Genomic DNA, 57671 nt, shown 5'->3' with positions numbered 1-57671 from the left:
AGCAATATTTTCTCACGGAATTTTTTATTACCGTAGGCGTTATTCAGCGTAGTCCGAAGACGTGATCCTGCTCACCCAGTCAAACATAACTTGCATATGATTGCCATTGGACTTCCTCACACCAACCTGACACGCATTTACGCCTGTCGTTTTGCCAGTCAAAACCTGTCCATACTTCATATAGATTTTGATACCGACTCCCTGTTTATAGCACTTATTGCAAATCGAGAAATAATCTCTTCTTGATGGAGTATATTGCTGAAGATTAAATTCGTCAGCCGGCACCAGCGAAAGATTAAAAGCGTCATTACCTGATAATTCTTCAAGAATAGCCAGAGACTCTAGTTTAACTTCAATGCGCTTATTTCCTTTAGGTTTATCCGAAGCCAGAATCAAATTTTCCTTCGGATTAAACTTCGCAATGTAGCCTGTGATTATCCGGGCATTATTACTCACCAATCGAACAGGGATATTATTAAAACGTAGAAATTGAACTCGACGAGCAAGCATAGAATAATCCCGCGGCCATATTTCAGCTTCTCGCCCGTAGGAAATATCATTTACAGCTATACATTCCATAAAGATATATTCATCTATGCTGAATGAAAAAGCCCCGGATTCACGGGGCTGAATAAAACGAAATAAATTAACGTAACAGAGACAGCACGTTCTGCGGGACCTGGTTAGCCTGCGCCAGAACGGAGGTACCGGCCTGCTGCAGAATCTGCGCGCGAGACATGTTGGAGACTTCGGTCGCGTAGTCGGAATCTTCGATACGGCTACGCGCTTCAGACAGGTTGTTTACGGTATTGCCCAGGTTGGTGATAGCGGAGTTGAAACGGTTTTGTACCGCACCCAGATCAGAGCGCAGCGCATCCACCTGCGCCAGCGCGGCATCAATTTTCTGCAGCGGGTTTTCGGTGGTTTTAGCGGCTGCTTCAGCCAGCTCTGGTTGTGCTTTGAAATCATGACCAGCGGCTTTGCTGGCATTGTAGGTTTTACCGTCGATAGTAACGACTTCGGTTTTACCATCTACGCCACCCAGTTGGTTAGCCGCTGTTTTGGTAGTGCCGTCAGCAGCAGTATAACTTGTGGTTTTAGCTTTAATTGCTCCTGTCGCTTCATCGTAATCTGCGGCGTAATACTTATCGCCAGCTTTAAGCGCATAACCGCCTTCAATTGTCTTACCATTTTTATCGGTATAAGACATTTTGACCAATGTCGCGGCATTTGCATCGGCAGTGTCAACGCCGCCAGCGATTAAGGCATTCTTAGCATCTGCTGAAACAACTGCTGGTGTATCTTTTAACTCCTGTACTTCTGTTTTAGTTGCCGCACCAGCAGGCATTGTGGTTTTAGTTGCACCCGTAGCAAGTGTAACTTTACCGTCAGTAGCAACGTTAACTTCATAATCGCCATTTTTGGCGGCATCAGCACCAGTAAAGCCACCAATAGTAACAAAGTACTTATTATTATCTGCGTCAAATTTAACTGTACCACCCGTTACAGCAGCCGTACCAGTCGTACCACCAATGGCCGCTTTGATGGCCGCATCATCAAGGCCTGAGGCATCCAGTGTAGTACCATTATCGGCATAAGCTTTCGTTGTTACTGCTGTATCTTTCACATCATACGCTTTCTGCACGTTCAGTGAATCCAGGCCCAGGGTCTGAGAGTTGATCTGCTTCAGATCGATATCGATAGTTTCACCGTCGTTGGCACCAACCTGGATGGTCAGGGTGTTGTCCTGCGCCAGGACTTTCACGCCGTTGAACTGAGTCTGGCCGGATACACGGTCGATTTCGTTCAGGCGCTGGGTGATTTCAGCCTGGATGGAGTCGAGGTCAGACTGGGAGTTGGTGCTGTTAGCAGACTGAACCGCCAGTTCACGCACACGCTGCAGGTTGTTGTTGATTTCGTTCAGCGCGCCTTCAGTGGTCTGCGCAATGGAGATACCGTCGTTAGCGTTACGGGAAGCCTGAGTCAGACCTTTGATGTTCGCGGTAAAACGGTTAGCAATCGCCTGACCTGCCGCATCGTCTTTCGCGCTGTTGATACGCAGACCAGAAGACAGACGCTCGATAGCGGTGCCCAGTGCGGACTGGGATTTGTTCAGGTTATTCTGGGTCAGCAGCGACAGACTGTTAGTGTTGATTACTTGTGCCATAAAATTTTCCTTTTGGAAGGTTTTTGATAAAGCAATCCTCCATGAGAAAAGCGACTAAAATTCTTCCTTATCTGATGTAAAGGAGAAAATCATGGCTACTATTGGGTATATTCGGGTGTCAACAATTGACCAAAATATCGATTTACAGCGTAATGCGCTTACTAGTGCAAATTGTGACCGCATTTTTGAGGACCGTATCAGTGGCAAGATTGCAAACCGCCCCGGCCTGAAACGAGCGTTAAAGTATGTAAATAAAGGCGATACTCTTGTCGTCTGGAAATTAGACAGACTGGGCCGCAGCGTGAAAAACCTGGTGGCGTTAATATCAGAATTACATGAACGTGGAGCTCACTTCCATTCTTTAACCGATAGTATTGATACCAGTAGCGCGATGGGGCGATTCTTTTTTCATGTAATGTCAGCACTGGCCGAGATGGAGCGAGAATTAATTGTCGAGCGAACCCTTGCCGGACTGGCTGCCGCCAGAGCGCAAGGACGACTGGGAGGGCGCCCTCGGGCGATCAACAAACATGAACAGGAACAGATTAGTCGGCTATTAGAGAAAGGCCATCCTCGGCAGCAACTAGCTATTATTTTTGGTATTGGCGTATCTACCTTATACAGATATTTTCCGGCAAGCCGCATAAAAAACGAATGAATTAAAATAAAAATTACAACAGGATGGATATAACATTTTCGTAATACAGGCGTATGGCATAAATAAACCGGAAGGGTATACGAAAAAGACAGCATCTAATTAAAAAGAGAAAAAATTCAACGCATTAACATATATAGTGTAGCGCGCTCACGATAAGGCCTATGTTACATCCAGCTATAGACGATATCGCTCAAAACACTAGCAGACACTGCGTTCACATAGAAAGGCTTTTTAATCAAACTGTTAGGTGTAAGCAATTACAGACAGAAAAAGTAGTAAAGTTTATGCCTCAAGTGTCGATAACCTGGATGACACAGGTAAGCCTGGCATAACATTGGTTATCAAAAACCTTGGTTTTCAAGAACCAATAAATCGTGTGGCTGATGCGCTATAAAAATCGCAGAGCGGTGACGATATTCCGCATAAGGAGCTGTTCGTTCGCAACATTCGAACGGTGACGTTAAAGCTGGTTTCATTGGTTAATGAAGACGAAGGGGACAAAATTACTACAGAGTTGATACCACAGAGATAGTCCATGCTCGCAGGTGATACGGGATTTAACGCCGGAAAGTCCACACAGAACACGATCCGCCGCCGGACACCGTTAAATTGCCCCGCAACGTGTTATCAATACTACTCCCTACGTTTCCCGTTACCTTGTTGTCGGTACGTTTACCTCATTGTCTGAAAGGTTATTTGCGAAGTTATCATTAATAATCCACGGGCGTCTGGTATGCGAATCCAGTTCCCCAATCCTGGCGCTTTGCCTTTGCGACCATACGCGCGTAAATAAGCCTGAAACCAAACTTCACCGCTTAACGCTCTCCTCTTTCCCGATTTTTACGCAAAAAATCATCACATGATCAAGGGTCGTATTTGTTATTGCATTTTTCAAATGATATTGGTAATTATTATCATTCTCATTAACAACTTGTTCGATTTATGACGTGGAGAGAGAGGATTTCTCATGCGTATTCTGTTTGTCGGTCCACCACTGTATGGACTGCTATACCCTGTGCTGTCCCTGGCGCAAGCGTTTCGTGTTAATGGCCATGAAGTGCTGATTGCAAGCGGTGGAAAATTTGCACAGAAAGCAGCAGAAGCTGGGTTGGTGGTATTTGACGCTGCGCCTGGTTTCGATTCGGAAGCGGGTTATCGCCGTCAGGAGGCATTACGAAAAGAAAATAACATTGGAACAAAAATGGGGAACTTCTCATTCTTCAGCGAAGAGATGACCGACCCGCTGGTCGCGTTCGCCGGGCAGTGGCGGCCAGATCTCATCGTCTATCCTCCCCTTGGGGTCGTTGGACCACTGATTGCCGCTAAGTATGACATTCCGGTAGTGATGCAAACCGTCGGCTTCGGTCATACGCCCTGGCACATCAAAGGCGTGACGAAATCACTTTCTAACGCCTACCGCCGCCATGGGGTCAGCGCGCCACCAAGAGATCTGGCGTGGATAGACGTCACACCGCCCAGCATGAGCATACTGCAAAATGACGGAGAGCCGGTTATCTCCATGCAATACGTCCCGTATAACGGCGGCGCCGTCTGGGAAGAATGGTGGGAACGTACACCTGATCGCAAGCGTCTTCTGGTCAGCCTCGGCACCGTCAAACCGATGGTAGATGGCCTGGATCTGATTTCCTGGGTAATGGATTCTGCCGGCGAAGTAGATGCCGAAATCATCCTGCATCTTCCGGCAAACGCCCGCTCGGATTTACGTTCACTGCCGCCGAATGTCCGTCTGGTCGACTGGCTTCCGATGGGCGTTTTCCTTAACGGCGCCGACGGTTTTATCCACCATGGCGGCGCAGGCAACACCCTGACGGCGCTGCATGCCGGCATTCCGCAGATAGTCTTTGGCCAGGGTGCCGACAGACCCGTCAATGCCCGCGCCGTGGTCGAGCGCGGATGCGGCATTATTCCCGGTAAGAGCGGGCTTACGAGCAGCATGATCAATACCTTCCTCGGTAATCGCGCGCTTCGCGAGGCGTCGCAGGAGGTCGCGGCGGAAATGGCGGCCCAGCCTTGCCCGACCGAGGTGGCAAAAAAACTGATCGCCATGCTGCAACACGGCTAACCGCGGCAGCGCAATGACAATATGGCGGCTGAACCCAGCGTGTGTCGCCATATCTCATCTTTCACCGATAAGGAGGCTTAATGCCCGCGACTCATTCCCCCATGCCCGCTCGTGCCTGGATAGTTCGCCTTGCCCGCGTGTGTTGGGAACGTAAAACACTGAGCATCATTGTCATCGTAGCATCAGTATCGACCATTTTACTGGCTGCGCTGACGCCGCTAATAACGCGTCAGGCCGTCAATGACGCGATAGCAGGCGATACAACCCACCTGCCGTTACTTGCCTGCGGCCTGCTGTTAATTGCCCTTTTTGATTTTATCGGGAATTACGTGCGCCGCGGCTATGCCGGGGAACTCTCGCTGTGGGTTCAGCATACGTTACGTAGCCGTGCGTTCGACAGTATTCAGAAACTGGACGGCGCAGGCCAGGACGCCTTGCGTACCGGGCAGGTCATTTCGCGTACCAACAGCGATCTTCAACAGGTACACACCTTGCTACAGATGTGTCCGGTGCCGCTGGCGGTGCTCACTTACTATGTGGCCGGTATCGCGGTGATGCTATGGATGTCGCCATCCATGACGCTTATCGTGATTTGCGTACTGGCCGCCCTTGCTATTACCGCCCTGCGCGCCCGTCGCCGTGTTTTCGCGCAAACGGGGCTTGCCTCAGACCGGCTGGCGCACATGACGGAGCATATGCGCGAAGTATTGGAACAGATCTCAGTGGTGAAGTCCTGCGTGGCGGAGTTGCGCGAAACGCGTTGGCTCGATGGTCAGTCGCGGCAGATGGTGCGGGTACGCATCGGCGCCGCTATCTCGCAGGCGATGCCGGGCGCAACCATGCTGGCGCTACCGGTGATAGGGCAAATCGTCCTGCTGTGCTATGGCGGCTGGTCGGTAATGAATGGGCGCATCGATCTGGGAACCTTCGTTGCGTTCGCGAGTTTTCTCGCTATGCTGACCGGCCCTACCCGCGTACTGGCATCGTTTTTGGTTATCGCACAGCGCACACAGGCGTCGGTAGAGCGCGTCTTCGCGCTTATCGACACGCGTTCTCGCATGGAAGACGGTACTGAGTCGGTTGAAGGTCAGATTATCGGGCTGGACGTGGAGAAGATGAGTTTCCACTACGACAACGGTAACCGTATCCTCAATGAGATCTCGTTTTCCATTCACGCCGGTGAAACCGTGGCAGTGGTTGGCGCCTCCGGCTCCGGAAAATCAACATTGCTGATGTTGCTGGCGCGCTTTTACGATCCTACCTCCGGCGGGGTGTGGCTCAACACCACTGCGGGCCAACAGAATATTCGCGACCTGAAACTGACGGCGCTTCGTCGTCGCGTTGGCGTAGTTTTTGAAGACGCGTTTCTGTTTGCCGGTACGGTGGCGGAAAACATCGCCTATGGGCACCCGCAAGCGACTCAGGACGACATTCGACGCGCCGCCGATGCCGCAGGCGCCAGCGGGTTCATCAATGCGCTACCGCAGGGGTTCAACACCCGACTGACCGAACGCGGAAGCAACCTCTCCGGCGGCCAACGCCAGCGTATTGCGCTAGCCCGGGCACTGATTACCGCGCCGGAACTGCTGATTCTCGATGACACCACCTCGGCGGTCGATGCCGGTACTGAAGCGGAAATTAATACGGCTCTTGGTCGTTATGCCGATAATGAGCATATGCTGCTGGTGATTGCACGCCGCCGTTCAACACTGCAGTTAGCCGATCGGATCGTCGTACTGGATAAAGGCCGCGTCGTGGATATCGGTACCCAGGCGGAGCTGGATGCAAGGTGTCCGACGTTTCGCTCGCTGATGAGCGGCGAGGGGGATTTTCTCGCCCTCGCCCCGGCGGAACAACGTGAGCTATGGCCAACAACGCAGGCGGTAAAATCCGACGACGCGCATGAGCGCCAGACACCCGCTGGAAAAGGTTTTGTCGACCGAATGACGCGCGTTCCGGAACGCGCCGTACAGATGGCGCTGGCAGGCCACGGGCGTCAAGTCTCATCGCTGCTGACGCCAGTAGCCTGGATGTTCGTCATCGCCGCCCTGCTTATCGCGCTTGATTCCGCCGCAGGCGTTGGCGTGCTGGTGCTTTTGCAGCGCGGTATTGACTCAGGCGTTGCCGCAGGGGATATGTCGACTATTGGCATATGCGCTCTGCTCGCGCTGTGTCTGGTGGCGATTGGTTGGTGCTGCTATGCGCTGCAAACGATCTTCGCCGCCCGCGCGGCAGAGTCGGTACAGCATACGGTACGCTTACGCAGCTTCAGCCACCTGCTACGCCTGAGTCTTCCCTGGCACGAGAAGCACATCGACTCGCGTCTTACTCGCATGACCGTCGACGTTGATTCACTCGCCCGATTTCTGCAAAACGGTCTTGCCAGCGCGGCCACCAGCATCGTGACAATGGTCGCTATCGCCGCGGCAATGTTCTGGCTTGACCCCATTCTTGCGTTAACGGCATTAAGCGCCGTGCCTGTAGTGATGCTGGCGACGTGGATTTACCGCCGTTTGAGCTCGCCTGCCTACGCTCAGGCACGGCTGGAAATTGGTAAGGTGAACAGTACGCTTCAGGAAAAGGTCTCCGGTATGCGGGTAGTACAGTCACACGGCCAACAGAAGCAGGAAGCCGCCAGGCTACGGGCGTTATCAGATAACTTCCGCGCCACCCGCGTGCGGGCGCAAAAATACCTTGCCGTTTATTTTCCGTTCCTGACCTTCTGCACCGAGGCCGCCTATGCCGCCGTGCTTTTAATCGGGGCGACCCGGGTCGCCGGAGGCGAAATGACGCCCGGGATACTGGCGGCGTTCTTCCTGCTACTGGGACAATTTTATGGCCCGGTACAGCAGTTGTCAGGCATTGTTGATTCCTGGCAGCAGGCGACCGCCAGCGGCAAACATATCAATGCGCTATTGGCGACTGAGGACACGGAGAATATTGAACCGTCCTCCATAACGCCTGGCACTGGCGGCGCGCTACGTCTGGAGGCATTGACATTCCGCTATCCCGAAAAAACGCAACCTGTGCTTGATAAGCTCTCGCTCACCATTCCGCCAGGAACGGTAGTCGCGGTGGTCGGACGTAGCGGCGCTGGCAAATCGACGTTGATCAAGCTGCTGGCCGGACTCTACTCTCCCGGTAGCGGGCAAATCCGTGTCGGTGAGCGCCTAATTGATGCCGCGTCGCTTAGTGATTATCGTCGCCAGACGGGGCTGGTCACTCAGGATGTCGCATTATTTAGCGGCGATATTGCCGAAAATATCCGCTATCCGCGGCCAAACAGCAGCGACACGGAGGTGGAGAGCGCGGCGCGACGGGCGGGACTCTTTGAAACTGTGCAACATCTGCCGCTGGGGTTCCGTACTCCGGTCAATAACGGCGGCACGGATCTGTCCGCGGGCCAGCGTCAGTTGATTGCCCTCGCCCGCGCCCACCTGGCGCAGGCGCATATTCTGCTGCTCGACGAGGCGACAGCGCGTATCGACCGTAGCGCCGAGGAGCGCTTAATGACCTCGCTTACCAGGGTGACGCATACCGAGAAACGCATCGCGCTTATCGTCGCGCACCGGCTGACCACCGCTCGCCGTTGCGATGTTATTGTCGTAATCGATAAAGGATGTATCGCTGAATATGGCAGCCATGAGCAGTTGATAGCGACTCATGGCCTGTATGCTCGTCTGTGGCGGGACAGCATCGGCCAGACACGCGATACGCAAGGAGAGGTCATAGGATAGTTTTTATCGCCACGATTTACGCAAAAGAAAGCCCGCAAGCGGCTGTTCCTGTAACAGCCGCTTTAGCTATTAGTACTGACCGAAATATAAATGAGATGGAATACAAAGAATGAGACTGAGCCCGCCCGTCGCTCCTGTCGCTATACAGACCGCTACGCGCCTTCGCCGCCAACTCGCCGCCGGAAGCCAGGTTGACGCTTCTCACTTCTGGCGAGAAGCAAACTCGCTCGCACTGCCGCTGGTGACAGCCATTAACGGCGCAGACGATGAACGGGAAGTCACCTTCCTGTGGCGTGCCGCCTCTCCTCTGCGGGGGGTTTATGTTCGCCTGAACCGTGTCACCGATAAAGATAACGTGGCGAAAGGTATGATGACGCAACTGCCCACAACGGATATCTGGCATCTGACGCTTCGCTTACCGGCGTCCTACTGCGGTTCCTATACGATGGTCGAAATACCACCGGAAACCCCGGACGAGACGGTGTTGCAGCTTGGAAGCCGTTTCGCCTCCCTTGTCGGGAAGGCGGACCCGCTGAACAGCACGCCGGGAATAAATGTTCGGGGCAATGCGCAGGAATCCGTTCTGGCGCTGGATCATGCCCCGGCACAGGAGGAGTGGTCAGGCTGTCGCGCTTACGCCGGGCAGCTTTTCACCTCAGAGCATCGGCTCGCCGGACAACGTCGCCGTGTGCGGCTGTATCTTCCTGACGTTCCTGTCGTACAACCGCTGGGCTTGCTGGTACTCACGGATGGCGAGATCTGGTTCGACCATCTTGGGGTAAGCGCCGCCATTGACGCCGCCATCCGCAGCGGACGCATCGCGCCGGTGGCCGTACTCGGCATTGATAACATCAACGCGCGTGAACGCGTCGCAATACTCGGCGGTCGCCGCGAGCTGGTGCTCGACATTGCCGAACGCCTGCTGCCAACCCTTCGCGCCAAATACCCGGAACGGCGGTGGGCGGACCGTACACAAACGGTGCTGGCTGGGCAAAGCCTCGGCGGCGTGACCGCGCTGATGGCGGCCCGCCACGCGCCAGAGAGCTTCGGCCTGGTACTGAGCCACTCCCCCTCAATGTGGTGGACGCCGGACAACCGCAATCGCCCGCCCCATTTCAGCGCAGAAGAGCGCTCATGGGTCAGCGAACATGTGTTATCCGCGCCCTCGCCAGCCGTACGTACGCATCTGTGCGTGGGATCGCTGGAAGGTTCGACGGTCCCGCAGGTCAAACAGTTGCATGAAAAATTGCGCGCCGCCGGCGTTGAAAGCCATTGCAGCGTGTACACCGGCGGTCACGATTATGCCTGGTGGCGCGGCGCACTGATTGACGGATTACGTCTACTGCCCCGATAAAACTTCACCTGCCAAAAAGGAATCACATCCGATGTATGGTCGCCAGTACCACAACAAGTGCTATCGCATGGCGCTATTTTTAGTGAGTTTTTGTTTTAGCGCGCTGAGTTATGCGCAGCCGGATATGCAGCCATTAGGGCCGAATATCGCTGATAAAGGTTCGGGATATTACCATTTTAGGGTCAATGACTTTCAATCTGCCGATGGCGCAAGACATTACCGGGTATGGACCGCTATCCCCAATAAAGCCGCCCCGCCGTCGGGTTATCCTGTCTTATATATGCTGGACGGCAACGCAGTGATGGACAGACTGCCGGAGGCGCTGCTCAAACAACTGGCAGACCACTCGCCGCCGGTGATTGTGGCGATTGGCTATCAGACTAACCTGCCGTTTGATCTTAACGGCAGAGCTTATGACTATACGCCGGCGCCGGGAATCGATCGCGATGGCAGTGAAAATAACCCGCGTTTTCATCGTAAAACCGGCGGCGGGCCAGCGTTCCGCCAGCTACTGGAGAGGCATATCGCGCCGCAGGTGGAACAAGGAATAACCATCAACCCCGAACGGCGCGGGGTATGGGGACATTCTTATGGCGGCCTGTTCGTTTTGGACTCCTGGCTGTCGTCATCCTTCTTTCATATCTATTACAGCGCCAGCCCGTCACTCAGCAGGGATAACTTTGCCCTGTTGAATCGCCTTACGGCAGTGAAGCCGTCGCCGTTCTGCCATAAAAAACTCATCATAATGGAAGGTTCAGCGTCGAATGGGGATAACAGGCAACGCCAGATGGCCGAGCTCCTGCAAAAAGTTCAGGAGACCGTGAGAACGCTTGAGAACAACGGCGTTAACGCGGCCCTGCAGCATTACCCGGGCCTGGGCCACGGGCCCATGTTTAACGCCTCTTTTCGTAGTGCATTGCTGGATATCAGTCGCGAACCGGCAAGCCAAGAACCACGCTGCCATTAACCCGTCGCCAGAATATGCCCGCCAGCGGCGGGCATAACCCATCAAAACGAGGCCGTCACACCGGCATAATAAGCCCGACCCGGTTCGTTATAGGTATTTGCCCCTTCGGCGGAGCGATAGATCTGTTTATCGAAGATATTGCTGATACCGACATTAAGACGCAGGTTCTTATTGATATCGTAGTTAACGTTAGCGCCGACCAGTGAGTAAGCCCCCAGCGCTTTCCCGGACAATCCTTTGGTCTCTTCACTACGCGACTCCGCATGTGTTCGCGGTTTTTGCTTGCCGTATAACGTCCAGTTGACGTTAGCGGAGAGCGCGCTGGTGATAGTCCAGTCGAGGAAGGTATTCACCGTATATTTCGGGATTATCGATAAGGGATTACCGGTATCTTTTTGCTCAGAAGTGATCATATAAGTCGCATTGGTATTCCAGTTCAGACGGTCCGGCATCAGCGGAACAGCCATGCTGGCTTCAATACCTTCAATCAGCGCTTTACCGCCGTTCTGCCACTGCAATACATAAGCGCCAGATGCGCTTCTGCCAATAATCTGATCACCTGCGACAATCTTATTCTGATAATCGTTACGGAAATACGTGACGCTTGCGTGGTAATCGTCTACGGTAAATTCCAGCCCAATCTCTTTATTGATGCTAATTTCAGGATCGAGGTTCTTATTACCGACCAGGTAACAGCCGCCCGACGTAATATCTTTTGGACAACCGTTGCCTTTCGAATAGAGTAAATACCCCTCACTGGTTTGATACAAGTTCGGTGCCTTAAAGGCACGGGCAATACCGGCTTTCACCTTGACGTATTCACCTAACTCCTGGGAAAGGTTAAGACTGGGACTAAAATTACTCCCGGATTCGCTCAAATAGTCAAAACGCAGACCCGGAATAATATTGGTACCGGCCATGGGTTCGATATTATCTTCAACGTACAGCGCACTGATTTCCGATTTATTTTTGCTGCTACGGTTAGCCGCCGAACCGGAAATCCCGGCGATATTGCTATCCTTAACCGTCAGACTGGTAGAGGAAGGATCGTTCAGCTCATCGCGGTTCCACTCCGCGCCGACGGTGAGCGTTTGCTCAAATAGCCATATCACCGGGACATTCACCTCGCCGCTGGTGCGATACGAGGTCAGGCGGTTAGTGGTGAACGTCTGGTCGTTGGTAATACGCCCCTCGCCGCCGCCGGAGAGCCCCTCATTCATGCGGGTGTTATCGGTTTTTTCATAGTAGAACCCCAGGCGGCTTTGCCCCCAGTCCCAGATGCCGTTATGAGTTAGACCGTAATTCTGCCGGTACAGGCGATTGGTCTCCCGCCCGGACTGCGCCAGACTTTTGGTAACCGCGTTCGAAGTACTGTTTTGCGTATCGCCGGCATAGATATTCCCCTGCCGACTGTATCCCGCTTCAAAATCAAGGATTTGCTGCGGGGTCATTTTCCATGAGAAGACGCTATTAATATCTTTATTGGTGACCCCCTCCCGTCCGGCGGCATTTTTGGTACCGGCGGAGGAGTTAATATCCCAGCTGTCGGCATCGGTTCTGTTGAGATTACCGTACAGGCGCATCGTCAACGTATCACCAGCCAACGGACCGCTAAGGCTAAAGTTACCCCGCCGGGTGTCACCTTCTTTGCTGCTTTCCGGCTGGTTGGTATAGAGCGACAGCGAGCCGTGCCAGTCGTTAGTGGGGCGTTTGGTGATGATATTCACCACCCCGCCTGCGGCACCGGAGCCATAGCGCGCGGCGGCGGGCCCACGGATAACTTCAATACGTTCTACCATCTCCGGCGGTACCCAGTTCGTATCGCCACGGGTGTCGCGTTCTCCGCGCCAGCTATAGCGAACCGAATTTCGCGACGTCACCGGCACGCCGTCAATCAGCACTAAGGTATTTTCCGGCCCCATACCACGAATATCAATTTGTCGGTTATTTCCGCGCGTCCCCGAGGCGCTATTGCCGGTAAGATTAACCCCAGGCATCTTACGAATAATATCGGCAAGATCGTTAACGGGAGGATTCTTCTGAATATCGTCACGAGTAATAATCGAAACGCCCGGCTGTTGCTTTAATACTTGCTCGGCAGTGGATTCAACCACCATCGTTTCGCCGTTGTCGTCTGTAGATTCTGCTGCTGATAATGGACTATTAATCCCTGTAGAAACCACGGTTATTAACCAGATGAACTTCTTAACTCTCATACCCATTCCCTAAATAATGTCTAAAGTAGCGCTGTTGCCCTCAAGCTCACATCCTTGCCAGGTTACGGCTATATAGTAATTATTATCATATGCTAATGATAATAATTATCATTCAATTAAGAAAAAGGCAATCTTTCGACCGCAAAAATCTGGTCATAAGAAAACAGAAACGGGATTTTGCAATATGACTCTCTGTCCGGGCTCCGCTTTGCCAATAAATCCGGGAAGGGTGGCAGAATGCGCCTACTGAGCGGAGGTTTTACAAAACAGGAATAGATAAAATAAAACTATTTTTCAAAGCGTTAATGACAAGAAACAACCAGGAAAAATGGTATAGCACGGTTCAGGGTTCACCGCCGCTTCCCTGCCGACGGCGAACCGTTCTTACAGTTTGCCAGAGGCTTTCCGTCTGGGTAATGGCGGGATCGGATACGCTTGTAGTCATTCGATATATGACAATGAAAGTGATGTAGGCGCCAAAATACAAAGCGCCTGATAATATTTATCAGGCGCTTTGCAGACAGAAAACCATCAAACATCAGTTTCTCGTTCTCCAGGAACTACTGGAAAATATGGCAACCCACAGTTATTGGGTTTTACTGTCGGGTCTTGCCAGGGATTTTGTGTTACCCCCAGGTCTTTTAAAAGACCGCGTAACAGCACTAAATCCCTGGGTGTCATTTTTTGCTTTGGTTCACCCTCTTTAGGTGGACGAATATCCTCCTGACTAGTACATGTAACACAATAACCTTTTAACTCTATCCACTTAGGCTTAGGGGGGGCCTTAGGATCGGGAGGCGTCGAGCTGACAACGCACGAACAGGCACTTATACATCCAGGCATAGCGTTTTCCTTTTCAAACAATTCGCTTTAGTTGGAAGTTCTACTTGAGAAAATAGGAATGGTTATTCAGATATTTTTACCGTCGCATACTCCTGTAATAATAAAAGATACTGTAAATAATTTACTCTCACCTACTATTCAGTAGCAGATTGTTATTCTTACATTGCTTTTATTTCAGATTTACGTCAAATAGGGCTAAATATTTTCACTATAAAATACGTTAAAGAGTGTTTGTGTACTCGTAGACATTGTGGCGTCTTCAGTACGCAAATCGGTTAGTGTACAATCTTTAAAACTGGTATTTTTTAAATTAGCTTCGGACAAATCAGCCTCGCCCAGGTTCGTAGAAATGAAACTCGCCTTTTGCAGGTTTGCCCGGGTTAAGATAGCGCCTTCCATATCAGCAGCCATTATAGTAGCACCCTGTAATGTCGCACCGCTCATATCGGCACGTATAAGGGTTGCGCCTGAAACATTAGCGTGATCCATATTTGCACCGGAGCAATTACATTCTATCATGCTACAGCCTAACAGACTCGCGTGTTGTAAATTGGCGCCAGTAAGATTAGCGTGATCGAGGGTAGCGCCACACATAATGCTATCTTCCAGACAGGCGTTCTTGAAATTACTGTCGCCTAGTGATGTTCCCGATAGATTTGCGCCCTTAAAATTTGCACCTTCACAATCCGCCATAAACAGCACTGCCCCCTCTAAATTTGCGCCGCTTAAGTCTGCGTCACATAAATTTTCTGCCGTCAGATTTGCTCCGGTAAGGACAGCGCCTTTAAGATTCATGCCTCCCTGGGCAGTTAATATTACAGAATCCTGAGGGAGAGAAAATTCGCATCTGAATAGTAAAGCTCGACATATTTTTTCAAAAGAGACAAGCGGAATTTCTCTTGTCTCAGAATGGTCGCCTTTACTGACTCGTACAATAACTTGTCCAGCTTCGTTATTCTCACCAGGAAGATTAAATTCGACACGACACCCATCCATATCATCCAGGATGATGTTTTCTGGCAACGGAGCACCTCTGTCAGGCATTGTACTTTTCAATGTCTCAGCCATAGTCTCTATCAATTCCTGATATTGTGTTTCATTTCTCCGACGTATCCCACCACAGGTAAAAAAGTTAATGATATATTCCAGAATGGTTTTGGGCGAGGTAGCTTGCCGCATAGCAGCAGAAGTCCCCGCGCCAAAAGCAGATTTAGCCATACCAGCCAGACTATCGAGTGAACGCTCCATATATTTTCTCCCAGAGACAGCAACACAGTGCATGATAAAATTTATCATATAGATTTGCATTTAGAGATAAGGTGAATACCCCCTTTACGTCTGGTTACATAATAACGTATCACGACGCGTTGCTGTCTGGCTTACACAATAGCAGCCAAATAAATATATTGGCTTATACTCGTCATACTTCAAGTTGCATGTGCTGCGGCCGCGTTCCCTCACCCCAGTCACTTACTTTAGTAAGCTCCTGGGGATTCGCTCGCTTGCCGCCTTCCTGCAACTCGAATTATTTAGAGTATATAACATCATTTAAAATAATAAACACGGCATTCGTTTTAATACTACGTTCTGGACTCATCCCACTCATTAGCAGAAAACCTATTAAAAAGCGTGTTCAGGCGTTTTATTACCGCCATTGATAAACTGTTTAACAACATCGTCTGTACAGACCTTCTTCGTTGCCTTTACGTTTAACTCAATCAGGCTACCGTCTCGGTTATAAGTCTATCGAGTAGTAGGGACGTAGTATGACGATGCAGCAAAGTGATATGGAAAGATATAATCCATTATTAATGTTAAAAGAAGTCATGGCGCAGACGCCTTATCGCCATAAACGCTGGGGAGAGCGTAAGTTTCGCTATAAATTTGTATTACGTTGCCTTATTAACCCCGTAACGACAATTAAATACTTCAATGAATTATGCCATCTGTCTCAGCCCAGAACGCTGATTATTCATCGTCCACTGTTGCCGGCAAAAATCCAGCGGCCCTATTTGTATACCGGGCTTAGCATACGTTGCCGGGCAAAAGCTATTCTGGAACACTACCAGTTCGTTCAGTCCTTTCCGGAAAGTAAAATTAAAAAGATCCTCCTGTCCGAGGAACAAATCTTACTCGCTCACCTGGAAGGAAAAAACGGTGCTCTGGTAGATATCTACTGCGGTCCCTGTGGCTATGACAGAGAAGGTGAACTGACATTAACGCTGTGCTTCAATGATACGCCGTTGGCACGTTTATCATTTTCCTTTATCCGCCATGAAGGGAAGCAAATAGCGCTGGTTGCCGGGTTACAAGGGCCCAGTAAACATATCGGCCCACAAGTCATACGTAACGCCACCAAAGATTGTTACGGTCTCTTTCCTAAACGGATGCTGTATGAAGCATTTGCGACATTGATGCAGGCCTGTAATGTCGACGAGATTTATGCGGTCAGTGAAAACAACCATGTTTATCGTCAACTCCGGTACTTATTCCAGAAGAAAAAAACTTTTGTGGCCAGCTATAGTGAATTCTGGGAGTCGCTAAACGGCGTTAAGAAAGGTGCCTTATATCATCTGCCATCACAGGTGATGCGTAAAGCGCCTGAAAGTATCCCCAGCAAAAAACGCGCAGAGTATCGGAAACGCTATCATATTCTGGATACAATAATACAAGAGGTCAACAGCCTCTCCCGGTAGAACTATTTCATACGCGGATGTGCAGATCCTGCTACCGTTCAGCGGATCTTTTGAAATCTGTATCGCTACTGGATGGTTAAATACAGAATGGCTTGCGAGTGAATAGCGCGGCATTAAACCGTCGCTTTCACTCATGTTATGATCAACATCTTAATCTTATTCCCTTCACCATAACGTCATCGATTAGCATGTTAACCATTAAATACAAGCTAAACATTTGTCACATTTTTATTTGGTTAAGCAAAAAAATAATACAAAATAGCATTTTCAGTAAGCTAAGTCAGGAGTTTTGGTGAAAATACAAGAAGTTAAGCGTATATTAACCCGCTGGCAACCGTCTTCCTTTTCCCTATACCGGGAGGTGTTTACGCAATACGGCGGTAGTATCAATATGCACCCAGATATTGTGGATTATTTCATGAAGCGCTATAACTGGCATTTTAAATTCTTCCACTATAAAGAAGATGATAAGATTAAAGGCGCCTACTTTATCTGTAATGATCAGAATATTGGTATCCTGACGCGCAGAACCTTCCCGCTATCTTCAGATGAGATACTTATTCCGATGGCGCCAGATTTACGCTGCTTCTTGCCCGATCGTACTAACCGACTTTCGGCGTTGCATCAGCCACAAATACGCAATGCCATATGGAAACTCGCCAGAAAGAAACAAAATTGTCTGGTCAAAGAAACGTTCTCTTCTAAGTTTGAAAAAACACGCCGTAATGAATATCAGCGGTTTCTTAAAAAAGGCGGAAGTGTAAAAAGCGTTGCTGATTGTTCTTCTGATGAACTGACTCATATTTTTATTGAGTTATTTCGGTCTCGTTTCGGCAATACTTCATCCTGCTATCCCGCTGATAACCTTGCCAACTTTTTTAGTCAACTGCATCACCTTCTGTTTGGGCATATTCTTTATATTGAAGGGATACCCTGTGCATTTGATATTGTACTGAAATCTGAAAGCCAGATGAACATCTACTTTGACGTATCTAATGGTGCAATTAAAAATGAGTGCAGGCCACTCAGTCCCGGCAGCATACTAATGTGGCTAAATATTAGCCGTGCCAGACATTACTGCCAGGAAAGACAAAAAAAATTGCTTTTTTCCATCGGCATACTAAAGCCTGAATGGGAATATAAGCGCATGTGGTCGACCCCCTATTTTACCGGAAAATCGATTTGCTAAAAAGAAAGCCTGGACGTAAATATGTTTTTTACGTCCAGATTTTTCATAAATCCTGATGAACTGATAAAAAACGAAATTTAATCAGAATTTAAAAAATAAGTTAACCACCATATAATCATAATGACAATTACTCGAAATTCACTTACACTATACTCGGTTTTATGGAATTGATTAACACGGTATGTTACAGATAACGTGCTAAAAAGCGTGCAGCGGTTATACATTTTCATATGTGTGTGTCATTAACCTGGCGTCAGGAACAGATGATGATGACAACTACCCTTTTATCTCTTCTGGCCTGGCATACCGTCAGTAGATTAAAGGAGTAGCCTTGCTTTATGGCATTACAAAAATGCGGGTGGGGTCTATGCTCAATGTATACGTTATTTGTAACAACGCTCTTGTGCATAAACAATACGTTATTGCCAACAGCACTGAACGGGTACAGTGGTTCTTGCTGACAACAGGCTTAAAGATCGCCTTAACACGGGATACCTGATAACTGGATTATATTATGACACATGCAGACTGGCTGATTCTTGGGTATACAACTGTTATTATTATTTTTGGTATTGTATGTTATATCGGATTGCTTAAATTGATAACGAAAGGCAAGCATGAAAAATAACGCACTTACCGGGAAGAATATACTCTCAGGAGATAAAATGCTTCGGCAATGATATGACACCACTGCCGAAATGTTATTTTTAAAGAAATCAATCAGGTATTGAGGGTGATTTTATCATAGCCGCGCCAGCGATAATTCAACAACGAGAGCAGCCAGAATAGCACAAAAGCACCCACTACCCAGAAGCCCACATTCCCCATATGATCGTTAAGCGTGCTGACGGTCTGCCAAAATGTTCCGCTTAACTGTAACGCATCATCAATCAACCCCAGCGCCTCAAGTCCGCCAATCGCCAGCGCGACAATGACGGATGCGGCGGTAATGGTCATATTATAATAAAGCTTACGTAATGGATGCGAGAAAGCCCAACCGTAAGCGCCGACCATGACAAAGTTATCCAGGGAATCTACCAGCGCCATCCCGGCGGTAAACAGCACAGGAAAAATCATCATTGACCAGAGAGATAGCCCCTGGTTAGCTGCTGAAGCGGAAATGCCCAGCAACCCAACCTCGGTTGCGGTATCAAATCCCAGACCAAACAGAAAACCGACAAAATACATATGCCAACTGGAAGTGACCAAACGAAACGTACGCTGAAATATACGCGTCATCAGCCCGCCAGGTATGGCCTCGTCATGCGCCCTCACTGACTCGCCGCGGGTAACCGAGCGAAATTGCCGCCAGACGTTGAACAAAATAAACAGGTTAAGCAGGGCCATCGCCAGCAGAAAAAAAGCGGAAACAGCCGTACCAATCAACGAACCATATTGATGCAAAACATCAATACGATCGCGAAATGCCATCGACGTCACAACAATCGCCAGACATGCCAGAACGACAATGGTCGAATGACCCAATGAAAAAAACGCCCCCACGCCTAAAGGCGTTTTACCCTGCTGCATCAGTTTACGGGTGACGGTATCGATGGCTGCGATATGATCGGCATCAACCGCATGACGCAGCCCAAAGCTATACGCCAGTATGGCTGCGCTTAGCATGACTGCATGGTGATGAAAAACACAGAACGCCCAAATCCAGGCCAGGATGTTAACCCCGACAAGAAAGACGGTTAATGCTATTCCCCGTCGTTTAGTATGATTATTCATGCCCCTGCACCCACTATATTTTTAATTAACGCTACGGTTTGTAGGGGGAATGTATGATCATTTGATTAAAACGTCACACCTCAAGATGCGACTTTTTGTAAACGTGCTTTACCGCTGACACATTTGTCCGCATTACTGCGGAACAAGGCTTAAAAAGCGTATCCGAACGTATAACCCTCCCAACGCTTCGCTACGGGAAAAATGGGGATGAGTACGGTGCAGGCGTGCGATATCATTGACCAAAGCCAGACCAATGCCCGCCCCGGCCACATTTCCTACGTTATCGAGCCGGTGGAACGGCTGTAGCGCCAGATGGATGTGTTCATCATCGATGCCGGGACCGCTATCTTCGACAACCAGCGTCACGGCATCGCCATCCCGTTCAAGCCGCGCGGTGACGATGCCTTGCTCAGGCGTGTATTTCAGCGCATTATCCAGCAAGTTTCCGCACAGCTCGCTAAGCAGTACCTCATCCCCCTCGATCCACATCGCTTCCTGTTCGCCTTCGTAGCCCAGGTCGATATGTTTACTTCGCGCCTGCGCCAGGCGGGTAAAGCAGCCGCTCTGTACGATATCGTACAGATTCACTGGGGAAAAACGCCGCTCGCCCTGCTCTTTATGCTTTACCGCAGAAAGTTGCAACAATCTTTCCGTGAGCTGAATGGTGCTATCCAGCGTTACGCTCATCGCCTGCAGACTTTCGTACCAGTGATGAGGATGCTGGCTGGCTAACGCCACCGCCGCCTGCGTTTTTAACACCGCCAGCGGCGTTTTTAACTGGTGAGAAGCATCGGCGCTAAAGCGTTCCTGCCGGGAGAGGATGCCGCGGAGCCTGTCAATGTAGCGATTAAACGCCACGATTAACAAGCGTGTTTCCGACCACGGCAGCAGTTCCGGCAGCGGCGTTAACAGACCCGGTTCGCGGCGTACCATTAATGACGAAAGTTGACGCATAGGGCGCAGGATCCGGCGTAATAACCAGCCAACCAGCACCAGGGTTAGCAGCACCAGCAGACCCTGTGAGATCCAGGAAGAGAACAGCAGTTGGCCCGCCAGATAACGACGGGACTGCAGCGTCTCTGCGACATAAATCTCCGCCATGCCGATAATGCCGCCTTCGTTGACCGGCTGTAGCAAACGCGCCACGCGGATCGCCTCGCCGCGATACTCGGTATGATAGAACCACGCCAGCGCCGGATAAAGCCGGGTACGGGGCGTAGCGGGCGGCATGGCAGGCAGATCGTCATAACCGGAAATGACCTTTCCGGAAGGGTCGACGACTTTGTAATAGAGTCGATCATTCATATTAAGCTCGAAGCTATCCAGCACCACCCAGGGCACGTTAACTTCCAGATGGTTATTGCGCACCACCAGCCGTTCCGATACCGTTCGCGCCGAGGAGAGCAATGTACGATCATAAGCCTGAGTGGCGGCCTGTAGCGCATTGACATAACTGTTAAACGCCGACAGCCCCCATAGCAGAATCAGCGGCAACCCCAGGAACAGTAAGAGTTGCAGGTACAACGATTGCGGCTTAACCCACTTCATCGCCGCGCTCCAGCACATAACCCAGGCCGCGCAGCGTCGTAATTCGTACATCGCTTCCCTGGAGTTTTTTACGCAGTCGATGAATATAAAGTTCGATGCTTTCAGGGCTTACCTCATCGTTCAGGCTGAACACCTGTTCAAAAAGCTGCTGACGCGAGACCGGCCGCGTTCGTCGGTACATCAATACGGTTAAGAGCGCCTGCTCACGCGGCGTCAGCGCTAACGGCTGCCCCTGTAACAGAAAATACCCTTCATCATGAAAGATCAATTCCCCCAGTTGCTGAACTTCATGAACCTGCCCAGCGCTGCGTCGCAGCAAGGCCCGTAAACGGGCATCCAGCTCTTCCAGTTCAAAGGGTTTCGGCAGATAGTCATCCGCGCCGACGTTGAGACCTTTTACGCGATCCGCCACCGCGCTTCGCGCCGTGAGCAACAAAACGGGCAAGGTCTGACCGCGTTTACGCAGCCGTTGCACCACCTCCAGTCCATCCATTCCCGGCATATTGATATCCAGCACCGCCAGCGCGTACATTTCACTGTGCAGAAGATGGTCAGCCGCCAGGCCGTCAAATACGCAGTCCACGGCAAAGCCGTTTTGCACCAGCGCTTTCTCCAGCCAGTGAGCCAGCTCACGGTTATCTTCCGCCAATAAGAGACGCATATCACATCCTGTAAAGTTTCTGCCGCATTGAAAGGGAATTGAAAGGTTATTGTTTTAACAATCACGCAACCGAACTGCTACATGTCGGCTCACATAATCACAAAAATCTTCTTCCGAACCTGAAAAATCCGGACGTCCGGCGTGAGGATAAAAAATGAAAAAACAATTACTTCGTACCCTTACTGCAAGCATTTTATTAATGAGTACCTCTGTTCTGGCGCAGGAGGCGCCGTCGCGAACGGAATGTATCGCGCCAGCCAAACCTGGCGGCGGCTTCGACCTCACCTGTAAGCTGATTCAGGTGAGTTTGCTGGAGACTGGCGCTATCGAGAAACCCATGCGGGTAACGTATATGCCCGGCGGCGTCGGCGCTGTGGCCTATAACGCGATAGTCGCCCAACGCCCTGGCGAACCCGGGACTGTGGTCGCCTTTTCCGGCGGTTCGCTGCTCAACCTGTCGCAGGGGAAATTTGGTCGCTACGGCGTGGATGATGTGCGCTGGCTGGCAAGCGTGGGCACTGATTACGGCATGATCGCCGTGCGTGCGGATTCCCCGTGGAAAACGCTGAAAGATCTGATGACAGCGATGGAAAAAGATCCCAACAGCGTGGTCATTGGCGCTGGCGCCTCTATTGGCAGCCAGGACTGGATGAAGTCGGCGTTGCTGGCGCAAAAGGCGAACGTCGACCCGCACAAGATGCGCTACGTTGCCTTTGAGGGCGGCGGCGAGCCGGTGACGGCATTAATGGGCAACCATGTTCAGGTTGTCTCCGGCGATCTCAGTGAAATGGTGCCTTATCTGGGCGGCGACAAAATCCGCGTGCTTGCCGTCTTTTCAGAAAATCGTCTGCCGGGCCAGCTTGCCAATGTCCCTACCGCTAAAGAACAGGGCTACGACCTGGTGTGGCCGATTATTCGCGGCTTCTACGTCGGGCCCAAAGTCAGCGATGCCGATTACCAGTGGTGGGTGGATACCTTCAAGAAGCTCCAGCAAACCGACGAGTTTAAAAAGCAGCGCGATCTGCGCGGCCTGTTTGAGTTCGACATGACCGGCCAGCAGCTCGATGACTACGTGAAAAAACAGGTTACTGATTACCGTGAACAGGCGAAAGCCTTCGGACTCGCGAAATAATCGCGGAGGCAATGATGAGCGATCGTATCTTTGCGGGTATCTGGCTGTTGCTCTGTATCGCCGGGCTATTCATCGCCTGGCAGATCCAAAGCGAATACAGCTATGAACCCGTCGGCCCCCGCCCTTTTCCGCTGGGGATTATCGGCCTGATGGCGCTCTGCGCGCTAGCGCTGTTATTGCGCCATCCCGACACGGTGAGCTGGCCGCGCCGCCATGTGCTGCAAAAGCTAATTACCATGATCATCATCCTGTTGATGTATGCCTGGGGATTCGAATGGCTGGGTTTTCCCATCGCCACCGCGCTTCTCACCATGGTTATCGGGATGCTGTTCGGCGCCACGATTCCGGCGGCGGGTATCTCCGGCGCGGTATTAGGCATTCTGCTGTGGTATGCCTTTGACCGGCTGCTTGATGTCACCTTACCTCTCGGCGCCTGGCTGAGTTAACGGAGCAACGATGGATACCTGGATATATCTTTCTCAGGGCTTTGCGGTGGCGATGACGCCGGAAAACCTGGTTATCGCGTTGATTGGCTGCTTCGTGGGCACGATCGTCGGTCTGCTGCCGGGCCTGGGACCGATCAACGGCGTGGCAATCTTACTGCCGCTGGCCTTTGCGTTGCATCTGCCTGCGGAGTCGGCGCTAATTCTGCTGGCGACGGTGTACATTGGCTGTGAGTATGGCGGCAGGATCTCCTCCATATTGCTCAATGTCCCCGGCGATGCGGCGGCGATCATGACGGCGCTGGACGGTTACCCGATGGCGCAGCAAGGGAAAGGCGGCGTAGCGCTGTCGATTTCCGCAGTCAGCTCATTTTTCGGTTCATTAATCGCTATCGGCGGCATCATTCTGTTCGCCCCTTTACTGGCGCAATGGTCGCTGGCCTTTGGGCCGGCGGAATATTTCGCCTTAATGGTTTTTGCCATCGCCTGTCTTGGCAGCATGATGGCGCAAAACCCGCTTAAATCATTTCTGGCAGCGCTGATCGGTCTTGGCCTTGCGACCGTCGGCGTAGACGCCAACACCGGGGTTTATCGCTTTACCTTTGACAGCGTTCATCTTTCCGACGGCGTACAGTTTATCGTCGTGGTGATCGGCCTGTTCTCGGTATCAGAAATACTTTTAATGCTGGAACATACCAGCAGCGGGCAAACAATGGTCCGCAAAACGGGTCGAATGTTGTTCAACCTGAAAGAAGGCGCGCAGTGTATCGGCACCACCCTGCGTTCTTCGGTAATCGGCTTTTTTGTCGGCGTATTGCCCGGCGCCGGGGCGACCATTGCCAGCGCCATTACCTATATGACCGAGAAAAAACTCAGCGGCAACAGCGATAGCTTCGGCAAAGGGGATATTCGCGGCGTCGCGGCGCCGGAGGCGGCAAACAACGCCTCTGCCTGCGGCTCCTTCATCCCGATGCTGACGCTGGGCGTTCCCGGTTCCGGCACTACGGCAGTGATGATGGGGGCGCTGACGCTGTACAACATCACGCCAGGCCCGGCGATGTTCACCGAACAGCCGGATATCGTCTGGGGACTCATCGCTGCGCTGCTGATTGCGAACGTGATGCTGCTGATCATGAATATCCCGTTGATCGGTCTGTTCACCCGTATGCTCACCATTCCGCTGTGGTTCCTGGTACCCGCCATCGCTGCCGTATCGGCGGTAGGGGTGTATGCGGTACACAGCACCACCTTCGATCTGGTGCTGATGGTCGCGCTCGGCGTGTTAGGGTACATTTTACGTAAAATGCACTTCCCCATGTCGCCGCTGATCCTGGGATTCGTACTGGGGGAAATGCTGGAGCAGAACCTGCGTCGCGCACTCTCCATCAGTAACGGCAATATGGCGATTTTGTGGCAAAGCGGCGTTGCCAAAGCCCTGCTGCTCATGGCGATCATGGTCATTGTCGTACCGCCAGTGTTACGTCTGATCCGTAAACACAGCCGTAAACCGCAGGTTGACGCCGGTTAATTGACTGCTGAAATACGTTGTACTTGTCCGGCCTACGCGCTCATGTGCCAGGCCGGGCAACCCCGCCAGCATCACTCTCCCCATAACTCGCTCATTTTACACCCCTTCTTGCCGTTGTCAGGCTCGTGGCGCCGTTAACCTCACCTTTCGTATTGTTAAATATTTGTTGTTTTTGATCACAATAATTAAACAAAAACGGTTATTTCATACGCGTTCCTGGAAAATGTCGATATTTTTAATTTATGGCTACGAAATGAGCATCGCCATGTCTCCCTGACCATCTACCGAGAGGAATGATTCTGATGAATGCACTGACTGCCGTAAAAGCGAACACAGATGATTTAGCCCAACGCCATACTGGTTTCACCCTTGCCCCTTCGGCGCAGTCGCCGCGTCTGCTGGCGTTAACGTTTACGGCGGATACCACAAGACAATTTCTCCATCAGGTTGCGCAGTGGCCGGTGCAGGCGCTGGAATACAAATCTTTCTTACGTTTCAAAATCGGCAAGGTCCTCGACGATCTGTGCGGCAATCAGCTACAACCGCTGTTGATCAAAACGCTACTCAATCGTGCACAAGGCGCGCTGTTGATCAGCGCCGAAGGGCTCGATGATGTCGCACAGGCAGAAGAGATGGTCAAACTGGCGACGGCGGTGGCGCATCTTATTGGTCGCTCCAACTACGATGCGATGAGCGGCCAGTATTACGCGCGTTTCGTGGTCAAAAACGTCGACAACTCCGACAGTTATCTGCGCCAGCCCCACCGCGTAATGGAACTGCACAATGACGGCACCTATGTTGAGGAGGTGACCGACTACGTGCTGATGATGAAAATCGACGAACAAAATATGGAAGGCGGTAATTCGCTGCTGCTGCACCTTGATGACTGGGAACATCTGGAGTCGTTTTTTACCCATCCGCTGGCGCGTCGCGTCATGCGCTGGGCGGCACCGCCAAGCAAAAATGTTAGCCATGACGTCTGGCACCCGGTGTTTGATGTCGACCAACAAGGCCGCCCGGTCATGCGTTATATCGACCAGTTCGTCCAGCCAAAAGACTTTGAAGAAGGCGTCTGGCTCAGCGAGCTTTCAGACGCGCTGGAAACCAGTCAAAACATCCTCTCCGTGCCGGTACCGGTCGGCAAATTCCTGCTGATTAACAATCTGTTCTGGCTACATGGACGCGATCGTTTTACGCCGCATCCTGACTTGCGTCGCGAACTGATGCGCCAGCGAGGTTACTTCGCCTACGCCGCCAGCCATTATCAAACTCACCAATAAGCGCCACGGCGAAGGAATTACGCGGATGTATGATTTTGTGATTATCGGCGGCGGCATTATCGGCATGTCGACCGCCATGCAACTTATTGATGTCTGCCCGGATGCGCGCATCGCGTTGCTGGAAAAAGAGTCCGCGCCAGCCTGCCACCAGACCGGGCATAACAGCGGCGTGATCCATGCCGGGGTGTACTACACGCCCGGCAGCCTCAAAGCGCAGTTTTGTCTGGCAGGCAATCAGGCGACCAAAACCTTTTGCGATCAAAACAACATCCGCTACGACACCTGCGGCAAAATGTTGGTCGCCACCTCGGAGCTGGAAATGGCGCGGATGCGCGCGCTATGGGAGCGGACGGCGGCCAACGGCTTAGAGCGCGAGTGGTTAAGCGCGGCGGAGCTGCGTGAACGCGAACCCAATATCATTGGCCTGGGCGGGATTTTTGTCCCTTCCAGCGGGATTGTCAGCTATCGCGATGTCGCGACGGCCATGGCGAACCGCTTTCAGGCCAAAGGCGGCGAGATCATCTACCATGCCGAGGTCAGCGCGCTAACAGAACATGCCGCTGGCATTGTTATTCGCACCTCGCAAGGTCGGGAAATAGAAACCGCTACGCTTATCAGCTGCGCAGGGCTGATGGCGGATCGGCTGGTCAAAATGCTGGGCGTGGAGCCCGGTTTTATTATCTGCCCTTTCCGCGGCGAGTACTTTCGTCTGGCCCCGCGACACAACCGGATCGTTAACCATTTGATCTACCCGATCCCCGATCCGGCAATGCCGTTTCTCGGCGTCCATCTTACCCGCATGATCGATGGCAGCGTCACGGTCGGGCCGAATGCGGTGCTGGCGCTTAAACGCGAAGGCTACCGTAAGCGCGACGTTTCCTTCACCGACACCCTGGAGATTTTCCGCTCCGCCGGCATTCGCCGCGTACTGCAAAATCATCTGCTTTCCGGACTGGGCGAGATGAAAAACTCGCTGTGCAAAAGCGGCTATTTGCGGCGAGTACAAAAGTATTGCCCCAGCCTGACCGTCAACGATCTCCAGCCCTGGCCGGCAGGCGTGCGGGCGCAGGCGGTTTCGCCGGACGGCAAACTGATTGATGATTTTCTGTTTGTTACGACGCCGCGTTCCATTCACACCTGTAACGCCCCCTCCCCGGCGGCGACATCAGCGATACCTATCGGCGCGCATATCGTCAGCAAAGTTCAGGCGCTACGCGCAAGCCAGAGCAACCCCGGACGTACGCTGCGTGCGGCACGCAGCGTGGACGCATTACACGCCGCATTTACCCGTTAACCCTTCAGACAGGAAGCAATTATGCAACTTAACGACTCTACCCTGTTCCGCCAGCAGGCCTTTATCGATGGCGACTGGCGCGACGCGCGCGGCGGCGATGTCATCCCCGTGAGCAACCCCGCCAACGGGAAACCGCTTGGCAATGTGCCCAAAATGGGGGCGGAAGAGACGCGCGACGCCATCAACGCCGCCAATCGCGCCCTGCCCGCCTGGCGCGCGCTCACCGCCAAAGAGCGAGCCAATATCCTGCGTCGCTGGTTCAATCTGATGATGGAACATCAGGACGATTTGGCGCGTCTGATGACGCTGGAACAGGGCAAACCGCTGGCGGAAGCGAAAGGCGAAATTAGCTACGCCGCCTCGTTTATTGAATGGTTCGCCGAAGAGGGGAAGCGTATCTATGGCGACACGATTCCAGGTCATCAGGCCGATAAACGGCTGCTGGTAATTAAACAGCCCATCGGCGTCACCGCCGCGATTACCCCGTGGAACTTTCCCTCGGCAATGATCACCCGTAAAGCCGGCCCCGCGCTGGCCGCAGGCTGCACGATGGTACTCAAACCCGCCAGCCAGACGCCGTTTTCCGCGCTGGCGCTGGCGGAACTGGCCCAGCGCGCCGGAATTCCCGCAGGCGTATTTAACGTCGTTACCGGTTCGGCTGGCGATATCGGCGGCGAGCTGACCAGCAACCCGCTGGTACGCAAACTGTCGTTTACCGGCTCGACGGAGATTGGCCGCCAGCTAATGGAACAATGCGCCAAAGACATTAAAAAAGTATCGCTGGAGTTGGGCGGCAATGCGCCGTTTATCGTCTTTGACGATGCCGATCTGGATAAAGCCGTCGAGGGCGCGCTGGCTTCGAAGTTTCGCAACGCAGGGCAGACCTGTGTCTGCGCCAATAGATTGTATGTTCAGGACGACGTTTACGATCGTTTTGCGGAAAAACTCAACCAGGCGGTAAATAAGCTCGCGGTCGGCGACGGTCTGCAAGCCGACGTTGCTATCGGGCCGCTGATTGATGAAAAAGCCGTGGCGAAAGTCCAGGAGCATATCGCCGACGCGCTGGAAAAAGGCGCCCGCGTCATTACGGGCGGTGAAGCGCACAAATTGGGCGGCAACTTCTTTCAACCGACCATTCTGGCGGATGTTCCTGATAACGCGAAAGTCGCCAAAGAAGAGACATTCGGGCCGCTCGCGCCTCTGTTCCGCTTCAGCGACGAGGCGGACGTCATCAGGCAGGCTAACGATACCGAGTTCGGCCTGGCAGCCTATTTTTATGCACGCGATTTAAGCCGCGTTTTCCGCGTCGGCGAAGCGCTGGAATACGGCATCGTCGGTATTAATACCGGCATTATCTCCAACGAAGTCGCGCCTTTCGGCGGCATTAAGGCCTCCGGATTAGGCCGAGAAGGTTCCAAATACGGCATCGAAGATTATTTAGAAATCAAATATATGTGCATCGGCCTTTAACAGGAGAGTCGCTAATGAATACCAATAACGCTTTAATGCAGCGCCGTCATAACGCTGTTCCTCGCGGCGTGGGGCAGATTCACCCGATTTTCGCCGAGCGGGCGGAAAATTGTCGGGTGTGGGATGTCGAAGGCCGTGAGTATCTCGATTTCGCGGGCGGCATTGCCGTCCTGAACACCGGTCATTTACATCCGGGCATTGTTTCAGCGGTCGAAGCGCAGTTGAAGAAATTGTCGCATACCTGTTTTCAGGTGCTGGCCTATGAACCGTACCTGGCGTTGTGCGAACGCATGAACCAGAAGGTACCGGGCGATTTCGCCAAAAAAACGTTGCTGGTCACGACCGGTTCAGAAGCGGTTGAAAACGCGGTGAAAATCGCCCGCGCGGCGACAAAACGCAGCGGCGCTATCGCGTTTAGCGGCGCTTACCACGGTCGTACCCACTACACGCTCTCTCTGACCGGGAAAGTACACCCGTACTCTGCTGGTATGGGATTGATGCCAGGCCATGTCTACCGCGCGCTTTATCCTTGCCCACTACACAACATCAGCGACGACGACGCGATCGCCAGCATTGAACGCATCTTTAAAAATGATGCCGCGCCGGAAGATATCGCCGCCATTATTATTGAGCCGGTACAGGGCGAAGGCGGATTTTACGCCGCCTCTCCCGCGTTTATGCAGCGACTGCGCGCGCTATGCGACCAACACGGCATTATGTTGATTGCCGACGAAGTGCAAAGCGGCGCGGGCCGGACCGGTACGCTGTTCGCCATGGAACAGATGGGCGTTGCGGCAGATATTACCACGTTTGCGAAATCGATCGCCGGCGGCTTTCCGCTGGCAGGCGTTACCGGCCGGGCAGACGTGATGGACGCTATCGCGCCGGGCGGTCTGGGCGGCACCTATGCCGGAAACCCGATTGCCTGCGCCGCCGCGCTGGCGGTACTGGATATTTTCGAGCAGGAAAATCTACTGCAAAAGGCAAATACGCTTGGCAACACGCTGCGCGATGGCCTGATGGAGATAGCGGAAACGCACCGTGAGATTGGCGACGTGCGCGGACTGGGCGCCATGATCGCCATTGAGTTGTTCGAAAATGGCGACCCCGGCAAACCGAACGCGACTCTGACCGCCGACATTGTGGCCCGCGCCCGCGAGAAAGGGTTAATTCTGCTCTCCTGCGGTCCTTACTACAACATCTTGCGCATCCTCGTTCCACTCACTATTGAGGCCTCGCAGATTCGGCAAGGCCTGGAGATTATCGCCCAGTGCTTTGATGAGGCGAAACAAGCGTAATGTCCAATAAGCAGCGTCGGGTGGCGACGTAACTGTCTTATCCGGCCTACAAAAACCGTTTCGATTGTAGGCCGAATAAGCCAGGCGCCATCCGGTAAACGAGCGCAATAACAATAAAGAGGTTTTAGGATGGGGCAATTGTCAGAATCACATGCATTAGGGGGCGGGCTGAAATCACGCCACGTCACCATGTTATCGATCGCCGGCGTTATCGGCGCCAGCCTGTTTGTCGGTTCCAGCGTGGCGATTGCGGAGGCCGGCCCTGCGGTACTGCTGGCCTATCTGTTCGCAGGACTTTTAGTCGTCATGATTATGCGAATGCTGGCTGAAATGGCCGTCGCCACACCGGATACCGGTTCTTTTTCCACCTATGCGGATAAAGCGATCGGCCCCTGGGCCGGGTATACCATCGGCTGGTTATACTGGTGGTTTTGGGTGCTGGTTATTCCGCTGGAGGCCAATATTGCCGCCATTATTCTGAATTCATGGATACCGGGTATTCCGGTATGGCTATTTTCATTAGTGATTACGCTTGCCTTAACCGGAAGCAATTTATTGAGCGTCAAAAATTACGGCGAGTTCGAATTCTGGCTGGCGCTATGTAAAGTAATTGCCATTCTGGCGTTTATCGCGCTGGGCGCGACAGCGATTAGCGGTTTTTATCCGTATGCTGAGGTAAGCGGTATCTCCCGGCTATGGGATCACGGTGGTTTTATGCCTAACGGCTTCGGCGCGGTGTTAAGCGCCATGTTGATCACCATGTTCTCTTTTATGGGCGCGGAAATCGTCACTATTGCTGCCGCGGAATCCGATACGCCGGATAAACATATCGTACGCGCCACCAATTCTGTTATCTGGCGAATTTCCATCTTTTACCTGTGTTCCATTTTTGTGGTGGTGGCGCTGATCCCGTGGAATATGCCGGGTCTGAAAAGCGTAGGTTCGTACCGTTCGGTACTGGAGCTGCTTCATATTCCGCACGCAAAATTCATTATGGACTGCGTGATTTTATTGTCGGTGACCAGTTGTCTGAACTCCGCATTATATACCGCCTCCCGGATGCTCTATTCCCTTAGCCGCCGCGGCGATGCGCCTGCGATAATGGGAAAAACTAACCGTAGCAAAACGCCCTGGGTGGCGGTTCTCCTCTCTACCGGCGCGGCGTTTTTAACCGTTATCGTCAATTATTACGCCCCGGCAAAAGTGTTTAAATTTCTTATCGACAGTTCTGGCGCCATCGCGCTGCTGGTCTATCTGGTGATTGCGATTTCGCAATTGCGAATGCGTAAAATTCTGCTGGCGCAGGGCGGAGAAATTAAGCTGAAAATGTGGCTTTATCCGTGGCTCACCTGGCTGGTTATCGGCTTTATCTGCTTTGTCCTGGTGGTGATGCTATTTCGACCGGCACAGCAACTAGAAGTCATTTCAACGGGGCTGTTAGGGCTGGGCATAATAGGTACTGTCCCCATTATGTCTCGCTGGAAAAAACTGATAAGGTGGCAAAAAGCCCCCCTGCAAAACCTACGTTAGTTATTCCCGGCGTCAGCCGGGAAGCTTCTCAGGAGTAAAAGATGACCGCCCTTTCCCAACCGACGGCCATAGATGGCTATCGCTGGCTTAAAAATGACATTATTCGCGGCACTTATCAGCCGGATGAGAAACTGCGGATGAGTTTATTAACCGCCCGCTATGCGCTCGGCGTAGGGCCGCTGCGTGAGGCGCTGTCGCAACTGGTGGCGGAACGGCTGGTCACCGTGGTGAATCAAAAAGGCTATCGCGTGGCATCCATGTCAGAGGCGGAACTCCTCGATATTTTTGACGCGCGCGCCAATATGGAAGCGATGCTGGTACGCCTGGCGATTGAACGCGGCGATGATGCGTGGGAGGCGGAGATCCTGGCGCGAGCGCATATGCTCAGCAAACTGGAAGCCAGCGATGCCAGTGAACATATGCTCGATGAATGGGATCAGCGCCACCAGGCGTTCCATTCCGCCATTGTCGCCGGGTGCGGCTCCCACTATCTGCTACAGATGCGCGAACGCTTATTTGACCTGGCGGCCCGCTACCGCTTTATTTGGTTACGTGAAACCGTTCTGTCCGTCGAGATGCTGGAAGATAAACATATCCAGCATCACACGCTAACCGAAGCGATACTGGCGCGCGAGGCGGCACGCGCCAGCGAATTAATGCGTCAGCATTTGCTGACGCCGATTCCCATTATTCGCCAGGCGATGGCAGGGAAAATGTAGCCTGGCGCGACCTGATAGCCATTATTCTTCAGGAATACGCAACACTTGTCCCGGATATATTTTTTCCGGGCTTTTCAGCATCGGTTTATTTGCCTCGAAAATTTTATTATACAGATTGGCGTTACCATACACTTGCTTTGAAATAGCGCTCAGGGTGTCGCCTGATTTTACGGTATAAAACTGACTTTCAGCCGCCGGCGTCGTGGTTTTAACCTGATCGTCAACGCTGCTAATCCCGGCGATATTCCCCACGGCAACCAGAATTTTTTCTTTTGCCTCCTGACTCAGCCCATCACCCGTCACTGTCGCTTTTCCATCAGCTATTTGCACATTCACTTTGTCAGCGTCGGGTATTCCCGTTTTATTTAAATGTTCCTGGACTTTTTTCGCCTGATCGTCCTTATCATGATTAGCGGTTACCGCGTCCCAGAGTTTTTCACCTGCATCTTTTACAAAATTGAAAAGTCCCATATTCACCTCGCTTGTCAAAAATACACACAAAGAAAAGTGTAGCAGAGGGAATGAGGTTATCCTGATAAGCGGCGCTTATGCGCCGCCGGTGGCCGGTAATTAATGACGCATCTGAACCCAAAATGCGTGGATAAGCCCCGGAATATATCCGAGTAATGTCAGCAGGATATTAAGGATAAATGCCCAACCGAACCCTTTTCCTAAAAGTACGCCGAGCGGAGGCAAAATAATCGTAAATACAATTCTCCAGAAACCCATATACACTCCATACAAGCAAAATTAGTCATTGTTTAAAAAGAGATTTTATCTCTAAGCATAGTCAGTTTACCTGAGCCTGCCAGTCGCGCGCCGCGCTTTTACCCTCCTTTACGCTCTTTACGCTGGCATTAGGTTGATGTTTATTTTAGAATTAACTAAATTTAGAAAATACTTAAATAACTATGACAGAGCTTGAACAACTTCAGGCCAGCGCAGAACAGGCGGCGGCCCTGCTCAAAGCGATGAGCCACCCAAAAAGATTACTGATTTTATGTATGCTTTGCGGTTCGCCAAAAACCAGCGCAGGCGAACTGGCGCGCATTACCGGGCTAAGCCCCTCCGCGACGTCGCAACATCTGGCGCGGATGCGGGAAGAAGGGCTGATTGATAGTCAACGCGATGCCCAGCGCATTCACTATTTCATTAAAAATGAGGCGGTTAATACGATTATCGCCACGTTAAAGAATCTCTATTGTCCATAAGGAGGCACGATGTCCATTGGGATAGTTTCCCCCCGTGAGGCGCAAGCGCTGATAGCGCAAGGCGCGAAACTGATTGATGTGCGCGACGCCGATGAATATCTGCGCGAGCATATTCCACATGCGCAACTGGCGCCGCTCTCCCGGCTTGAACAGGGCGATTTGCCCGCCAACCTGCGAGCGGAACAGATTATTTTTCACTGTCAGTCAGGTAAACGAACCAGCAGCAATGCAGCAAAACTACAGGCCATTGCCGCCCCTGCTCAGGTCAGTCTACTGGAAGGCGGTATCGACGGATGGAAAGCGGCAGGATTGCCCGTCACAGAAGACAAATCGCAACCGTTGCCGCTGATGCGTCAGGTGCAAATCGCCGCCGGCGGGTTGGCGTTGCTTGGGGTTATTATGGGCTATACGGTCCACGGCGGCTTTTTCCTCATTAGCGGTTTTGTCGGGGCCGGGTTAATGCTGGCAGGCATGACCGGCTTCTGCGGAATGGCGCGACTACTGGAAAAAATGCCCTGGAATACCCGTACTCATTAAGCGGTACCTTCACCACGCGTCGGTAAGTGTGTAGTAGACTGAAGGCGGGTTTATACCATTGTTCAACAGGAGGGCGTGATGTTCACACCAGGCGATATCGTACAGCCCCGAATGGGTGGGCCGAAACTGAAAGTGATTGAAGTCAACGAGGATCATATTGTCGCGGTACAGGTCGGTAATGAACCGGGCGAAAAATTGATCCTCAAAGCGGCAGATGTCACCCCCTATTGCGAAGAGGGCGATTTTGGCGTGTGCTGATTTATCAAAATGAGCATGGCGCAACGTTCCCTGAGTCCCGGTTAATAGAGACAGGAAACGAAGCGCCATCTGTTAAAAGCTATCCGTGATTAGATTAAGAAATCATCCAGAGATTTCCCCGCCGCCAGCGCCTGGGCAATCGGTTTAGGCGTACGACCTTGTCCGGTCCAGGTTTTTTCTTCGCCATTGAAATCAGTAAAACGATATTTTGCCGGACGCGGCTGGCGCTTTTTAGCAGAACGCGGCATTGCTGAATCCATGGCAAATAACTCTTCCGGGTTAATACCGTCTGCTTTCATCAGCTCCAGAAAGGCATTAATTTTCTCCTGCTTCTCGGCAAGCTGGCGTTGCTGCAATTCTTCTTCTTCGCGTCTTTCTTTAGTGACAACCCTGAATTTTTCGAGCATTTCTTCAAGAACGTCAATGGAGAATTCGCGAGCCATAGCGCGCAGCGTGCGGATATTATTTAAGTTCTGTAACATCAAATTCATATCAATAAAAACCTTTTAACGCAGAAAACAAAAAACTATTACAGGCGGTATTGTATGCGATTGTTGATTATATTTCCAGATCCTAAAGTTCATACAGATATACACAGCATAACTCGATTAATTATATTAATCTGTTAACCAGAAGGTTATATTCATTACCCCCTGCGTGTTTCAGGTTATTCTGCCTACGGTATATCTGTAGGTTTCCCGTTTGGCTGTTTATAGCGTATTGCGTATCTCAGTAACCGCGGTGACCCTCACGGTGGCTGACCTTATACAGAAGTGAATATTTCAGCACAATAAGAGATTAACCATTCAAAAATCATCATCAGAGCTTTATGCTAAAAATCAGTCTGCAATGGCTATAATTATGCTGAGAAAAGTAGAGCGCGTGCCGTTAGCCGAGAATACATCGCATCTGACAACATTTGGAATGTGGCTGAAAATCGCCAGAAAAACAATGCATTATAATGCATTAATTTAAAAGTAATTAATGACTAACAACAACGAAAATCTCGCCGCGAGCAAAAAACACACAATCACAGAGTATTTTATCGACAAAAAGCCTATAAATAAAAATATTACACTAGTTGATAGTTATTATATAGTGATATACTCTATGCAAAGACAAAAGTGCTTTATGATTTCACTACCAACCATCACCTCATTCTGATCGATACGCTACAAGGAGCATTAACATGTTCTCTCCACAGTCACGCTTGCGTCATGCCGTAGCAGACACGTTTGCGATGGTTGTTTACTGTTCTGTTGTGAACATGTTGATCGAGATATTCCTCTCCGGAATGAGCTTTGAGCAGTCGCTTTCTTCCAGGCTGGTGGCGATACCTGTCAACATTTTGATTGCATGGCCATACGGCGTTTACCGCGATCTGATTATGCGCGTCGCGCGTAAGGCAAGCCCGGCGGGATGGGCCAAAAACCTGGCGGATGTATTGGCTTATGTCACCTTTCAGTCACCCGTTTATATTATCATCTTGCTGACCGTCGGTGCCGGCTGGCATCAGATAGTGGCCGCCGTGAGTTCAAACATTGTTGTTTCAATGTTAATGGGCGCGGTTTATGGCTACTTCCTGGATTATTGTCGCCGCCTGTTTAAAGTGAGCAGCTATCATCAGGCTAAGGCGTAAGTTAGCGTCGCGACTGGCATTGCCAGTCGCGCTTTTAGTCGGTTTTTTCGTCGCCAAAAAGCCCATTCAGATAACGTTCTAACGCTATTCGGGAGCTAAAGCCGTGGGGAATACCGTAATGTTCGTGGGTCTCGCCGCCTAAATAGAGCGGAAAGTTTTGGTAATGATCGCAGGTTTTAATATCCGAAGCCGGGTCAGCCAGTGATGAGCTACGGTCTTTTAATCTGGGGTGAATGATCAGCGCGGTACGCCCCATACGCGCCTCGCGGTTAACATAAACATAATTCTCGCCGCGTCGATAACCATACGTCTTATTCGTCACCACATCGACGGTAAACCCTGCCTTTTCCAGTACCCGCGCCACCTCGTCAGGTCGTAAATACATATTTTATCCTCATTCTCTTGTACTGCGGGCTTACCTTACCCGATAGCGCGTTATCAACGCTTTCAGAAAAGTCCAGAAACGCATGATATCGCCGTAACAAGCCTCAGCAGGTAAAAATATGAACTACACTGAAAGCTACATCGAAATCAATGGAGGATCATATGCTTAACAAACCGAACCGAAACGACGTCGATGATGGTGTTCAGGATATTCAGAATGATGTCAATCGATTAGCCGACAGTCTGGAAGATGTCCTTAAATCCTGGGGAAGCGATGCGAAAGACGAAGCTGAGGCTGCGCGACGCAAAGCACAGGCGTTGCTGAAAGAGACCCGGGCGCGGATGCAGGGTCGTACTCGCGTAAAACAAGCCGCCTGTGATGCGATGGGATGCGCGGATACGTTTGTGCGTGAAAAACCCTGGTGTAGCGTAGGAACCGCCGCAGCGGTAGGGATTTTTATCGGGGCGCTGCTTAGCCTGCGTCGCTAACGACGTGCGCAGCCGGATGGCGACATACTTTATGGGGCCTGCATCATTGCCGCAGGCCCAGGTCGCGCCATTCGGCGAAACGGTTACCGTATCACCTGTCGAAGCTGCCATGCGACCTGTTTCGCCATGCCAGCGGAAGTAATATTGGTAAACGACAGTAGAATGCCCCCCTTTCCTGACGAAACCACTCGCCAACGGCTTAGCGCCTGTACCGCCAGTCCGGCCTGATTCGCTTTTGCTACCTGCGCTTTATCATCACCTTCAACTTCAATAACCAATTGAATACCGCCTTTCTGTAATGTCACGACAAATCCCTGTTCTGCCAGCGCCTCTTCAATCCATAACCGTCGCTGAGCATAATGTTGGCGCATCTTTTTCAGATGCCGCCAGAAATGGCCATCACGGATAAAATCAGCCAGCGTGTGCTGCCATAACAACGGTACGCTACAGGGCATCAGCGACGCCTGCTGGCGGAAATGCTCAATCTGCTTTATCGGCACCACCAGCCAGGCGGTACGTAATGCCGGAAAGAGCGACTTACTGAACGTTCCGGCGTAAATCACTCGCTGCGGGGCATCCAGACTCTTGAGCGGCGGAAGCGGTTTACCGTGATAACGAAATTCGCTGTCGTAGTCATCTTCAATAATCCAGGCCTGCACATTCGCCGCCCATGCCAGAAGTTGCCGTCGGCGAGTTAACGACAGCGCTACCCCCAACGGACTTTGGTGGGCGGGCGTCACCAATGCAAAGCGCCCCTGCGGGCAATCCCGCATCCCCGCCGCGACATTCAGCCCATCCGCATCGACCGGAATCGGCGCCAGCGTAATCCCCTCCTGCGTTATCACCGGGCGAATTAACGGAAAACCGGGATCTTCCACCCACATGCTGTCTCCCGGCACAGACAATGTACGCAGGATTAGCCGCATAGAATCCGCATATCCGGAGGTAATAAATACCTGTTCCGGCAGGCATTCAATGCTACGCGAAACCCGCAGGTAATCGACTATCGCCTGGCGCAAAATCACCTCGCCGCAGACGTCGCCTAATGCCAGATCGAAGCGCGTCTGCGTGCGCAACCGACGTCCCATCACTCGCGCCCACTTCTCGCGTGGAAAGAGATCCAGCGCCGGTAACCCCATCTGAAAGGGTTTCGGTTCCGGACTTTCTCCGGCAAAAACAGCGGGTATCGGCGGCGCCGTCTCAAACCGTAGAGCGTTGCTCACAAACGTGCCTGCCTGGCCACGTCGCTCCAGCCAGCCCTGCGCCACCAGCTCGCCATAGGCATTTTCCACCGTGGCGCGAGAAACGCCCAGTTCCTGCGCCCACGTCCGACTGGAAGGCAAACGCGTTCCGGGCGCGAGTTCTCCTTGCTCAATGGCCGTTTTTAACTGACGAGCAATGTGCTGATAGCGCGGCATATGGTCTGCTTTTTCTGTAAAAATATGGCTCTCTTTTACAGACCATTATAGTGCTACAGTGCTCGTCATCAACACGAGGAGAAACATGATGACAACGTTACGCCAACCCTATTATGAACTGAGCCCGGAGGTTTATAGCGCTCTGGTGCAGGCGAAAAACGCGCTGGAAAAGAGCACGCTTGACCTCACTCTGATGGAGCTGATTTACCTGCGTGTTTCGCAAATAAATGGTTGTGCATTTTGCCTGGAGATGCACAGTAAAGCGCTGCGTAAGGCTGGCGTGAATCAAGCTAAATTAGATGCGCTGGCAGGATGGCGGGTAAGTCACCATTTCAGCGAGCAAGAGTGCGCGGCGTTAGCCTGGGCGGAATCGGTGACGCACATTGCTGAAACCCACGCTGAAGATAATGTTTACCTGCCGCTGCTCGATCATTTCAGCGCGCGTGAAATCAGCGATCTGACCTTCGCTATTGGTTTAATGAACTGCTTTAACCGTCTGGCGATCGGTATGCGAATGTGACGCATTGTTGCCGGATGGCGCTGATGTCAGCCAACTCTGTTATGCGTCAACCTGCAGGCCGGAGCGGGCGTTCACGCCGCCATCCGGCAAAAATTAGCCATGCCGCCCCTACCCCGCTGCGTTCATCAGCGACGTTAAAATCAATCGAAAATTCCCATATCTTGTATGGTTGAATCTTAATTCAACTACATCTAGTATTTCCTGTATCAACACCCGACAATCCGACGCGTTTCATCGCGCCGTTTTCTCATTTTAAATGGAAATACGAATCATGAGCATTACTATTTACACTCGCAATAACTGTGTTCAGTGCCACGCCACAAAGCGGGCGATGGAAAGCCGTGGATTTGAATTTGAGATGGTGAACGTCGATCTGGTGCCGGATGCAGCGGATACGCTCCGGGCGCAAGGATTTCGTCAATTACCGGTGGTGATGGCAGGCGATTTGAGCTGGTCTGGCTTCCGCCCGGACATGATTAACCGTCTGCACCCGACACCCCACGCGGCAAACGCATGAGCGCGCTCGTCTACTTCTCCAGCAGCTCTGAAAATACGCACCGCTTTATGCAGCGTCTGGGGCTGCCTGCCACGCGTATTCCGCTCAATGAGCGGGAGCGAATTCGGGTAGACGAACCGTACATTCTGGTTGTGCCGTCATACGGCGGCGGCGGGATGGCCGGTGCGGTGCCGCGACAGGTGATCCGCTTTTTAAATGATGAACACAACCGGGCGCGCATTCGCGGCGTTATCGCCTCCGGTAATCGCAATTTCGGCGATGCCTGGGGATGCGCTGGCGATGTGATAGCACAAAAATGTGGCGTTCCCTGGCTGTACCGCTTTGAGCTCATGGGCACACAACGCGACATCGATAACGTCCGAAAAGGAGTAAATGAATTTTGGCAACAACTACCCCGGAGCGCGTAATGCAGGAAACCATGGATTACCACGCCCTGAACGCGATGCTGAATCTTTATGATAAAGCAGGCCATATTCAGTTCGACAAGGACCAGCAGGCGATCGACGCCTTCTTTGCCGCCCACGTCCGCCCGCATTCCGTGACGTTTGCCAGCCAGCATGAACGTCTGGAGACGCTGGTTCGGGAAGGGTATTACGATGACGCCGTCCTCGCGCGTTACGACCGCGCCTTCGTCTTCCGCCTGTTCGAGCACGCCCACGCCAGCGGCTTTCGCTTCCAGACGTTTCTTGGCGCCTGGAAGTTCTATACCAGTTACACGCTGAAAACCTTCGACGGCAAACGTTATCTGGAACACTTTGAAGATCGGGTGACAATGGTGGCGTTGACGCTGGCGCAGGGTGACGAAACGCTGGCCACCCAACTGACCGATGAAATGCTTTCTGGTCGCTTTCAGCCCGCCACCCCGACTTTTTTAAATTGCGGTAAACAGCAGCGTGGGGAACTGGTCTCCTGCTTCCTGCTCCGTATCGAAGACAACATGGAGTCGATCGGGCGGGCGGTGAATTCGGCGCTGCAACTCTCCAAACGCGGCGGCGGCGTCGCGTTTTTACTCTCCAATCTGCGCGAGGCGGGCGCGCCGATCAAACGCATTGAGAATCAGTCTTCCGGCGTGATCCCGGTGATGAAAATGCTGGAAGACGCGTTTTCGTATGCCAACCAGCTTGGCGCGCGCCAGGGGGCCGGCGCGGTTTATCTCCATGCGCACCACCCGGATATTCTGCGTTTTCTGGATACCAAACGGGAAAATGCCGACGAAAAAATCCGGATCAAAACGCTCTCTCTCGGCGTGGTGATCCCGGATATCACCTTCCGGCTGGCGAAAGAAAACGCGCAAATGGCGCTCTTTTCGCCCTATGACGTACAACGACGCTACGGCAAACCGTTTGGCGATATCGCCATTAGCGAACGGTACGATGAATTAATTGCCGATCCGCACGTGCGTAAAACCTATATTAACGCCCGTGACTTTTTTCAAACACTGGCGGAGATTCAGTTCGAATCCGGGTATCCCTACATCATGTTTGAAGATACGGTAAACCGCGCGAATCCCATTGCTGGGCGCATTAATATGAGCAACCTGTGCTCGGAAATTTTACAGGTCAATAGCGCCTCCCGTTACGACGATAACCTTGACTATACCCACATCGGGCATGACATTTCCTGCAATCTCGGCTCGCTGAATATCGCTCACGTCATGGATTCACCGGACATTGGTCGTACCGTAGAAACCGCTATTCGCGGCCTGACGGCGGTGTCGGACATGAGCCATATACGCAGCGTACCCTCAATAGCCGCCGGTAATGCCGCCTCTCATGCCATCGGTCTGGGCCAGATGAATCTGCATGGCTATCTGGCGAGAGAAGGCATTGCCTACGGTTCGCCGGAGGCGTTGGATTTCACCAATCTCTATTTTTACACCATTACCTGGCATGCCGTGCATACTTCAATGCGGCTGGCCCGCGAACGCGGCAAAACCTTCGCCGGATTTGCGCAGTCGCGCTATGCCAGCGGCGACTATTTTACGCAGTATTTACAGGACGACTGGCAACCGAAAACGGCGAAAGTCAGGGCGCTATTTGCCCGCAGCGGCATTACGCTGCCCACACGCGAAATGTGGCTAAAGCTGCGCGACGATGTGATGCGCTATGGCATCTATAACCAAAATTTGCAGGCGGTGCCGCCGACCGGTTCGATTTCTTACATTAATCATGCGACCTCCAGCATTCATCCGATTGTGGCCAAAATTGAGATTCGCAAAGAGGGCAAAACCGGGCGTGTGTATTACCCCGCGCCGTTTATGACCAATGAAAACCTGGACATGTATCAGGATGCTTACGATATCGGTCCGGAAAAAATTATTGATACCTATGCCGAGGCCACGCGCCACGTCGATCAAGGACTGTCGCTCACCCTGTTTTTCCCCGATACCGCCACGACCCGCGATATCAACAAAGCGCAGATCTATGCCTGGCGAAAAGGTATTAAGTCACTGTATTACATCCGGCTTCGCCAGTTGGCGCTGGAAGGTACTGAAATTGAAGGCTGCGTATCCTGCGCGCTATAAGGAAAGCCATATGAAATTATCTCGTATTAGCGCCATCAACTGGAACAAGATCCAGGACGACAAAGATCTGGAGGTATGGAACCGGCTGACCAGTAACTTCTGGCTGCCGGAAAAAGTGCCGTTATCGAATGATATTCCGGCCTGGCAGACGCTGAGCGCCGCCGAACAGCAGCTCACCATTCGCGTGTTTACGGGTCTTACGCTGCTCGACACTATCCAGAACATCGCAGGCGCGCCGTCGTTAATGGCAGATGCCATCACGCCGCATGAAGAGGCAGTATTGTCGAACATCAGCTTTATGGAAGCGGTACACGTCCGCTCTTACAGTTCTATTTTTTCCACGCTGTGCCAGACGAAAGAGGTTGATGCCGCCTACGCCTGGAGCGAAGAAAACCCGCCGCTTCAGCGTAAGGCGCAGATTATTTTGGCTCATTACGTCAGCGATGAACCGCTAAAGAAAAAGATTGCCAGCGTCTTTTTAGAGTCTTTTCTGTTCTATTCCGGCTTCTGGCTGCCGATGTATTTCTCCAGCCGCGGTAAGCTCACGAACACTGCCGACCTGATTCGTTTAATCATTCGCGATGAAGCGGTTCACGGTTATTATATTGGCTATAAGTATCAGATAGCGCTACAAAAACTATCGGCAATCGAGCGTGAAGAGTTAAAGCTTTTCGCGCTGAATTTATTGATGGAACTGTACGACAACGAAATCCGCTACACAGAAGCGTTATATGCGGAAACCGGCTGGGTTAACGACGTCAAAGCCTTCTTGTGCTACAACGCCAATAAAGCCTTAATGAACCTGGGTTATGAGGCGTTATTTCCGCCGGAGATGGCAGACGTGAATCCCGCAATCCTTGCCGCGCTCTCGCCGAATGCCGACGAAAACCATGATTTCTTTTCCGGCTCAGGTTCATCTTATGTGATGGGGAAAACAGTCGAAACCGAAGACGAAGACTGGAATTTTTAACCTTACGGGCATGGGAAATAACGTTACATTTTCCATGCCTTTATTTCAAGCAATACCGGGTTAAATCGCGCAAATATTACAACATGTTCTACACTCAATACGAGTGAGATTATTCACCTGGATTCCACCAATTCAGGTGGATTTTTGCTGGTTGTCTCAAAAAATATCTCTCCCTCCCCATTCGCGTTCAGCCCTTATATCATGGGAAATCACAGCCGATAGCACCTCGCAATATTCATGCCAGAAGCAAATTCAGGGTTGTCTCAGATTCTGAGTATGTTAGGGTAGAAAAAGGTAACTATTTCTATCAGGTAACATATCGACATAAGTAAATAACAGGAATCATTCTATTGCATGGCAATTAAATTAGAAGTGAAGAATCTGTATAAAATATTTGGAGAGCATCCACAGCGTGCCTTCAAATATATTGAAAAGGGACTATCGAAAGAGCAAATACTGGAAAAAACGGGGCTATCGCTTGGCGTTAAAGACGCCAGTCTGGCCATTGAAGAAGGCGAGATATTTGTCATCATGGGATTATCCGGCTCGGGTAAATCCACAATGGTACGCCTTCTCAATCGCCTGATTGAACCCACCCGCGGACAGGTACTGATCGACGGCGTTGATATTGCCAAAATATCAGACGCTGAGCTTCGCGAGGTGCGCAGGAAAAAGATTGCGATGGTCTTCCAGTCATTTGCGCTCATGCCGCATATGACCGTGCTGGATAATACGGCATTCGGTATGGAATTAGCGGGCATCGCGGCGCAAGAGCGTCGCGAAAAAGCGTTGGACGCCTTGCGTCAGGTGGGGCTTGAAAATTACGCTCATGCCTATCCGGATGAACTTTCCGGTGGGATGCGTCAGCGTGTTGGACTTGCCCGCGCGCTGGCAATCAACCCTGATATCTTATTAATGGATGAAGCGTTTTCCGCCCTCGATCCATTAATTCGTACCGAAATGCAGGATGAGCTGGTGAAATTACAGGCGAAACATCAGCGCACCATTGTCTTTATTTCCCACGATCTTGATGAGGCTATGCGTATTGGCGACAGGATTGCCATTATGCAAAATGGCGAGGTCGTACAGGTTGGTACGCCGGATGAGATCCTGAATAATCCGGCAAATGATTATGTCCGCACGTTCTTCCGTGGCGTGGATATTAGTCAGGTCTTTAGCGCCAAAGATATTGCCCGTCGCAGTCCGGTCGGCTTAATTCGTAAAACGCCAGGTTTCGGTCCCCGTTCGGCACTGAAATTATTACAGGACGAAGACCGTGAATATGGTTACGTCATTGAGCGTGGCAATAAATTCGTGGGCGTCGTGTCCATCGACTCATTAAAAGCGGCATTAAGCCAGGCGCAAGGGATTGAAGCGGCGCTTATCGACGACCCTTTAGTCGTTGATGCGCAAACCCCACTCAGCGAGTTGCTCTCTCACGTCGGCCAGGCGCCCTGCGCGGTGCCGGTTGTCGATGAAGAACACCAGTATGTTGGCATTATTTCAAAACGTATGTTGCTACAGGCTTTAGATCGCGAGGGGGGTAACAATGGCTGATCAAACGAATCCGTGGGATACCGCACAGGTGGCCGATACTACGACGCAAACGGCTGATGCCTGGGGAACACCGGCAGGCGTAGCCACGGACGGCGGCAGTACCGACTGGTTGAACAGCGCGCCCGCGCCAGCCCCTGAACACTTTTCTCTTCTGGACCCGTTCCATAAGACGCTGATCCCGCTGGATAGCTGGGTCACAGAGGGAATCGACTGGGTCGTCACCCATTTCCGTCCCCTTTTTCAGGGGATTCGTGTGCCGGTGGATTACATCCTTAACGGCTTTCAGCAACTGCTGCTGGGAATGCCCGCCCCTGTGGCGATTATTCTCTTTGCGCTGATTGCCTGGCAGGTTTCCGGCGTGGGCATGGGGATCGCAACGCTGATATCGCTGATCGCCATCGGCGCGATCGGCGCCTGGTCGCAGGCGATGATTACCCTGGCGCTGGTATTGACCGCCCTGTTGTTCTGCGTCGTGATCGGATTACCGATGGGAATCTGGCTGGCGCGCAGCCCGCGCGCGGCCAAAATAGTTCGTCCGCTGCTGGATGCGATGCAGACCACGCCCGCGTTTGTCTATCTGGTGCCGATTGTCATGTTATTCGGCATCGGTAACGTGCCGGGCGTGGTGGTGACGATTATTTTTGCTCTACCGCCGATTGTACGCCTGACGATCCTGGGCATTAACCAGGTGCCTGCCGACTTAATTGAAGCGTCGCGCTCGTTCGGCGCCAGCCCGCGCCAAATGTTGTTCAAAGTACAGCTACCGCTGGCGATGCCCACCATTATGGCAGGCGTTAATCAGACGCTGATGCTGGCTCTCTCAATGGTCGTCATCGCCTCGATGATTGCGGTCGGTGGGCTTGGCCAGATGGTACTACGCGGCATTGGTCGTCTTGATATGGGGCTGGCAACCGTCGGCGGCGTCGGCATTGTGATTCTCGCCATCATTCTGGACCGTCTGACGCAGGCCGTCGGGCGCGACTCGCGTAGCCGCGGTAACCGTCGCTGGTATACCACCGGTCCTGTTGGGCTAATCACCCGCCCTTTCGTTAAGTAACTCTCCTGACGCCCGGTGACGCTACGCTTACCGGGCTTACAACTCCCTACCATAATTAAAGGAACAACGATGCGACATACTGTGATATTTGCCTCAGCGTTTGCCACCCTTGTCACCGCCAGCGCTTTCGCTGCCGACCTGCCTGGCAAAGGCATTACCGTTCAACCTATCCAAAGCACGATTTCTGAAGAGTCCTTCCAGACGTTACTGGTCAGCCGGGCGCTGGAAAAGTTGGGTTATACCGTAAATAAGCCGAGTGAAGTCGATTACAACGTAGGCTATACCTCCATCGCCTCTGGCGATGCGACGTTTACCGCCGTGAACTGGCAGCCGCTGCATGATGATATGTATGCCGCAGCAGGCGGAGACAAAAAGTTTTACCGCGAGGGCATCTTCGTCTCCGGCGCTGCGCAGGGCTATCTGATCGATAAAAAAACCGCCGAGCAGTACAACATCACCAATATCGCTCAGCTAAAAGATCCGAAAATCGCCAAAATCTTCGATACCAATGGCGACGGAAAAGCGGACATGATGGGCTGCTCGCCGGGCTGGGGCTGCGAAGCCGTGATCAATCACCAGAATAAAGCGTTTGATCTGCAAAAAACCGTTGAGGTCAGCCACGGTAACTATGCGGCGATGATGGCTGATACCATTACCCGTTTTAAAGAAGGCAAGCCGGTGCTGTATTACACCTGGACCCCGTACTGGGTGAGCGACGTAATGAAGCCGGGTAAAGATGTCGTCTGGCTACAGGTGCCGTTCTCCTCTCTGCCGGGCGAACAGAAAAATATTGATACTAAACTGCCGAACGGCGCGAACTATGGGTTCCCGGTTAATACCATGCATATTGTCGCCAATAAGGCATGGGCGGAGAAAAACCCGGCGGCGGCGAAACTGTTCGCCATCATGAAGCTGCCGCTGGCGGATATCAACGCGCAGAACGCCATGATGCATGCCGGTAAATCGTCTGAAGCCGATGTTCAGGGTCACGTGGACGGCTGGATCAACGCCCACCAGCAGCAGTTTGACGGCTGGGTGAAAGAAGCGCTGGCCGCGCAGAAATAAGATCGTTTTTTATGCCGGATAAGGCGCAGTTCATGCGCCGCTATCCGGTCTATTCAATCTCTCCTCAAAGCGCACGATTCATCACGTCACTGTTCCCCTTTATTCATCAACATCCGCTATGATTGTTTTCCCAGGAAATAATTATCTAAATCACGATTACCATAATGACGAAACCCACTCATGGGCTTAGCCCGGCGCTGATCGTTTTAATGTCTGTGGCCACGGGTCTGGCGGTCGCCAGCAACTACTACGCCCAGCCGCTGCTTGATACCATCGCGCATCACTTTTCGCTTTCCGCCAGCTCCGCAGGGTTTATCGTTACCGCCGCGCAGTTGGGCTATGCCGCTGGCCTGTTGTTTCTGGTGCCGCTCGGCGACATGTTTGAACGCCGAACGCTGATTGTCTCCATGACGTTGCTGGCGGCTGGCGGAATGCTGATCACCGCCAGCAGTCAGTCGCTTAGCATGATGATACTCGGAACGGCCTTAACCGGACTGTTCTCCGTGGTGGCGCAGATTCTGGTTCCGCTGGCCGCCACACTTGCGACGCCCGCCACCCGCGGTAAAGTGGTCGGCACCATTATGAGCGGCCTGTTGCTGGGGATCCTGCTGGCGCGAACGGTCGCCGGACTGCTGGCAAACCTCGGCGGTTGGCGCACCGTATTTTGGGTAGCGTCGGCGCTGATGGCGCTGATGGCCGTCGCGTTATGGCGCGGACTGCCAAAGCTCAAATCCGACACCCATCTTAACTACCCGCAACTGTTGGGTTCTGTATTCAGCCTGTTTATTCACGATAAGCTGCTGCGTACCCGCGCACTGCTGGGCTGTCTGACCTTTGCTAATTTCAGCATCCTCTGGACATCAATGGCCTTTTTGCTCGCCGCGCCGCCGTTTAGCTACTCCGAGGGGATGATTGGCCTGTTTGGCCTGGCGGGGGCCGCCGGCGCTTTAGGCGCGCGTCCGGCTGGCGGATTTGCCGATAAAGGTAAATCTCACCTCACCACCACGTTCGGCTTACTGCTGCTGTTACTCTCCTGGCTGGCTATCTGGCTTGGGCACACCTCGGTACTGGCGCTGATTATTGGCATTCTGGTACTGGACCTCACCGTTCAGGGGGTACATATCACCAATCAGACGGTCATCTATCGTTTGCATCCGGATGCGCGTAACCGGCTCACCGCCGGCTATATGACCAGCTACTTTATCGGTGGCGCCGCGGGGTCGCTGATTTCCGCCTCCGCCTGGCAACATGCTGGCTGGGCCGGCGTTTGTCTGGCGGGTGTCACGGTAGCCTTACTTAATTTACTGGTCTGGTGGCGAGGTTTTCACCGACAGGAAGCCGTAAATTAAGCGGATAGTGAGCGTTTACCTTTGTTTAAGCTCCTTAGGGTGTTAAGGAGCTCCCCAGTCTGTTAAGGTTATGCTATTCATTTATCATGGTTATTTTTATACCGGTGAAGAATAATATAATTCTATGGAAAGCCCTGCATCCCCATCTGCTCCCAGGCCAATAGCGCCCGTTCAAGGATTCGAAGGTCGTTCACCGATAGCTATCCGTGATATTCCGGTGGCTTTTGCATCGGGTTGTAAGGCCGTTTACCCGGCTTTCGCCCCTCCCGCTTATCGTTCTCTCCTGATTTTTTCATGCAGGCACTCACGCTTTTCTCGTCATTCCTGGATTTGCCGCAGGCGGCGCTTTACCGGGCCCAATGTTCCCGCTGGCGTCTCAGTCTGCGTATCATTGGTTGCTTTATAGCCTGAAAGAATGATTTTGTATTAATAATACATTTACTTTATTTGTCACTGTCGTTACTATATCGGCTGAAATTAATGAGGTCATGCCCAAATGGATAGTTCGTTTACGCCCATTGAACAAATGCTAAAATTTCGCGCCAGCCGTCACGAAGACTTTCCTTATCAGGAAATTCTTTTGACTCGTCTTTGTATGCACATGCAAGGCAAGCTCCTGGAAAACCGCAATAAGATGCTGAAGGCTCAAGGGATTAACGAGACGTTGTTTATGGCGTTGATTACGCTGGAGTCTCAGGAAAACCACAGTATTCAGCCGTCTGAATTAAGCTGCGCGCTGGGTTCATCTCGCACCAATGCGACACGCATTGCAGATGAGCTGGAAAAACGCGGCTGGATTGAGCGTCGTGAGAGCGATAACGACCGCCGTTGCCTGCATCTGCAATTAACGGAGAAAGGCCAGGCATTTTTGCAAGAAGTGCTTCCGCCTCAGCATCATTGTCTGCATCAACTCTGGTCATCACTTAGCACAGCCGAAAAAGATCAACTTGAGCACATCACTCGTAAACTCCTGACGCGTCTTGATCAAATGGAGCAGGAAGGCACTGTTCTTGAGGCGCTGCGCTAAAGCGCCGACCCGCTCAAAAATCCAGATTAATAACAGGAAAGCGGACAGGCCGGCACGCATTACTGCTGGCCTTTCTGACAACAGGTCGGCTCAGCCGATGTGAATAATAAGATCGTGGAGAACAACATGAGCGCAAATGCGGAGATCCAACCCCCGCAGCAACCGGCTAAGAAGAAAGGCAAACGCAAAACAGCGCTGCTACTTCTTACCTTGCTCTTTGTTATTATTGCCGTGGCATATGGAATTTATTGGTTTTTAGTATTGCGTCATATTGAAGAGACAGATGATGCTTACGTGGCAGGGAACCAGGTTCAAATCATGGCGCAGGTGTCAGGCAGCGTGACGAAAGTCTGGGCTGATAACACCGACTTTGTAAAAGAGGGCGATGTTCTGGTCACGCTCGATCAGACTGACGCCAAACAAGCGTTTGAAAGAGCCAAAACGGCACTGGCCTCCAGCGTGCGCCAGACACACCAGTTGATGATTAACAGCAAGCAGTTGCAGGCGAATATCGACGTGCAAAAAACCGCCCTGGCGCAAGCGCAAAGCGACCTTAACCGTCGTGTGCCGCTGGGTAACGCCAATCTTATTGGCCGTGAAGAACTGCAACACGCCCGCGATGCCGTCGCCAGCGCGCAGGCACAGCTGGATGTCGCCATTCAACAGTACAATGCCAACCAGGCAATGATACTCAACAGTAATCTGGAAGATCAGCCTGCGGTTCAACAAGCGGCGACCGAAGTGCGTAACGCCTGGCTGGCGCTGGAGCGTACTCGCATCGTCAGCCCAATGACCGGTTATGTCTCCCGCCGCGCCGTCCAGCCTGGCGCGCAGATCAGCCCCACCACGCCGCTGATGGCCGTCGTGCCTGCAACCGATCTGTGGGTGGACGCTAACTTTAAAGAGACCCAATTAGCGAATATGCGCATTGGGCAGCCAGTGACGATTATTACTGACATTTATGGCGACGACGTAAAATACACCGGTAAAGTCGTCGGTCTGGATATGGGGACAGGCAGCGCCTTCTCCCTGCTGCCCGCGCAAAATGCGACGGGTAACTGGATTAAAGTGGTTCAACGTCTGCCGGTACGCGTCGAACTGGACGCCCGCCAGTTAGAACAACATCCGCTGCGTATTGGTTTATCGACGCTGGTCACCGTGGATACCGCTAATCGCGACGGTCAGGTACTGGCCAGCCAGGTACGAACGACGCCGGTTGCCGAAAGTAACGCACGCGAAATTAATCTCGCGCCGGTCAATAAACTGATCGACGACATCGTACAGGCTAACGCGGGTTAATCCTGAGGTGCGTGTGATGCAACAGCAAAAACCGCTGGAGGGCGCGCAGCTCGTCATCATGACGATCGCGCTGTCGCTGGCGACATTCATGCAGGTGCTGGACTCCACCATTGCCAACGTGGCGATTCCGACCATCGCCGGGAACCTGGGTTCTTCCCTAAGCCAGGGGACATGGGTTATCACCTCTTTCGGGGTGGCGAACGCTATCTCGATTCCCTTAACCGGCTGGCTGGCGAAACGTTTTGGCGAAGTCAAACTGTTCATGTGGTCGACGGTCGCCTTTGCCGCGGCCTCCTGGGCCTGTGGCGTATCCAGCAGCCTGAATATGCTTATCTTCTTCCGCGTGGTGCAGGGCGTGGTCGCCGGGCCGCTGATTCCGCTCTCGCAAAGCCTGTTGCTGAATAACTATCCGCCTGCAAAGCGCTCCATTGCGCTGGCGCTCTGGTCAATGACCGTCATTGTCGCGCCGATTTGCGGCCCGATTCTGGGGGGCTACATCAGTGATAATTACCACTGGGGATGGATTTTCTTCATCAACGTGCCGATTGGCATCGCCGTCGTCCTGATGACGTTACACACGCTGCGCGGACGTGAAACGCATACCGAACGGCGACGTATTGACGCCGTCGGGCTGGCGTTACTGGTGATTGGCATCGGCAGCCTGCAAATTATGCTCGATCGCGGTAAAGAGCTGGACTGGTTCTCCTCACAGGAAATTATCATCCTGACCGTGGTCGCCGTCATCGCCATCAGTTTCCTGATCGTCTGGGAACTGACCGACGATCACCCTATCGTCGATCTTTCTCTTTTTAAATCGCGTAACTTCACGATTGGCTGCTTGTGCATCAGCCTTGCCTATATGCTCTATTTCGGCGCCATTGTTCTACTGCCGCAGCTTTTGCAAGAGGTGTACGGCTATACCGCAACGTGGGCAGGTCTGGCGTCGGCGCCAGTCGGCATTATTCCGGTAATTTTGTCGCCGATTATCGGACGCTTCGCGCATAAACTGGATATGCGCAGGCTGGTCACGTTCAGCTTCATTATGTACGCCGTCTGTTTTTACTGGCGCGCCTGGACGTTCGAACCGGGTATGGATTTCGGCGCTTCCGCATGGCCGCAGTTTATTCAGGGATTTGCCGTCGCCTGCTTCTTTATGCCGCTGACCACCATTACGCTCTCCGGGTTACCGCCAGAACGGCTGGCGGCGGCATCAAGCCTGTCGAACTTCACGCGAACGCTGGCAGGTTCCATCGGCACCTCGATTACCACCACTATGTGGACCGATCGTGAGTCGCTACACCATGCTCAGCTCACGGAGTCGATTACGGCGTATAATCCAAACGCTCAGGCTATGTACGATAAACTGGAAGGCTTAGGGATGACGCACCAACAGGCGTCAGGCTGGATAGCCCAGCAAATCACGAATCAGGGGCTGATTATTTCCGCCAACGAAATCTTCTGGATGTCGGCGGGGATCTTCCTGGTGCTGCTCGGCCTGGTGTGGTTCGCCAAACCGCCCTTCGGTGCGGGCGGCGGCGGTGGCGGCGCGCACTAACTATCTGATAAAAGGGATCTGCGGATCCCTTTTTTAGTAGACCAACAATCAGAAGAAATATTTGAATCTCAGACGCCCGCCGTAACGCGCATCTTCACTGTTATCGCCATTATTCGGATTGGCCTCTACCCATGAAGCATAGGCGCCGAGGTAGATGTTAAAGTTTTTCATATCCATCACGTTGGGGAATAAATATGAGGCATGAATAGTGTGAATGTCATAATTGCCGGGATCGGTGACCCAGCAATCGTCCTCACAAACGGCATCGATATTGGTAGCATTAAAGGCTTCGATTTTGTTATGCGCATAGATATAACCCAGTTCAAATCGATGCCACAACGCATTCACCCCAGCAGTAAAATCTGTCTCATCGGTCGCATCCATATAGGCGGTATTCAGGTTAATCACTGCGCCATCTTCCGGGTCAGTTTTTTGACCATTCCAGGTCATGGTAAAACCATAGCCCGTACGATCTGACTGATCGATCCACTTCCCATTCTCATAATAGCCATAGGCGTTGTTAACGACGTTACTTTCCATCGCTATCGCCGTTGAAAAACGCCCGTTTTGCCAGGCGATAACCGGACGGACGTAAGCCACGTTTTTATCGTTGGTTAAATCCATTCCGTGGTACTGCTTCTCGGTATATAACGTACTGCCATTTTCCAGCAATGTGTTAACTTCGAAATACCAGTTGTCGATGGTTTTACTCAGCAGGAAGTTACCCCCACTGTCGCTACGTCCCCGTCCTTCTTTCATCATATAGATATAGCCGTAACCGTCACTGTAAAGATCGTTCGCTGTATTCCCCGAATATTCAATAAACGTATCCTGATTCAGCGGGAACATATCGTAGGCTTCAAAACGACCAACCTTAATTTTCCAGTCATTCTCACGACCAAAGAAGAAAACGGCATCATCAAGGTTCATTTTTCCGGTCAGGTCCGCCAGAGGCTGTACAGAGAATCCGGCAAAATTACCGTTGTCCAGCCGCTGGTAGCCATCAAAGCCCAGCAACAGGCGTCCGTTAATATCCCAGCGTTCATTGGTTCCTGATGCCCAATCTTTATTCGCTGACGTTCTCATCGAGGTCAGGCTACCGGAACGGCTTGCCGCATCCATATTAAATTCGACATCGCCATAGAACTTAATATCGCTGAATCCGGATAAGGTCAGCTTCGGCGGCGTTTTATCTGCTGCAATGGGCTCGGCGGACTGGACATTCACCGTCGGCGTAGCGGCGACCTGCTGCTGTTTCAACGAGCGAATTTGCGCCTCGGCATCGGATGCCCGTTTTTCAGCATTAACAACACGTTGCTCCAGTTCAGCCAGACGCTGCTCAATAGTGATATTATTCGCTGCCCAAAGGTTATGAGAAAAGCAAGCACCGATCATCAGCGCCAAATATTTAGCCTTCATTTTTTATCCCTTAAGTTTGATGTATACCAGATAAGATTTGCTAAAAACCCCATCGACCGGCTATTAGTAGAGTCTTGTTATTACCTGGATATCTGGCGCATTCCATTATGTTTTTCTATTAATTATTTATGATTTTTAGTTTATGTGATCAATACACTCTGGCATCGTGAGTTATCCGCCTTTTCTGTTTACCAGATCACATTTTATTATTTAACAGGCCAGGCATTACTTAATTTAAAATGTATTCTCGCCGCAAATATAATAAACGCAAATTATATTAAGCAATAAAAAACCCCGGCCATAAACCGGGGTTAATTTAAATACTGGAACCGCTTACCAATAAGACTAAATATGCAATTCCTGCAGTTTTTCTTTCGGCAGCGCCAGCTCTTTATTGCTGTTCACGCGCACATCACGCTCCAGAATATGACGGGCAATGTCCTGCGCTTCACTGAGCGAGTGCATCTGATACGTACCGCACTGGTAAACGTTCAGCTCCGGGATCTGGTTTTGATCCTGCACTTTCAGCACATCCGCCATCGCCGCTTTCCAGGCGTCGGCAACACGCTGCTCGTCCGGCGTGCCAATCAGGCTCATGTAAAAGCCGGTGCGGCAGCCCATCGGCGAGATATCGATAATCTCAACGCCGTTACCGTTGAGGTGGTCGCGCATAAAGCCAGCAAACAGATGCTCAAGCGTATGAATCCCTTTTTCCGGCATCACTTCTTTGTTCGGAATGCAAAAACGCAGATCAAACACGGTGATTGCGTCGCCATGCGGGGTGTTCATCGTTTTTGCAACCCGGACCGCCGGCGCTTGCATCCGGGTATGATCGACTGCGAAGCTATCTAATAATGGCATTTAGTCACCTCCGATAATTTTTTAAAAATAAACTGAACTCTTTGTTCCGGGGCGAGTCTGAGTATATGAAAGACGCGCATTTGTTATCATCATCCCTGTTTTCAGCGATGAAATTTTGGCCACTCCGTGAGTGGCCTTTTTCTTTTGGGTCAGGCGTGTTTTGCAAGCCACGCGGCAAACGGCTCGGTATCCGCCGCCTCAATCTCCTGCTGACGACGTACTGAAGCGTCACGTTCAGCAATAAACTCTTCTTCCTGTAAAATCTCCAGCGGCTCTTCGCGTAACAGATTACGGTAAGCCTCACCGAACGCTTTCCCGGTGCCGCCAATGCCTTCATCAATCATAGACCGTAAGATCCGGGCGGAGAATGTCAGTTCAGGATTATCAAAGCAGGCGACCAACTCGTCACACACCTTTTGATACTCCTCTCCCCCGTGGATACTGTCCAGCGTTTGCGCCACGCGTTTCAGATCGCGGAAGAGATCTTTCCCTACTTTGGGCAGCGGGAACTGCGCAGTTTCACAGCCAATGCCTAACGTCAGGCCCGGCTTACGCCCTTCCAGAATAACGCGATTCCAGTTTGTACGCGTACATAACAGCTCATCGCTACTCATTTCCGGCGCATCGGCCAATACGCACCAGACCATAAACAGATCGAGGAAGCGCACCTGTTGCTCGTCTACGCCGATCGGTGAGAACGGGTTAATATCGAGAGAACGAACTTCAATATACTCAATACCACCACGCAGAAGCGCGTCAGAAGGCGATTCGCCGCTGCGCGTCACGCGCTTGGGACGAATGGGCGCGTACAGCTCATTTTCAATTTGCAGAACGTTGCTGTTAATCTGTAGCCGCTTACCGTCTTTTTCCACACCAATCCGCGCGTACTCCTCGGAAGGGGTTTTAATCGCCCGCTTCAGACCTGCCACATACTCATGCAAATCGTTAAACGTAATTCCGAGATTGCTTTGCGACTTATTGGTATAGCCCAAATCACTCAAACGCAGCGACGTCGCATACGGCAGGTAGTACATGCCGCAGTCCGTTTTTTCAAACGGTAATGTGGTTGGCTTTCCTTGCAGGAAAGAGGAACAAATGGCCGGAGACGCGCCAAATAGATAGGGGATGACCCAGCCAAAACGGTAATAGTTGCGAATCAGACGAAAATAGCCGGCAGAAATTTTTTCTTTTGCCGCTTCGCCTTCCGTAACGCCGCATTTCGCCTGCCAGAACGCCATCGGTAATGAAAAATTGTAATGTACGCCGGAGATGGTTTGCATCAAAGCGCCATAACGATTTTTCAGCCCTTCGCGATAGAGCGTCTTAAAACGCCCGGTATTGGATGTGCCGTACTGCGCCAGCTCTATGTCCTGCCCTTCCGCAATATAGCAGGGCATACTTAATGGCCACATCCGCTCATCGCCCAGTTTCCTGGCCGTATACCGATGGAGATCGCGCATAAAAGTGAGCATATGCTGGATATCGCCATCGACTGGCGTAATAAACTCCAGTAGGGCTTCCGCAAAATCCGTGGTAATCCATTTATGGGTCAGCGCTGAACCTAACGCTTCAGGATGACCTGTTGTCGCCAGCGTGCCATCAGCATTGACACGCAGCGTTTCGCGCTCTAACCCGCGCTGTATCCCCTTTAACGCCTGAGGATGTTTTTCCAGCCAGGCCAGAGCCTGTGATACGTCCGGGATCAAATTGACCTCCCGCCTGTCCAAATCGTTTTAATAAGCATAACTGTAATGGCGGCCATACATGCCAAACCTACAATTATTACCACCACATCATGCCCTGAACCGTCGCCGCTGCGAGCGCAACATAGCGCAGCGCCTTACCAAGACACAAAAAAAAGATCGTCCGCCCCCACGGGATGCGCATCCATCCCGCTAACAGGCACAACAAATCACCGATGACCGGCATCCAGCTTAATAATAGTGTGGCTGCGCCATAACGCTTTAGCCAGCCAGTCGCTTTTTCCTGCCAGCGCGACGTTTTGCGCAGCGGAAAGAAACGCCCAAGAATAACGTTAGTTACCCCTCCAAGGCTATTACCCATTGTTGCTGTTAAGACTAAGACCCAGGGATGGCTGACGCCGGAGACCAGCATAGCAACCAAAACCACCTCAGAATTACCGGGTAACAGCGTCGCGCTGAGAAAACTACTGGCAAACAGAGACAGGAGCGACAGTCCGTCACTCACAATAGTCGGACATCCACGGCATCCATTCCCGCCGCCCGCGCCGCCTGTAAACCAAAATCGGCATCTTCAAATACCACGCACTGCGTCGGCATGACGCCCATCCGCTGGGCGCACAGTAGGAAGGTGTCAGGCGCAGGTTTGTGATGCTGTACGTGATCTGCCGCCACAACCGCATCAAAATAACGACGCAGCCCCAGATGCGCTAACAAGGCTTCCGCGATAGCGCTTTCGCTACCGGTACCGACCGACATGGGACGCCGCCCATGCCACGCTTTGACCACCTCAACCAGCGGCAGCGGTTCTACGCAGTCCAGCAGGATGCTTTTTACCGCGTCGGTTTTCTCACGCGCCAGTGACAGGGGATCAAGATCGGCATGGTTAAGCTCAATGATTGACTGGGCGATAAGCCAGGTTGGCGAACCGTTAAGTGCGACCATTGCCTGTTCATCAAAACGAAGACCATAGCGCCCCAAAACCTCACGCCACGCTTTGCGATGCGTGGGTTCGGTATCCAGGAGAGTACCGTCCATATCAAAAATCAAACCAGCATAACGTGCGTACATCGTGTTCTCGCAAACCGAATAACCAGACAGTACTTTATCGCAATTGGTTGATTTTGTCGCTAATAGAGATGAAGAGGTATATTCAGGATAAGGGGAAAAGCGATTGCGGGGCAGTGACGTAGCCGGGAGGATTATTCACCTTATGGGCCGTTGCTGACGCAACGTTATCCTTCCTGGTGCCAGCGGTGATTACCGCTATCTTATCTGCATTGCTGAAAGTACGGAGAATATGGTGCATCCGGGAGGATTCGAACCTCCGACCGCTCGGTTCGTAGCCGAGTACTCTATCCAGCTGAGCTACGGATGCATTGGAAATGATGTTTACTACAAGATTTGATGTCGCATTTACTGCCACACTAAATAAGATGGTGCATCCGGGAGGATTACTCGCCTTACGGCTCGCCCTTCGGGCCGTTGCTGACGCAACGTTATCCTTCCTGGTGCCAGCGGTGATTACCGCTATCTTATCCGTATCTTCATCACTGAAAGTACGGAGAATATGGTGCATCCGGGAGGATTCGAACCTCCGACCGCTCGGTTCGTAGCCGAGTACTCTATCCAGCTGAGCTACGGATGCATCGGAAAACTTGCTTTACTGCCGATATTGATACCGCGGTGAAAGCCGTATCAAGTAAGAGATGGTGCATCCGGGAGGATTCGAACCTCCGACCGCTCGGTTCGTAGCCGAGTACTCTAT

The 57671-nt window shown here is 52.0% G+C and carries 51 protein-coding genes, 2 tRNA genes and 1 pseudogene (1 of these 54 cut by a window edge); 33 read left to right on the top strand and 21 right to left on the bottom strand.

Annotated elements, in window-relative coordinates; genetic code table 11:
- From ACLJTG_RS08975 to ACLJTG_RS08965, 3 genes and pseudogenes are all read right to left on the bottom strand, one after another.
- A pseudogene (locus ACLJTG_RS08975) lies at positions 1-12 on the bottom strand (helix-turn-helix domain-containing protein); its annotated part reaches 211 nt to the left of the window's first position; the annotation flags it as partial.
- Between the two features lie 27 nt (positions 13-39).
- Positions 40-579 (bottom strand): phase 1 flagellin gene repressor FljA, encoded by a 540-nt coding sequence (gene fljA, locus ACLJTG_RS08970; protein ID WP_198898398.1) that lies wholly within the window; start codon positions 577-579, stop codon positions 40-42.
- Between the two features lie 67 nt (positions 580-646).
- On the bottom strand, positions 647-2167 hold the full coding sequence (locus tag ACLJTG_RS08965; RefSeq protein WP_000079790.1) for a FliC/FljB family flagellin: 1521 nt from the start codon (positions 2165-2167) through the stop codon (positions 647-649).
- 91 nt (positions 2168-2258) lie between these two features.
- Between ACLJTG_RS08965 and hin the strand changes: the two genes are divergently transcribed.
- The 5 genes from hin to ACLJTG_RS08940 all read left to right on the top strand — a co-directional run bounded on the left by hin (position 2259) and on the right by ACLJTG_RS08940 (position 10966).
- A complete protein-coding gene (gene hin / locus ACLJTG_RS08960) occupies positions 2259-2825 on the top strand; it encodes a flagellar phase variation DNA invertase Hin (RefSeq protein ID WP_000190913.1) in 567 nt (188 codons plus the stop codon).
- Positions 2826-3792: 967 nt separating this feature from the next.
- The gene (iroB, locus tag ACLJTG_RS08955) at positions 3793-4908 is read left to right on the top strand and encodes a salmochelin biosynthesis C-glycosyltransferase IroB (protein ID WP_001221110.1); all 1116 of its coding nucleotides are present in this window, start codon (positions 3793-3795) and stop codon (positions 4906-4908) included.
- Positions 4909-4988: 80 nt separating this feature from the next.
- Positions 4989-8645 carry a salmochelin/enterobactin export ABC transporter IroC gene (iroC, locus tag ACLJTG_RS08950; protein WP_079951065.1) on the top strand — a complete coding sequence of 1219 codons (3657 nt, stop codon included), beginning with the start codon at positions 4989-4991 and terminating at the stop codon, positions 8643-8645.
- A 109-nt stretch (positions 8646-8754) separates the two neighbouring features.
- On the top strand, positions 8755-9999 hold the full coding sequence (locus ACLJTG_RS08945) for an esterase family protein (protein WP_001582021.1): 1245 nt from the start codon (positions 8755-8757) through the stop codon (positions 9997-9999).
- Positions 10000-10030: 31 nt separating this feature from the next.
- Entirely contained in the window at positions 10031-10966 is a 936-nt protein-coding gene (locus ACLJTG_RS08940) for an alpha/beta hydrolase (protein WP_079951067.1), read from the top strand.
- 41 nt (positions 10967-11007) lie between these two features.
- On the opposite strand, the gene ACLJTG_RS08935 is transcribed toward ACLJTG_RS08940, so the two are convergent.
- The 3 genes from ACLJTG_RS08935 to pipB2 all read right to left on the bottom strand — a co-directional run bounded on the left by ACLJTG_RS08935 (position 11008) and on the right by pipB2 (position 15273).
- Positions 11008-13182: a TonB-dependent siderophore receptor gene (locus tag ACLJTG_RS08935; protein WP_275656322.1), complete on the bottom strand. Its 2175-nt coding sequence runs from the start codon at positions 13180-13182 to the stop codon at positions 11008-11010.
- A gap of 531 nt (positions 13183-13713) precedes the next feature.
- Complete coding sequence (locus ACLJTG_RS08930) at positions 13714-14046, bottom strand: hypothetical protein (RefSeq protein ID WP_014343883.1); 333 nt, start codon at positions 14044-14046, stop codon at positions 13714-13716.
- A gap of 174 nt (positions 14047-14220) precedes the next feature.
- Entirely contained in the window at positions 14221-15273 is a 1053-nt protein-coding gene (gene pipB2, locus ACLJTG_RS08925; RefSeq protein ID WP_023198590.1) for an SPI-2 type III secretion system effector PipB2, read from the bottom strand.
- Positions 15274-15791: 518 nt separating this feature from the next.
- On the opposite strand from pipB2, the gene ACLJTG_RS08920 reads away from it, so the two are divergent.
- Both ACLJTG_RS08920 and ACLJTG_RS08915 read left to right on the top strand, forming a co-directional pair.
- Positions 15792-16721, top strand: a complete 930-nt coding sequence (locus ACLJTG_RS08920; protein WP_000178741.1) for a VirK family antimicrobial peptide resistance protein — start codon at positions 15792-15794, stop codon at positions 16719-16721.
- Positions 16722-17013: 292 nt separating this feature from the next.
- Positions 17014-17910, top strand: a complete 897-nt coding sequence (locus ACLJTG_RS08915) for an antimicrobial resistance protein Mig-14 (protein WP_000701506.1) — start codon at positions 17014-17016, stop codon at positions 17908-17910.
- A gap of 720 nt (positions 17911-18630) precedes the next feature.
- Here ACLJTG_RS08915 and ACLJTG_RS08910 read toward each other — a convergent pair.
- The 3 genes from ACLJTG_RS08910 to tctD all read right to left on the bottom strand — a co-directional run bounded on the left by ACLJTG_RS08910 (position 18631) and on the right by tctD (position 21853).
- Positions 18631-19644: a HoxN/HupN/NixA family nickel/cobalt transporter gene (locus ACLJTG_RS08910; RefSeq protein ID WP_001059351.1), complete on the bottom strand. Its 1014-nt coding sequence runs from the start codon at positions 19642-19644 to the stop codon at positions 18631-18633.
- Between the two features lie 132 nt (positions 19645-19776).
- Complete coding sequence (locus ACLJTG_RS08905) at positions 19777-21192, bottom strand: sensor histidine kinase (RefSeq protein ID WP_000872338.1); 1416 nt, start codon at positions 21190-21192, stop codon at positions 19777-19779.
- The gene (gene tctD / locus ACLJTG_RS08900) at positions 21179-21853 is read right to left on the bottom strand and encodes a transcriptional regulator TctD (protein ID WP_001237934.1); all 675 of its coding nucleotides are present in this window, start codon (positions 21851-21853) and stop codon (positions 21179-21181) included. Before tctD ends, ACLJTG_RS08905 begins: the two co-directional genes overlap by 14 nt.
- Before the next feature lie 154 nt (positions 21854-22007).
- On the opposite strand from tctD, the gene ACLJTG_RS08895 reads away from it, so the two are divergent.
- From ACLJTG_RS08895 to csiR, 9 genes are all read left to right on the top strand, one after another.
- Positions 22008-22985 (top strand): Bug family tripartite tricarboxylate transporter substrate binding protein, encoded by a 978-nt coding sequence (locus ACLJTG_RS08895; protein ID WP_000744416.1) that lies wholly within the window; start codon positions 22008-22010, stop codon positions 22983-22985.
- Between the two features lie 11 nt (positions 22986-22996).
- Positions 22997-23431: a tripartite tricarboxylate transporter TctB family protein gene (locus ACLJTG_RS08890; protein ID WP_001574835.1), complete on the top strand. Its 435-nt coding sequence runs from the start codon at positions 22997-22999 to the stop codon at positions 23429-23431.
- Positions 23432-23441: 10 nt separating this feature from the next.
- Positions 23442-24956 carry a tripartite tricarboxylate transporter permease gene (locus tag ACLJTG_RS08885; protein WP_000382036.1) on the top strand — a complete coding sequence of 505 codons (1515 nt, stop codon included), beginning with the start codon at positions 23442-23444 and terminating at the stop codon, positions 24954-24956.
- A 302-nt stretch (positions 24957-25258) separates the two neighbouring features.
- Entirely contained in the window at positions 25259-26236 is a 978-nt protein-coding gene (glaH, locus tag ACLJTG_RS08880; RefSeq protein WP_198898154.1) for a glutarate dioxygenase GlaH, read from the top strand.
- Between the two features lie 25 nt (positions 26237-26261).
- Positions 26262-27530 (top strand): L-2-hydroxyglutarate oxidase, encoded by a 1269-nt coding sequence (lhgO, locus tag ACLJTG_RS08875; RefSeq protein WP_410958924.1) that lies wholly within the window; start codon positions 26262-26264, stop codon positions 27528-27530.
- Positions 27531-27551: 21 nt separating this feature from the next.
- Entirely contained in the window at positions 27552-29000 is a 1449-nt protein-coding gene (gene gabD, locus ACLJTG_RS08870) for an NADP-dependent succinate-semialdehyde dehydrogenase (RefSeq protein ID WP_198898156.1), read from the top strand.
- Between the two features lie 14 nt (positions 29001-29014).
- Positions 29015-30298, top strand: coding sequence for a 4-aminobutyrate--2-oxoglutarate transaminase (gene gabT / locus ACLJTG_RS08865; RefSeq protein WP_001095561.1), 1284 nt, complete (start codon positions 29015-29017; stop codon positions 30296-30298).
- A gap of 129 nt (positions 30299-30427) precedes the next feature.
- Positions 30428-31828, top strand: a complete 1401-nt coding sequence (gene gabP, locus ACLJTG_RS08860) for a GABA permease (protein WP_000531282.1) — start codon at positions 30428-30430, stop codon at positions 31826-31828.
- Positions 31829-31869: 41 nt separating this feature from the next.
- A complete protein-coding gene (gene csiR / locus ACLJTG_RS08855; protein ID WP_000126152.1) occupies positions 31870-32547 on the top strand; it encodes a DNA-binding transcriptional regulator CsiR in 678 nt (225 codons plus the stop codon).
- Between the two features lie 21 nt (positions 32548-32568).
- Here csiR and lysM read toward each other — a convergent pair whose 3' ends face one another.
- Both lysM and ACLJTG_RS08845 read right to left on the bottom strand, forming a co-directional pair.
- Positions 32569-33018 carry a peptidoglycan-binding protein LysM gene (lysM, locus tag ACLJTG_RS08850; RefSeq protein ID WP_000522406.1) on the bottom strand — a complete coding sequence of 150 codons (450 nt, stop codon included), beginning with the start codon at positions 33016-33018 and terminating at the stop codon, positions 32569-32571.
- A 99-nt stretch (positions 33019-33117) separates the two neighbouring features.
- Positions 33118-33276, bottom strand: a complete 159-nt coding sequence (locus tag ACLJTG_RS08845) for a YqaE/Pmp3 family membrane protein (protein ID WP_000508175.1) — start codon at positions 33274-33276, stop codon at positions 33118-33120.
- 182 nt (positions 33277-33458) lie between these two features.
- Between ACLJTG_RS08845 and ACLJTG_RS08840 the strand changes: the two genes are divergently transcribed.
- The 3 genes from ACLJTG_RS08840 (at position 33459) to ACLJTG_RS08830 (ending at position 34553) form a co-directional block, all read left to right on the top strand.
- Positions 33459-33758 carry an ArsR/SmtB family transcription factor gene (locus tag ACLJTG_RS08840; protein WP_000137432.1) on the top strand — a complete coding sequence of 100 codons (300 nt, stop codon included), beginning with the start codon at positions 33459-33461 and terminating at the stop codon, positions 33756-33758.
- 9 nt (positions 33759-33767) lie between these two features.
- A complete protein-coding gene (locus ACLJTG_RS08835) occupies positions 33768-34295 on the top strand; it encodes a rhodanese family protein (RefSeq protein ID WP_000022009.1) in 528 nt (175 codons plus the stop codon).
- Between the two features lie 78 nt (positions 34296-34373).
- On the top strand, positions 34374-34553 hold the full coding sequence (locus ACLJTG_RS08830; protein WP_000494942.1) for a hypothetical protein: 180 nt from the start codon (positions 34374-34376) through the stop codon (positions 34551-34553).
- A gap of 89 nt (positions 34554-34642) precedes the next feature.
- Here ACLJTG_RS08830 and stpA read toward each other — a convergent pair whose 3' ends face one another.
- The gene (stpA, locus tag ACLJTG_RS08825) at positions 34643-35044 is read right to left on the bottom strand and encodes a DNA-binding protein StpA (RefSeq protein ID WP_001051100.1); all 402 of its coding nucleotides are present in this window, start codon (positions 35042-35044) and stop codon (positions 34643-34645) included.
- Between the two features lie 698 nt (positions 35045-35742).
- Here stpA and alaE point away from each other — a divergent pair.
- A complete protein-coding gene (gene alaE, locus ACLJTG_RS08820; RefSeq protein ID WP_000492669.1) occupies positions 35743-36192 on the top strand; it encodes an L-alanine exporter AlaE in 450 nt (149 codons plus the stop codon).
- Positions 36193-36226: 34 nt separating this feature from the next.
- Here the strand turns inward: alaE and ACLJTG_RS08815 are convergent, their stop codons facing one another.
- Positions 36227-36577: a DUF2002 family protein gene (locus tag ACLJTG_RS08815; protein ID WP_000281305.1), complete on the bottom strand. Its 351-nt coding sequence runs from the start codon at positions 36575-36577 to the stop codon at positions 36227-36229.
- A gap of 161 nt (positions 36578-36738) precedes the next feature.
- Here ACLJTG_RS08815 and ACLJTG_RS08810 point away from each other — a divergent pair, with 161 nt between their 5' ends.
- Complete coding sequence (locus ACLJTG_RS08810; protein ID WP_001519557.1) at positions 36739-37065, top strand: DUF883 domain-containing protein; 327 nt, start codon at positions 36739-36741, stop codon at positions 37063-37065.
- Positions 37066-37148: 83 nt separating this feature from the next.
- Here ACLJTG_RS08810 and ACLJTG_RS08805 read toward each other — a convergent pair whose 3' ends face one another.
- Positions 37149-38483: a PLP-dependent aminotransferase family protein gene (locus tag ACLJTG_RS08805; protein WP_001138479.1), complete on the bottom strand. Its 1335-nt coding sequence runs from the start codon at positions 38481-38483 to the stop codon at positions 37149-37151.
- A gap of 88 nt (positions 38484-38571) precedes the next feature.
- On the opposite strand from ACLJTG_RS08805, the gene ACLJTG_RS08800 reads away from it, so the two are divergent.
- The 12 genes from ACLJTG_RS08800 (at position 38572) to emrB (ending at position 51923) form a co-directional block, all read left to right on the top strand.
- The gene (locus ACLJTG_RS08800) at positions 38572-39003 is read left to right on the top strand and encodes a carboxymuconolactone decarboxylase family protein (protein WP_000209807.1); all 432 of its coding nucleotides are present in this window, start codon (positions 38572-38574) and stop codon (positions 39001-39003) included.
- A 271-nt stretch (positions 39004-39274) separates the two neighbouring features.
- Entirely contained in the window at positions 39275-39520 is a 246-nt protein-coding gene (gene nrdH / locus ACLJTG_RS08795; protein ID WP_000028870.1) for a glutaredoxin-like protein NrdH, read from the top strand.
- Entirely contained in the window at positions 39517-39927 is a 411-nt protein-coding gene (gene nrdI, locus ACLJTG_RS08790) for a class Ib ribonucleoside-diphosphate reductase assembly flavoprotein NrdI (RefSeq protein ID WP_001275409.1), read from the top strand. The genes nrdH and nrdI overlap by 4 nt, the downstream gene beginning before the upstream one ends.
- On the top strand, positions 39900-42044 hold the full coding sequence (gene nrdE / locus ACLJTG_RS08785; protein WP_198898158.1) for a class 1b ribonucleoside-diphosphate reductase subunit alpha: 2145 nt from the start codon (positions 39900-39902) through the stop codon (positions 42042-42044). Before nrdI ends, nrdE begins: the two co-directional genes overlap by 28 nt.
- A gap of 10 nt (positions 42045-42054) precedes the next feature.
- Positions 42055-43014, top strand: a complete 960-nt coding sequence (gene nrdF / locus ACLJTG_RS08780) for a class 1b ribonucleoside-diphosphate reductase subunit beta (protein ID WP_198898159.1) — start codon at positions 42055-42057, stop codon at positions 43012-43014.
- A gap of 354 nt (positions 43015-43368) precedes the next feature.
- Positions 43369-44571: a glycine betaine/L-proline ABC transporter ATP-binding protein ProV gene (gene proV, locus ACLJTG_RS08775; protein WP_000985529.1), complete on the top strand. Its 1203-nt coding sequence runs from the start codon at positions 43369-43371 to the stop codon at positions 44569-44571.
- On the top strand, positions 44564-45628 hold the full coding sequence (gene proW / locus ACLJTG_RS08770; protein WP_000775022.1) for a glycine betaine/L-proline ABC transporter permease ProW: 1065 nt from the start codon (positions 44564-44566) through the stop codon (positions 45626-45628). Before proV ends, proW begins: the two co-directional genes overlap by 8 nt.
- Positions 45629-45697: 69 nt before the next feature.
- Positions 45698-46693 carry a glycine betaine/L-proline ABC transporter substrate-binding protein ProX gene (proX, locus tag ACLJTG_RS08765; protein ID WP_021000684.1) on the top strand — a complete coding sequence of 332 codons (996 nt, stop codon included), beginning with the start codon at positions 45698-45700 and terminating at the stop codon, positions 46691-46693.
- Positions 46694-46857: 164 nt separating this feature from the next.
- Positions 46858-48042, top strand: a complete 1185-nt coding sequence (locus tag ACLJTG_RS08760; RefSeq protein ID WP_000165769.1) for an MFS transporter — start codon at positions 46858-46860, stop codon at positions 48040-48042.
- Positions 48043-48538: 496 nt separating this feature from the next.
- Complete coding sequence (gene mprA, locus ACLJTG_RS08755) at positions 48539-49069, top strand: transcriptional repressor MprA (RefSeq protein WP_000378431.1); 531 nt, start codon at positions 48539-48541, stop codon at positions 49067-49069.
- A gap of 126 nt (positions 49070-49195) precedes the next feature.
- The gene (gene emrA, locus ACLJTG_RS08750; protein ID WP_001275597.1) at positions 49196-50368 is read left to right on the top strand and encodes a multidrug efflux MFS transporter periplasmic adaptor subunit EmrA; all 1173 of its coding nucleotides are present in this window, start codon (positions 49196-49198) and stop codon (positions 50366-50368) included.
- A gap of 16 nt (positions 50369-50384) precedes the next feature.
- The gene (gene emrB, locus ACLJTG_RS08745) at positions 50385-51923 is read left to right on the top strand and encodes a multidrug efflux MFS transporter permease subunit EmrB (RefSeq protein ID WP_001187297.1); all 1539 of its coding nucleotides are present in this window, start codon (positions 50385-50387) and stop codon (positions 51921-51923) included.
- Between the two features lie 48 nt (positions 51924-51971).
- Here emrB and ACLJTG_RS08740 read toward each other — a convergent pair whose 3' ends face one another.
- The 7 genes from ACLJTG_RS08740 to ACLJTG_RS08710 form a co-directional block, all read right to left on the bottom strand.
- The gene (locus ACLJTG_RS08740) at positions 51972-53342 is read right to left on the bottom strand and encodes a carbohydrate porin (protein WP_023237386.1); all 1371 of its coding nucleotides are present in this window, start codon (positions 53340-53342) and stop codon (positions 51972-51974) included.
- A gap of 345 nt (positions 53343-53687) precedes the next feature.
- Positions 53688-54203, bottom strand: coding sequence for an S-ribosylhomocysteine lyase (gene luxS, locus ACLJTG_RS08735; RefSeq protein ID WP_001130194.1), 516 nt, complete (start codon positions 54201-54203; stop codon positions 53688-53690).
- Positions 54204-54352: 149 nt separating this feature from the next.
- Positions 54353-55909, bottom strand: coding sequence for a glutamate--cysteine ligase (gshA, locus tag ACLJTG_RS08730; RefSeq protein WP_000611821.1), 1557 nt, complete (start codon positions 55907-55909; stop codon positions 54353-54355).
- A gap of 76 nt (positions 55910-55985) precedes the next feature.
- Complete coding sequence (locus ACLJTG_RS08725; protein ID WP_001279499.1) at positions 55986-56411, bottom strand: YqaA family protein; 426 nt, start codon at positions 56409-56411, stop codon at positions 55986-55988.
- Positions 56408-56974, bottom strand: a complete 567-nt coding sequence (gene yqaB / locus ACLJTG_RS08720) for a fructose-1-phosphate/6-phosphogluconate phosphatase (RefSeq protein WP_000271296.1) — start codon at positions 56972-56974, stop codon at positions 56408-56410. The genes ACLJTG_RS08725 and yqaB overlap by 4 nt, the downstream gene beginning before the upstream one ends.
- A gap of 230 nt (positions 56975-57204) precedes the next feature.
- Positions 57205-57281 (bottom strand) — tRNA-Arg (locus ACLJTG_RS08715).
- 193 nt (positions 57282-57474) lie between these two features.
- A tRNA-Arg gene (locus ACLJTG_RS08710) sits at positions 57475-57551 on the bottom strand.
- Between the last annotated feature and the right edge of the window lie 120 nt (positions 57552-57671).

Source organism: Salmonella sp. SAL00672, from assembly GCF_046552175.1.
Classification (GTDB): Bacteria; Pseudomonadota; Gammaproteobacteria; order Enterobacterales; family Enterobacteriaceae; genus Salmonella; species Salmonella enterica.
The sequence above is the reverse complement of the archived record's forward strand: the minus strand, read 5'-3'. Positions and strand labels throughout refer to the sequence as shown.

Bases quoted from the DNA above. Each gene is read 5' to 3' on its own strand.
- emrA (WP_001275597.1), top strand. From the start codon at position 49,196: ATGAGCGCAAATGCGGAGATCCAACCCCCGCAGCAACCGGCTAAGAAG.
- pipB2 (WP_023198590.1), bottom strand. From the start codon at position 15,273: ATGGAGCGTTCACTCGATAGTCTGGCTGGTATGGCTAAATCTGCTTTT.
- nrdF (WP_198898159.1), top strand. From the start codon at position 42,055: ATGAAATTATCTCGTATTAGCGCCATCAACTGGAACAAGATCCAGGAC.
- ACLJTG_RS08945 (WP_001582021.1), top strand. From the start codon at position 8,755: ATGAGACTGAGCCCGCCCGTCGCTCCTGTCGCTATACAGACCGCTACG.
- ACLJTG_RS08905 (WP_000872338.1), bottom strand. From the start codon at position 21,192: ATGAAGTGGGTTAAGCCGCAATCGTTGTACCTGCAACTCTTACTGTTC.
- ACLJTG_RS08805 (WP_001138479.1), bottom strand. From the start codon at position 38,483: ATGCCGCGCTATCAGCACATTGCTCGTCAGTTAAAAACGGCCATTGAG.
- ACLJTG_RS08965 (WP_000079790.1), bottom strand. From the start codon at position 2,167: ATGGCACAAGTAATCAACACTAACAGTCTGTCGCTGCTGACCCAGAAT.
- ACLJTG_RS08740 (WP_023237386.1), bottom strand. From the start codon at position 53,342: ATGAAGGCTAAATATTTGGCGCTGATGATCGGTGCTTGCTTTTCTCAT.
- csiR (WP_000126152.1), top strand. From the start codon at position 31,870: ATGACCGCCCTTTCCCAACCGACGGCCATAGATGGCTATCGCTGGCTT.
- fljA (WP_198898398.1), bottom strand. From the start codon at position 579: ATGGAATGTATAGCTGTAAATGATATTTCCTACGGGCGAGAAGCTGAA.
- ACLJTG_RS08910 (WP_001059351.1), bottom strand. From the start codon at position 19,644: ATGAATAATCATACTAAACGACGGGGAATAGCATTAACCGTCTTTCTT.
- stpA (WP_001051100.1), bottom strand. From the start codon at position 35,044: ATGAATTTGATGTTACAGAACTTAAATAATATCCGCACGCTGCGCGCT.
- proV (WP_000985529.1), top strand. From the start codon at position 43,369: ATGGCAATTAAATTAGAAGTGAAGAATCTGTATAAAATATTTGGAGAG.
- lhgO (WP_410958924.1), top strand. From the start codon at position 26,262: ATGTATGATTTTGTGATTATCGGCGGCGGCATTATCGGCATGTCGACC.
- nrdI (WP_001275409.1), top strand. From the start codon at position 39,517: ATGAGCGCGCTCGTCTACTTCTCCAGCAGCTCTGAAAATACGCACCGC.
- ACLJTG_RS08935 (WP_275656322.1), bottom strand. From the start codon at position 13,182: ATGAGAGTTAAGAAGTTCATCTGGTTAATAACCGTGGTTTCTACAGGG.
- ACLJTG_RS08920 (WP_000178741.1), top strand. From the start codon at position 15,792: ATGACGATGCAGCAAAGTGATATGGAAAGATATAATCCATTATTAATG.
- ACLJTG_RS08890 (WP_001574835.1), top strand. From the start codon at position 22,997: ATGATGAGCGATCGTATCTTTGCGGGTATCTGGCTGTTGCTCTGTATC.
- ACLJTG_RS08830 (WP_000494942.1), top strand. From the start codon at position 34,374: ATGTTCACACCAGGCGATATCGTACAGCCCCGAATGGGTGGGCCGAAA.
- ACLJTG_RS08815 (WP_000281305.1), bottom strand. From the start codon at position 36,577: ATGTATTTACGACCTGACGAGGTGGCGCGGGTACTGGAAAAGGCAGGG.
- ACLJTG_RS08810 (WP_001519557.1), top strand. From the start codon at position 36,739: ATGCTTAACAAACCGAACCGAAACGACGTCGATGATGGTGTTCAGGAT.
- ACLJTG_RS08800 (WP_000209807.1), top strand. From the start codon at position 38,572: ATGACAACGTTACGCCAACCCTATTATGAACTGAGCCCGGAGGTTTAT.
- hin (WP_000190913.1), top strand. From the start codon at position 2,259: ATGGCTACTATTGGGTATATTCGGGTGTCAACAATTGACCAAAATATC.
- nrdH (WP_000028870.1), top strand. From the start codon at position 39,275: ATGAGCATTACTATTTACACTCGCAATAACTGTGTTCAGTGCCACGCC.
- lysM (WP_000522406.1), bottom strand. From the start codon at position 33,018: ATGGGACTTTTCAATTTTGTAAAAGATGCAGGTGAAAAACTCTGGGAC.
- ACLJTG_RS08940 (WP_079951067.1), top strand. From the start codon at position 10,031: ATGTATGGTCGCCAGTACCACAACAAGTGCTATCGCATGGCGCTATTT.
- proW (WP_000775022.1), top strand. From the start codon at position 44,564: ATGGCTGATCAAACGAATCCGTGGGATACCGCACAGGTGGCCGATACT.
- ACLJTG_RS08885 (WP_000382036.1), top strand. From the start codon at position 23,442: ATGGATACCTGGATATATCTTTCTCAGGGCTTTGCGGTGGCGATGACG.
- ACLJTG_RS08835 (WP_000022009.1), top strand. From the start codon at position 33,768: ATGTCCATTGGGATAGTTTCCCCCCGTGAGGCGCAAGCGCTGATAGCG.
- ACLJTG_RS08760 (WP_000165769.1), top strand. From the start codon at position 46,858: ATGACGAAACCCACTCATGGGCTTAGCCCGGCGCTGATCGTTTTAATG.
- proX (WP_021000684.1), top strand. From the start codon at position 45,698: ATGCGACATACTGTGATATTTGCCTCAGCGTTTGCCACCCTTGTCACC.
- tctD (WP_001237934.1), bottom strand. From the start codon at position 21,853: ATGCGTCTCTTATTGGCGGAAGATAACCGTGAGCTGGCTCACTGGCTG.
- iroC (WP_079951065.1), top strand. From the start codon at position 4,989: ATGCCCGCGACTCATTCCCCCATGCCCGCTCGTGCCTGGATAGTTCGC.
- gabT (WP_001095561.1), top strand. From the start codon at position 29,015: ATGAATACCAATAACGCTTTAATGCAGCGCCGTCATAACGCTGTTCCT.
- iroB (WP_001221110.1), top strand. From the start codon at position 3,793: ATGCGTATTCTGTTTGTCGGTCCACCACTGTATGGACTGCTATACCCT.
- luxS (WP_001130194.1), bottom strand. From the start codon at position 54,203: ATGCCATTATTAGATAGCTTCGCAGTCGATCATACCCGGATGCAAGCG.
- emrB (WP_001187297.1), top strand. From the start codon at position 50,385: ATGCAACAGCAAAAACCGCTGGAGGGCGCGCAGCTCGTCATCATGACG.
- alaE (WP_000492669.1), top strand. From the start codon at position 35,743: ATGTTCTCTCCACAGTCACGCTTGCGTCATGCCGTAGCAGACACGTTT.
- yqaB (WP_000271296.1), bottom strand. From the start codon at position 56,974: ATGTACGCACGTTATGCTGGTTTGATTTTTGATATGGACGGTACTCTC.
- ACLJTG_RS08845 (WP_000508175.1), bottom strand. From the start codon at position 33,276: ATGGGTTTCTGGAGAATTGTATTTACGATTATTTTGCCTCCGCTCGGC.
- ACLJTG_RS08895 (WP_000744416.1), top strand. From the start codon at position 22,008: ATGAAAAAACAATTACTTCGTACCCTTACTGCAAGCATTTTATTAATG.
- ACLJTG_RS08840 (WP_000137432.1), top strand. From the start codon at position 33,459: ATGACAGAGCTTGAACAACTTCAGGCCAGCGCAGAACAGGCGGCGGCC.
- mprA (WP_000378431.1), top strand. From the start codon at position 48,539: ATGGATAGTTCGTTTACGCCCATTGAACAAATGCTAAAATTTCGCGCC.
- gabP (WP_000531282.1), top strand. From the start codon at position 30,428: ATGGGGCAATTGTCAGAATCACATGCATTAGGGGGCGGGCTGAAATCA.
- glaH (WP_198898154.1), top strand. From the start codon at position 25,259: ATGAATGCACTGACTGCCGTAAAAGCGAACACAGATGATTTAGCCCAA.
- gabD (WP_198898156.1), top strand. From the start codon at position 27,552: ATGCAACTTAACGACTCTACCCTGTTCCGCCAGCAGGCCTTTATCGAT.